Annotated in this window: 70 protein-coding genes, 1 tRNA gene and 1 pseudogene (2 of these 72 cut by a window edge); 19 read left to right on the top strand and 53 right to left on the bottom strand. The window is 63.7% G+C overall.

Features of this window, described 5'->3' with window-relative positions; genetic code table 11:
- The 7 genes from VRZ08_RS01145 to VRZ08_RS01115 all read right to left on the bottom strand — a co-directional run.
- Positions 1-25: the start of a Gp49 family protein gene (locus VRZ08_RS01145; RefSeq protein WP_414531316.1), read on the bottom strand. It extends 287 nt beyond the left edge of the window; 25 of the gene's 312 nt are visible here — the first part of the coding sequence; its start codon is at positions 23-25; its stop codon lies beyond the left edge, outside the window.
- A 43-nt stretch (positions 26-68) separates the two neighbouring features.
- Positions 69-485 carry a hypothetical protein gene (locus tag VRZ08_RS01140; protein WP_414531315.1) on the bottom strand — a complete coding sequence of 139 codons (417 nt, stop codon included), beginning with the start codon at positions 483-485 and terminating at the stop codon, positions 69-71.
- 192 nt (positions 486-677) lie between these two features.
- A complete protein-coding gene (locus tag VRZ08_RS01135) occupies positions 678-1,145 on the bottom strand; it encodes a hypothetical protein (protein WP_414531314.1) in 468 nt (155 codons plus the stop codon).
- 3 nt (positions 1,146-1,148) lie between these two features.
- The gene (locus VRZ08_RS01130; protein WP_414531313.1) at positions 1,149-1,682 is read right to left on the bottom strand and encodes a lysozyme; all 534 of its coding nucleotides are present in this window, start codon (positions 1,680-1,682) and stop codon (positions 1,149-1,151) included.
- On the bottom strand, positions 1,682-1,900 hold the full coding sequence (locus VRZ08_RS01125; protein WP_414531312.1) for a hypothetical protein: 219 nt from the start codon (positions 1,898-1,900) through the stop codon (positions 1,682-1,684). Before VRZ08_RS01125 ends, VRZ08_RS01130 begins: the two co-directional genes overlap by 1 nt.
- Before the next feature lie 34 nt (positions 1,901-1,934).
- The gene (locus VRZ08_RS01120) at positions 1,935-2,903 is read right to left on the bottom strand and encodes a tail fiber protein (protein ID WP_414531311.1); all 969 of its coding nucleotides are present in this window, start codon (positions 2,901-2,903) and stop codon (positions 1,935-1,937) included.
- Positions 2,900-3,613, bottom strand: a complete 714-nt coding sequence (locus VRZ08_RS01115) for a hypothetical protein (protein ID WP_414531310.1) — start codon at positions 3,611-3,613, stop codon at positions 2,900-2,902. The genes VRZ08_RS01120 and VRZ08_RS01115 overlap by 4 nt, the downstream gene beginning before the upstream one ends.
- A gap of 26 nt (positions 3,614-3,639) precedes the next feature.
- Here VRZ08_RS01115 and VRZ08_RS01110 point away from each other — a divergent pair, with 26 nt between their 5' ends.
- Entirely contained in the window at positions 3,640-3,867 is a 228-nt protein-coding gene (locus VRZ08_RS01110; protein ID WP_414531309.1) for a hypothetical protein, read from the top strand.
- On the opposite strand, the gene VRZ08_RS01105 is transcribed toward VRZ08_RS01110, so the two are convergent.
- From VRZ08_RS01105 to VRZ08_RS00980, 26 genes are all read right to left on the bottom strand, one after another.
- On the bottom strand, positions 3,845-7,927 hold the full coding sequence (locus VRZ08_RS01105) for a hypothetical protein (protein ID WP_414531308.1): 4,083 nt from the start codon (positions 7,925-7,927) through the stop codon (positions 3,845-3,847). The genes VRZ08_RS01110 and VRZ08_RS01105 overlap by 23 nt on opposite strands.
- Positions 7,927-9,468 carry a hypothetical protein gene (locus VRZ08_RS01100; RefSeq protein WP_414531307.1) on the bottom strand — a complete coding sequence of 514 codons (1,542 nt, stop codon included), beginning with the start codon at positions 9,466-9,468 and terminating at the stop codon, positions 7,927-7,929. Before VRZ08_RS01100 ends, VRZ08_RS01105 begins: the two co-directional genes overlap by 1 nt.
- Positions 9,469-9,471: 3 nt before the next feature.
- Entirely contained in the window at positions 9,472-10,341 is an 870-nt protein-coding gene (locus tag VRZ08_RS01095) for a tail fiber domain-containing protein (RefSeq protein WP_414531306.1), read from the bottom strand.
- Positions 10,341-10,742 carry a hypothetical protein gene (locus VRZ08_RS01090; RefSeq protein ID WP_414531305.1) on the bottom strand — a complete coding sequence of 134 codons (402 nt, stop codon included), beginning with the start codon at positions 10,740-10,742 and terminating at the stop codon, positions 10,341-10,343. The genes VRZ08_RS01095 and VRZ08_RS01090 overlap by 1 nt, the downstream gene beginning before the upstream one ends.
- On the bottom strand, positions 10,735-11,049 hold the full coding sequence (locus VRZ08_RS01085) for a hypothetical protein (RefSeq protein ID WP_414531304.1): 315 nt from the start codon (positions 11,047-11,049) through the stop codon (positions 10,735-10,737). Before VRZ08_RS01085 ends, VRZ08_RS01090 begins: the two co-directional genes overlap by 8 nt.
- On the bottom strand, positions 11,046-12,524 hold the full coding sequence (locus VRZ08_RS01080; RefSeq protein ID WP_414531303.1) for a hypothetical protein: 1,479 nt from the start codon (positions 12,522-12,524) through the stop codon (positions 11,046-11,048). Before VRZ08_RS01080 ends, VRZ08_RS01085 begins: the two co-directional genes overlap by 4 nt.
- Positions 12,524-13,162 carry a hypothetical protein gene (locus VRZ08_RS01075; RefSeq protein WP_414531302.1) on the bottom strand — a complete coding sequence of 213 codons (639 nt, stop codon included), beginning with the start codon at positions 13,160-13,162 and terminating at the stop codon, positions 12,524-12,526. The genes VRZ08_RS01080 and VRZ08_RS01075 overlap by 1 nt, the downstream gene beginning before the upstream one ends.
- Positions 13,163-13,266: 104 nt before the next feature.
- A complete protein-coding gene (locus tag VRZ08_RS01070) occupies positions 13,267-13,668 on the bottom strand; it encodes a hypothetical protein (protein WP_414531301.1) in 402 nt (133 codons plus the stop codon).
- A gap of 73 nt (positions 13,669-13,741) precedes the next feature.
- Positions 13,742-14,809 carry a N4-gp56 family major capsid protein gene (locus VRZ08_RS01065; RefSeq protein ID WP_414531300.1) on the bottom strand — a complete coding sequence of 356 codons (1,068 nt, stop codon included), beginning with the start codon at positions 14,807-14,809 and terminating at the stop codon, positions 13,742-13,744.
- A 178-nt stretch (positions 14,810-14,987) separates the two neighbouring features.
- Positions 14,988-15,956, bottom strand: a complete 969-nt coding sequence (locus tag VRZ08_RS01060) for a hypothetical protein (protein ID WP_414531299.1) — start codon at positions 15,954-15,956, stop codon at positions 14,988-14,990.
- A gap of 77 nt (positions 15,957-16,033) precedes the next feature.
- The gene (locus VRZ08_RS01055; RefSeq protein ID WP_414531298.1) at positions 16,034-16,810 is read right to left on the bottom strand and encodes a hypothetical protein; all 777 of its coding nucleotides are present in this window, start codon (positions 16,808-16,810) and stop codon (positions 16,034-16,036) included.
- Positions 16,811-17,878 carry a hypothetical protein gene (locus VRZ08_RS01050; protein ID WP_414531297.1) on the bottom strand — a complete coding sequence of 356 codons (1,068 nt, stop codon included), beginning with the start codon at positions 17,876-17,878 and terminating at the stop codon, positions 16,811-16,813.
- Between the two features lie 6 nt (positions 17,879-17,884).
- Positions 17,885-18,304: a hypothetical protein gene (locus VRZ08_RS01045; protein ID WP_414531296.1), complete on the bottom strand. Its 420-nt coding sequence runs from the start codon at positions 18,302-18,304 to the stop codon at positions 17,885-17,887.
- Positions 18,305-18,307: 3 nt separating this feature from the next.
- A complete protein-coding gene (locus VRZ08_RS01040; protein WP_414531295.1) occupies positions 18,308-20,509 on the bottom strand; it encodes a hypothetical protein in 2,202 nt (733 codons plus the stop codon).
- Complete coding sequence (locus VRZ08_RS01035; protein WP_414531294.1) at positions 20,506-20,745, bottom strand: hypothetical protein; 240 nt, start codon at positions 20,743-20,745, stop codon at positions 20,506-20,508. Before VRZ08_RS01035 ends, VRZ08_RS01040 begins: the two co-directional genes overlap by 4 nt.
- Positions 20,746-20,748: 3 nt before the next feature.
- Complete coding sequence (locus VRZ08_RS01030) at positions 20,749-21,369, bottom strand: hypothetical protein (protein WP_414531293.1); 621 nt, start codon at positions 21,367-21,369, stop codon at positions 20,749-20,751.
- Positions 21,366-22,670 (bottom strand): PBSX family phage terminase large subunit, encoded by a 1,305-nt coding sequence (locus VRZ08_RS01025; RefSeq protein ID WP_414531292.1) that lies wholly within the window; start codon positions 22,668-22,670, stop codon positions 21,366-21,368. The genes VRZ08_RS01030 and VRZ08_RS01025 overlap by 4 nt, the downstream gene beginning before the upstream one ends.
- A gap of 16 nt (positions 22,671-22,686) precedes the next feature.
- On the bottom strand, positions 22,687-23,130 hold the full coding sequence (locus VRZ08_RS01020; RefSeq protein WP_414531291.1) for a terminase small subunit: 444 nt from the start codon (positions 23,128-23,130) through the stop codon (positions 22,687-22,689).
- A gap of 66 nt (positions 23,131-23,196) precedes the next feature.
- Positions 23,197-23,364, bottom strand: a complete 168-nt coding sequence (locus VRZ08_RS01015) for a hypothetical protein (protein WP_414531290.1) — start codon at positions 23,362-23,364, stop codon at positions 23,197-23,199.
- A 2-nt stretch (positions 23,365-23,366) separates the two neighbouring features.
- Entirely contained in the window at positions 23,367-23,846 is a 480-nt protein-coding gene (locus VRZ08_RS01010) for a hypothetical protein (protein WP_414531289.1), read from the bottom strand.
- 447 nt (positions 23,847-24,293) lie between these two features.
- Complete coding sequence (locus VRZ08_RS01005) at positions 24,294-25,235, bottom strand: hypothetical protein (RefSeq protein WP_414531288.1); 942 nt, start codon at positions 25,233-25,235, stop codon at positions 24,294-24,296.
- A 36-nt stretch (positions 25,236-25,271) separates the two neighbouring features.
- A complete protein-coding gene (locus tag VRZ08_RS01000; protein ID WP_414531287.1) occupies positions 25,272-25,472 on the bottom strand; it encodes a hypothetical protein in 201 nt (66 codons plus the stop codon).
- A complete protein-coding gene (locus VRZ08_RS00995) occupies positions 25,469-25,615 on the bottom strand; it encodes a hypothetical protein (protein ID WP_414531286.1) in 147 nt (48 codons plus the stop codon). The genes VRZ08_RS01000 and VRZ08_RS00995 overlap by 4 nt, the downstream gene beginning before the upstream one ends.
- Positions 25,612-26,676: a helix-turn-helix domain-containing protein gene (locus VRZ08_RS00990; protein ID WP_414531285.1), complete on the bottom strand. Its 1,065-nt coding sequence runs from the start codon at positions 26,674-26,676 to the stop codon at positions 25,612-25,614. The genes VRZ08_RS00995 and VRZ08_RS00990 overlap by 4 nt, the downstream gene beginning before the upstream one ends.
- A gap of 557 nt (positions 26,677-27,233) precedes the next feature.
- On the bottom strand, positions 27,234-27,608 hold the full coding sequence (locus VRZ08_RS00985) for a hypothetical protein (protein ID WP_414531284.1): 375 nt from the start codon (positions 27,606-27,608) through the stop codon (positions 27,234-27,236).
- The gene (locus tag VRZ08_RS00980; protein WP_414531283.1) at positions 27,605-27,835 is read right to left on the bottom strand and encodes a YdaS family helix-turn-helix protein; all 231 of its coding nucleotides are present in this window, start codon (positions 27,833-27,835) and stop codon (positions 27,605-27,607) included. Before VRZ08_RS00980 ends, VRZ08_RS00985 begins: the two co-directional genes overlap by 4 nt.
- On the opposite strand from VRZ08_RS00980, the gene VRZ08_RS00975 reads away from it, so the two are divergent.
- The 17 genes from VRZ08_RS00975 to VRZ08_RS00895 all read left to right on the top strand — a co-directional run bounded on the left by VRZ08_RS00975 (position 27,834) and on the right by VRZ08_RS00895 (position 36,095).
- Positions 27,834-28,631: an XRE family transcriptional regulator gene (locus VRZ08_RS00975; RefSeq protein ID WP_414531282.1), complete on the top strand. Its 798-nt coding sequence runs from the start codon at positions 27,834-27,836 to the stop codon at positions 28,629-28,631. The genes VRZ08_RS00980 and VRZ08_RS00975 overlap by 2 nt on opposite strands.
- Positions 28,632-28,876: 245 nt before the next feature.
- Positions 28,877-29,176, top strand: coding sequence for a hypothetical protein (locus tag VRZ08_RS00970; RefSeq protein ID WP_414531281.1), 300 nt, complete (start codon positions 28,877-28,879; stop codon positions 29,174-29,176).
- A gap of 97 nt (positions 29,177-29,273) precedes the next feature.
- Positions 29,274-29,486, top strand: a complete 213-nt coding sequence (locus VRZ08_RS00965) for a hypothetical protein (protein WP_414531280.1) — start codon at positions 29,274-29,276, stop codon at positions 29,484-29,486.
- Between the two features lie 214 nt (positions 29,487-29,700).
- Positions 29,701-30,003 carry a DUF6525 family protein gene (locus VRZ08_RS00960; protein ID WP_414531279.1) on the top strand — a complete coding sequence of 101 codons (303 nt, stop codon included), beginning with the start codon at positions 29,701-29,703 and terminating at the stop codon, positions 30,001-30,003.
- Positions 30,000-30,251, top strand: a complete 252-nt coding sequence (locus tag VRZ08_RS00955) for a hypothetical protein (RefSeq protein WP_414531278.1) — start codon at positions 30,000-30,002, stop codon at positions 30,249-30,251. Before VRZ08_RS00960 ends, VRZ08_RS00955 begins: the two co-directional genes overlap by 4 nt.
- A complete protein-coding gene (locus VRZ08_RS00950) occupies positions 30,251-31,039 on the top strand; it encodes an ERF family protein (RefSeq protein WP_414531277.1) in 789 nt (262 codons plus the stop codon). The genes VRZ08_RS00955 and VRZ08_RS00950 overlap by 1 nt, the downstream gene beginning before the upstream one ends.
- A 4-nt stretch (positions 31,040-31,043) precedes the next feature.
- A complete protein-coding gene (locus tag VRZ08_RS00945) occupies positions 31,044-32,054 on the top strand; it encodes a hypothetical protein (RefSeq protein ID WP_414531276.1) in 1,011 nt (336 codons plus the stop codon).
- A 10-nt stretch (positions 32,055-32,064) separates the two neighbouring features.
- On the top strand, positions 32,065-32,682 hold the full coding sequence (locus tag VRZ08_RS00940) for a lambda exonuclease family protein (RefSeq protein ID WP_414531275.1): 618 nt from the start codon (positions 32,065-32,067) through the stop codon (positions 32,680-32,682).
- The gene (locus VRZ08_RS00935; protein WP_414531274.1) at positions 32,679-33,095 is read left to right on the top strand and encodes a recombination protein NinB; all 417 of its coding nucleotides are present in this window, start codon (positions 32,679-32,681) and stop codon (positions 33,093-33,095) included. The genes VRZ08_RS00940 and VRZ08_RS00935 overlap by 4 nt, the downstream gene beginning before the upstream one ends.
- Positions 33,092-33,358, top strand: a complete 267-nt coding sequence (locus VRZ08_RS00930; RefSeq protein ID WP_414531273.1) for a hypothetical protein — start codon at positions 33,092-33,094, stop codon at positions 33,356-33,358. The genes VRZ08_RS00935 and VRZ08_RS00930 overlap by 4 nt, the downstream gene beginning before the upstream one ends.
- Positions 33,355-33,642 (top strand): hypothetical protein, encoded by a 288-nt coding sequence (locus tag VRZ08_RS00925; protein ID WP_414531272.1) that lies wholly within the window; start codon positions 33,355-33,357, stop codon positions 33,640-33,642. Before VRZ08_RS00930 ends, VRZ08_RS00925 begins: the two co-directional genes overlap by 4 nt.
- On the top strand, positions 33,639-34,034 hold the full coding sequence (locus tag VRZ08_RS00920; RefSeq protein ID WP_414531271.1) for an HNH endonuclease: 396 nt from the start codon (positions 33,639-33,641) through the stop codon (positions 34,032-34,034). The genes VRZ08_RS00925 and VRZ08_RS00920 overlap by 4 nt, the downstream gene beginning before the upstream one ends.
- Positions 34,031-34,225, top strand: a complete 195-nt coding sequence (locus VRZ08_RS00915) for a hypothetical protein (protein WP_414531270.1) — start codon at positions 34,031-34,033, stop codon at positions 34,223-34,225. Before VRZ08_RS00920 ends, VRZ08_RS00915 begins: the two co-directional genes overlap by 4 nt.
- Positions 34,222-34,611 (top strand): hypothetical protein, encoded by a 390-nt coding sequence (locus VRZ08_RS00910; protein WP_414531269.1) that lies wholly within the window; start codon positions 34,222-34,224, stop codon positions 34,609-34,611. Before VRZ08_RS00915 ends, VRZ08_RS00910 begins: the two co-directional genes overlap by 4 nt.
- Before the next feature lie 8 nt (positions 34,612-34,619).
- The gene (locus VRZ08_RS00905; protein ID WP_414531268.1) at positions 34,620-34,853 is read left to right on the top strand and encodes a hypothetical protein; all 234 of its coding nucleotides are present in this window, start codon (positions 34,620-34,622) and stop codon (positions 34,851-34,853) included.
- Positions 34,854-34,878: 25 nt separating this feature from the next.
- Positions 34,879-35,880: a tyrosine-type recombinase/integrase gene (locus VRZ08_RS00900; RefSeq protein WP_414531267.1), complete on the top strand. Its 1,002-nt coding sequence runs from the start codon at positions 34,879-34,881 to the stop codon at positions 35,878-35,880.
- Positions 35,877-36,095: a hypothetical protein gene (locus VRZ08_RS00895; RefSeq protein WP_414531266.1), complete on the top strand. Its 219-nt coding sequence runs from the start codon at positions 35,877-35,879 to the stop codon at positions 36,093-36,095. The genes VRZ08_RS00900 and VRZ08_RS00895 overlap by 4 nt, the downstream gene beginning before the upstream one ends.
- 48 nt (positions 36,096-36,143) lie before the next feature.
- On the opposite strand, the gene VRZ08_RS00890 is transcribed toward VRZ08_RS00895, so the two are convergent.
- The 7 genes from VRZ08_RS00890 to VRZ08_RS00860 form a co-directional block, all read right to left on the bottom strand.
- Positions 36,144-36,221: transfer RNA gene (locus VRZ08_RS00890), tRNA-Pro, on the bottom strand.
- A 333-nt stretch (positions 36,222-36,554) separates the two neighbouring features.
- The gene (locus tag VRZ08_RS00885) at positions 36,555-37,274 is read right to left on the bottom strand and encodes a MerR family transcriptional regulator (protein WP_414531265.1); all 720 of its coding nucleotides are present in this window, start codon (positions 37,272-37,274) and stop codon (positions 36,555-36,557) included.
- Between the two features lie 14 nt (positions 37,275-37,288).
- The gene (locus VRZ08_RS00880) at positions 37,289-37,645 is read right to left on the bottom strand and encodes an integration host factor subunit alpha (RefSeq protein WP_164571976.1); all 357 of its coding nucleotides are present in this window, start codon (positions 37,643-37,645) and stop codon (positions 37,289-37,291) included.
- A 134-nt stretch (positions 37,646-37,779) separates the two neighbouring features.
- On the bottom strand, positions 37,780-38,757 hold the full coding sequence (locus VRZ08_RS00875) for a beta-ketoacyl-ACP synthase III (RefSeq protein ID WP_107344666.1): 978 nt from the start codon (positions 38,755-38,757) through the stop codon (positions 37,780-37,782).
- The gene (gene plsX, locus VRZ08_RS00870; protein ID WP_107355801.1) at positions 38,754-39,815 is read right to left on the bottom strand and encodes a phosphate acyltransferase PlsX; all 1,062 of its coding nucleotides are present in this window, start codon (positions 39,813-39,815) and stop codon (positions 38,754-38,756) included. The genes VRZ08_RS00875 and plsX overlap by 4 nt, the downstream gene beginning before the upstream one ends.
- Before the next feature lie 240 nt (positions 39,816-40,055).
- A complete protein-coding gene (locus VRZ08_RS00865) occupies positions 40,056-40,622 on the bottom strand; it encodes a YceD family protein (RefSeq protein ID WP_414531264.1) in 567 nt (188 codons plus the stop codon).
- Between the two features lie 17 nt (positions 40,623-40,639).
- On the bottom strand, positions 40,640-41,176 hold the full coding sequence (locus VRZ08_RS00860) for a ubiquinol-cytochrome C chaperone family protein (RefSeq protein WP_414531263.1): 537 nt from the start codon (positions 41,174-41,176) through the stop codon (positions 40,640-40,642).
- Positions 41,177-41,284: 108 nt separating this feature from the next.
- Between VRZ08_RS00860 and VRZ08_RS00855 the strand changes: the two genes are divergently transcribed.
- The gene (locus VRZ08_RS00855; protein WP_107344662.1) at positions 41,285-41,770 is read left to right on the top strand and encodes an outer membrane protein assembly factor BamE; all 486 of its coding nucleotides are present in this window, start codon (positions 41,285-41,287) and stop codon (positions 41,768-41,770) included.
- Positions 41,771-41,890: 120 nt separating this feature from the next.
- Here VRZ08_RS00855 and VRZ08_RS00850 read toward each other — a convergent pair whose 3' ends face one another.
- The 13 genes and pseudogenes from VRZ08_RS00850 to glyA all read right to left on the bottom strand — a co-directional run.
- Positions 41,891-42,754: an alpha/beta fold hydrolase gene (locus tag VRZ08_RS00850; RefSeq protein WP_414531262.1), complete on the bottom strand. Its 864-nt coding sequence runs from the start codon at positions 42,752-42,754 to the stop codon at positions 41,891-41,893.
- 35 nt (positions 42,755-42,789) lie between these two features.
- Complete coding sequence (locus VRZ08_RS00845) at positions 42,790-42,948, bottom strand: hypothetical protein (protein WP_165858132.1); 159 nt, start codon at positions 42,946-42,948, stop codon at positions 42,790-42,792.
- A gap of 102 nt (positions 42,949-43,050) precedes the next feature.
- Positions 43,051-43,582: pseudogene (locus VRZ08_RS00840) on the bottom strand (REP-associated tyrosine transposase).
- A 158-nt stretch (positions 43,583-43,740) separates the two neighbouring features.
- On the bottom strand, positions 43,741-43,983 hold the full coding sequence (locus VRZ08_RS00835) for a DUF2171 domain-containing protein (protein WP_199852141.1): 243 nt from the start codon (positions 43,981-43,983) through the stop codon (positions 43,741-43,743).
- A 161-nt stretch (positions 43,984-44,144) separates the two neighbouring features.
- Complete coding sequence (locus VRZ08_RS00830) at positions 44,145-46,265, bottom strand: sodium-translocating pyrophosphatase (protein ID WP_263988538.1); 2,121 nt, start codon at positions 46,263-46,265, stop codon at positions 44,145-44,147.
- 230 nt (positions 46,266-46,495) lie between these two features.
- Complete coding sequence (gene thiL / locus VRZ08_RS00825; protein ID WP_414531261.1) at positions 46,496-47,467, bottom strand: thiamine-phosphate kinase; 972 nt, start codon at positions 47,465-47,467, stop codon at positions 46,496-46,498.
- 120 nt (positions 47,468-47,587) lie between these two features.
- Positions 47,588-48,370, bottom strand: coding sequence for a hypothetical protein (locus VRZ08_RS00820; protein ID WP_414531260.1), 783 nt, complete (start codon positions 48,368-48,370; stop codon positions 47,588-47,590).
- A gap of 61 nt (positions 48,371-48,431) precedes the next feature.
- On the bottom strand, positions 48,432-48,941 hold the full coding sequence (gene nusB / locus VRZ08_RS00815; RefSeq protein WP_414531259.1) for a transcription antitermination factor NusB: 510 nt from the start codon (positions 48,939-48,941) through the stop codon (positions 48,432-48,434).
- Positions 48,942-48,946: 5 nt separating this feature from the next.
- Positions 48,947-49,438: a 6,7-dimethyl-8-ribityllumazine synthase gene (gene ribH, locus VRZ08_RS00810; protein ID WP_011158279.1), complete on the bottom strand. Its 492-nt coding sequence runs from the start codon at positions 49,436-49,438 to the stop codon at positions 48,947-48,949.
- 125 nt (positions 49,439-49,563) lie between these two features.
- Positions 49,564-50,172: a riboflavin synthase gene (locus VRZ08_RS00805; RefSeq protein ID WP_107344657.1), complete on the bottom strand. Its 609-nt coding sequence runs from the start codon at positions 50,170-50,172 to the stop codon at positions 49,564-49,566.
- Positions 50,173-50,182: 10 nt separating this feature from the next.
- The gene (gene ribD / locus VRZ08_RS00800) at positions 50,183-51,352 is read right to left on the bottom strand and encodes a bifunctional diaminohydroxyphosphoribosylaminopyrimidine deaminase/5-amino-6-(5-phosphoribosylamino)uracil reductase RibD (RefSeq protein ID WP_414531258.1); all 1,170 of its coding nucleotides are present in this window, start codon (positions 51,350-51,352) and stop codon (positions 50,183-50,185) included.
- Complete coding sequence (gene nrdR, locus VRZ08_RS00795; RefSeq protein WP_107344655.1) at positions 51,349-51,831, bottom strand: transcriptional regulator NrdR; 483 nt, start codon at positions 51,829-51,831, stop codon at positions 51,349-51,351. The genes ribD and nrdR overlap by 4 nt, the downstream gene beginning before the upstream one ends.
- Positions 51,832-51,934: 103 nt before the next feature.
- Positions 51,935-52,763: the 3' portion of a serine hydroxymethyltransferase gene (gene glyA, locus VRZ08_RS00790; protein WP_263988533.1), read on the bottom strand. 470 nt of this gene lie beyond the right edge of the window; the window shows 829 of its 1,299 coding nt (coding positions 471-1,299); its start codon lies off the right edge, out of view — the gene reads right to left on this strand; the stop codon is at positions 51,935-51,937.

Below are 52,763 nucleotides of genomic sequence, written 5' to 3'. Positions count from 1 at the left end.
TCGAGGCTTCGCTTGCAGACAACATTCCGTCACTTCCTCTGCGGGATGCCGGGGACCGCCGGCGCGGATCAGGTCGGGCGTTGCGCAACCTTTGAGAACAAGGCCCGAATGTCGGTCTTGATGTCGTCGCCCATCGTCTTGATGTCGTCGCGGATGCTGTCGGTCGCCTTGGAAAACTCGGTCTTGAGAACGAAGTTGTCCCGGCCCCAAATCTCGATCGCGTGCATATCTTTTTCGACGTTCGCGATGTACTGGCGCATGGCGGCGCCTACTTCGCCGAAATTGTGATCCTGCTTCTTCTGGTCAGCCAGGAATTTGAGTTCGAGGCTCCCGATGGCCTTAAGCGTTTCCTCGCGTTCGTCGGAAATCTGCTTCGCGAGGTCGGCTTTGATCGAGGCGACCGCCCACACGCCGCCGGCGATGTAAACGACGAAATTGACTGCGAACGCGACTGCAGCAATCGTCGTGGGGTCAACGTTGCTCATTTCACTCCGTATTCCTGCTGGACGCCTTCGTACCAGTCGCGAGAGTTATCGAGCCGGTCCCGCACAGCGAGATCATCCGAGACGGTCAGGCGAAGCATCGCCCTCGTGTCCTTGCCCTTGCAGCCCTTCACGCCGTACCAGGGAAAGCGGCACGTCGCATCGAGTTGCGGGACCGGCGGAGACTGCATCAAGCTAGGAGCCGCCGGCAGTTCGCGCGCCGGCGTTTCCGGCGGCGGAGCGTGCCCGCACCCCGCCAGGAGGGCCAGGATCGAAGCTGCACAGATCGGACGGGACCAGCTTTGAAATATAGTCCGCGTCAGCTTCCCATTGCGCATTTGCCGCCGCCTCACTCGCATCCAGACGCTTTCGTGCATCCGCCGCTGATTTGGCTGCTATCGCAAGGTCGCGGTCCCGAATGGCGAGGGTTGCGCGTAGCTTGTCCATGTTTTCCCGCTCATCCGCTGTTCGGAACCCAATCGAGAACGAGATAGCGGCGAGGAGTGCGATCGAGACGAGCCGCGCCACCGGGACATAGACACCGATCGCCGGCAGATACTTGACGAGAGGAAGCCAACCAACCACTACAGCGACCAGCAGCAGAACCGCGGCGAGCTCGATCGCTAGCGTGGACGTTGCGACCATCCAGAACAGATTCGTCATCGCTCAGTCCTCCCGCAGGCACCAGGGCCGCTCGCCCCACATTGCATCGGTGCGACGGTTGAGAAGACCCTGCATGAAGGTGCCGTTCGCATAGACGAACTTGACCATCGCGTCGCAGGCCTCCCGAACCCGCCCGGCATTCAGGTTTTCGGCGATCGAGGGATTTCGCTTGTAGCGATCCGTACGATTGCAGATCTTGCCGGCACCGAGGTTGCCGGCAAATGAAGCCAGCGCCGCTTGCCGATGCGGCGGCATATCCGCGAGACCCGGCACGCAAGCCGCAACCTGGCCGCCGTAGCGTTGCATCGCGTCGGCCTGCGCCTTGATGCATTCGTGCTCTGTGAACTTCATGCCGACCTTGAGCCAAGGCCAGTCGTAGTTCGTGATACCGCCGCAGACCGTGATTACGCCGGGCGGGTCAAACGGAAGGTGGCGTGCAACAAGGCTCATCCCTTCCCAATGGCCGAACAGGATCGCTGCGAACATAGCGCCCGCGGCCGACAGGCCTGCAACTTTGCGTTTCGTGACGGCGGCCATTATTCCGCCCCCGGCTGCTTGAGGACGCGGGCAAGGCCGAACGCCACCGACAGCGCTAGGCCACCGACAACATAGGTAACAACCGGGATCTTATCGGCGAGCGACGGCCAGATCATGATGGCGCCGCCGATCGCGGACCAGAACACCGCACCACCATAGGCAACGCGCAGCGAATGCAGCCGGCGCAGCTCGCGCGGCCAATTGTCGATTAGTTTCATGTAGTCCCCCACCCCATCCGCTCCCCAGCGGAGATTACAAAACCCTAATGATGTAGTTGCAGGTGACCGACGGTTGAACCGTGCGATGCGCTTTGCCGCCGTTTGAATTGATTTGACCACCGATGGAGACTTCTACGTGAATAGGAACTGCGCCGTATGGACCAACTTGGCTTCCGATCGAGTATTGCTGGCTCCCGCCGCCGCCATAGACGCCGCCGCTTACCTGTGCATCCGCAGAGATGCCATTGACCGAGAGAGGCGGGATCTGATCAGCGGAGAGCGTCACCTTCTCCCCGCCACCCATCGCTCCAATCTTTGTTGAGTCTCCGCCGAAGTAAGCTGGCGTCAGAAGCGATGCCACCGGCTCGATCATAACCGACACGCGGCCAGCCTTGTTCGGTGCATTGAACGTAGTTGCGCCGTCGCCAGCGCCGTACGTTGTTCCCCATCGCGCGAACGCCTTGGAATAGACGGTGCGCGACAGAGCTTGACCCAGCGGGAATATAAAGCTGCTGTTAGGCGCGACCGTGTCCCAATAGTCCATGCCGCCGAACAGCGGCACGTTGTAGGGGCTATTCATGTAGCCCATCAGGTACAGCGCACCGTCGGTGTTATTGAACTTCGCAGCGTAAGGAGTCCCGAGGATCAATGTGCCTTCTGGCAGTTCGACGCCTGGCGCAATCCTCAGTGGCAGGTTGGCGAATCCGTCAACCGTCATCGTCACCGGACCGGCTCCGTTCGTGACGTGCGGCGTGAAGGCGATGACCTGATTGTGGAAGTTGGCGCGACTGTCGAAGCCCTGATTGCTGGTCACGTTGTAGGCTGACGCCGTACCAGTTGTGACCAGCATTCCGGACATGTCGTCGCGATACTTCGCAACGGCGGCCATCGCGCCGCGTACACCATCATTGATGGCCGCCGGATTCATACCCTCTGGAAACGGACAAGTCTGGTCGGCGCCAGCGTTGGCTGCTGCCACCTGCGACCATTTGTAAAGCGTCATGCGTACCCCCCACCAAAAGAGAACGGCGCCCCCCGCACCGCATAGATTTTCCGCGCCGGCAGAATGCTCTGTCCCTGCGGAACGGCCGCGAGCTGCTCGATCTGCTGCGGCGTGATCGACGGCCCAGCCGGAGCGGCGAGCGCCGCGCCCGGAGTGGCCGCCGGTTGCGCCGCGGTCGGCGCAGGCTGCGACGCAACCGGCGCAGCGGACTGCTGACCACCGGCCGCCGAAGGCCCAGCGATCGACATCGGTGCCGATCCGGCGCCACCCATCTTGCGATCCGCCCAGGCGATGATGTCGCCGGCGTTCATGTTCGCCATCGTCGGATTTGCCTTAGCGAAACCGGCGCCGAGCACTGATGCCGCCGGGGCCGCCGGGTTGGCATGGAGCAAGCCGACCGCCCCACCCGGCCCCGCGAAGTGCGCGAGATATTGCGTTCCGTCCGTAACCGGCAGGCCGGCACGGGACAGAATGCCCGCATTGTCAGCCGCATAAGCCGTGGTCATGTCGCGCGAGAGCGCAGCATCCGATTTCAGCGCGAGCAGATCGGCATCGGACTTGCCCGCCACCAAATCCGGCCTATGCTGGCGAAGCATTGACAGCCACGTGCTGTCGATGAACTGCCCAGCGCCACCGGCAGACGAAAGAGGGTTGCGCGCGTTCGCGTTGCCTCCGCTTTCGACGCTGATTATGCGGTCAGCTAGAGCCATCCATCCGCCCCCAGGAGATCCCCAAAATGGTGAAATACGGCGCAGGCTTCCTGATTGCCTGCATCGTCGTCTATGCGGCCGCGATGGGAGGCGTTCGCTTCGCCGCGCATGAGATCGTCGGCACGTTCGGCGCGATCGGCGGATTGCTGGTCATCGCCGCCATGTACGGAGCTGCGGTGCTGTACGACCGCCGGGCGAAGCGCCGCAAAGTCGAAGTCATCCCGCCGGAAGCTACTTACCGCGCGCATCGTTGATCACCGGCAAAGCCCCAAAACCGATAAGGCCGGACGCTTTTCCAAACGCCGGATTTGCCGACCGCTGCGGCTGCTCCCCGTAGAACAGGCTCGTTGCTTTGCGGGCCGCTGCCTTCTCCCCGACTGCCGAAATCCCTTTGTCGAGCCCATAGGCGACTGCGGCGCCGGGGATGCCCCCATGCGTCAGACCGAGCAGCGGCAACAGCGCATGACGCAGGCCGCCGGCCATGCGAGCCAGCATCGGCGCCGTGCCAGATGGGTTGGTGGTGCCCTTAACCGGGATCATCTGTCGATACACTGATGCGAGCCTGCGCATCAGTTGGAGCTCCTGAGGCGAGTACAAAGTTTTCGCGAGCTGTGATCCGCTCTCGTTCAGAAATTCATGAAGCCGCTGCGATAGCGCCTGCGCTTCGAATTCGAGCTTGCCATCTCCGGCGCGCGTCAGCTTCTCGAACATGCCCTGCCGCAGCGCCGTCCACCCCTCCGGCGATAAGGTGCGCTTGAGTTCGACAGCGAGCGGCACAGACAATCGACCAGCGCCTTTGCCGGTCGCGCCGAATAGATCGTTGACGATCTGATTGACCGAGGCAGGCGCCCCGCCGTCGGCACCGATATAGCGCCGGATCGCAGACGCTACCGGGCCAGTGTCAGCAGCCTTCGGCGCAACGTTGTCCAGCCGATCAGCATAGCGCGCAATCGCGGTGCGCTCGTCCGCCGAGAACACGGTCTGAGCCAGCAGCTTGCCCTTGCCGCCTAGGAAAGCTCGAATTCGTGCAGCGGCCGCGTCAGGCTCGCCCGCGGTAAGGTGAGCAAAAAGCCCTTGCTTATAGGTGCCGAACTCAGCGGACTTGCGACCGAAGATCCGTTCGATGCGCTGTGCGATCTGCACCGGCATTTGGCCGCCCGGCGCCGTTGCCGAGCCATAGGCCAGCTTTGCGATTTCGTCCGGCGTTGCTCGCGTGTCGGAGTATCGCCCCAGGATCTTTTCGACCGCGGCACCGATCGTATCGCCAGGTCCGCGTCGACTGAATTTGGCCCGGTAATCGGCGAACGAGGCTCGCGCCTCGCGCTGCATCTGCAGCACCGCCGGGCCATCACCGGAGAATTTCCCGGCGCTGATCATCTGCTCAACGCGCGCGTCAAACTGTTCGATGATGTGTTCGAGCGCGTACACGTCGGAGCCGTTCGCGCCCGGCGCCATCGCCGCCCGCCGCGCTTCGCCGTAGAGCGTGTTCAGTTCTTTCCGAACCTGCTCGACGTCGCGCATGCTGAAGCCAGACGCCGGTCCGGCCGCGGCCGCGGCTACCTTCTCTCCGGCCTTGGCCGCTTTCGCTGCTGCTTGCAGCACGTCCGGCGAGATCTCTTTAGGCGCCGCGACCTTGAGCGCTGCGAGATCGAGGATATCAGCCGCCTTCACTTCCGGCAGCCCGAGCATCAACCCCGGAGATGCTTCAACCTTCACGGCTTCCTGCGCGTAGTATCGCAGCGCTTGATTGATCTGCGTGCTGGAAGCGGCACGCTTGCCGTCGGCATCGTAAAACAGTCGCATGATCTGCTGAGAGATCGGCGATTGCCGGTCAAAGGCGTCCGCCTGCGCCATCGTTTCGGAGAACCCTGCGCCGCGGCCGCGAATGTGTGCGGTGCGCGCGACTGCATCGAGCAAATCCGCAGTGATGTCCATATCAGCCGGCACCGAGCCGGCGGCCACTCGCTCGCGTAGCGCGGCCCACTCCGGCGCCGCCGTAGTCAGAGCGTTCGAGATCGACTTGACGTCATCCGAGGTGCTTTCGGCAATGCGCGTCAAGACCGAGCTATCGCCATAGGCTTTCGCAAGAACCGCGTTGCGAACCCTCGTTGCGCCTTCCGCCGACAGGTGGCCTTGCGAATTGACGAATGCGCCCTGCTCAGTCTGCGGCAGACGCGCGGCGAACTGCCGAACGAAATCGCGGTTGTCGATCGCCGCCAGATCAGCCGGATTTTTGATCAACGAGAGCGAGCCCGGCGAGATCAGTTTCGCATCAGCAAGCGCCCGCTCCGGCGCCGACATGGCCAGCGTTGCACCCTGGTTGGCGCCGACTGCGAAGGCTTGCCGCTGCTCCGCCGTCATCGGCGTGGTGCGCTCGCGGATCAAAACAGGTTCTCGGAAGCCGGACACGTTTACGCCCTGCGTCGACAACCAGTCGCGATACGCTTGCGCCTGCGGCCCACCGGAACGGTAAGCCTGACGGATCGCCGCCACCCGGCCGTTGCCGCTCTCAACCATGCCGTCGGGGCCGACGATCGGCGCCCCGCGATCGGCTTCCGCCGAGCGGCCGAGCCGCGCCGGATTGAGATTCTGCGCGATGTCGTTCACTTGGCCAGCCGACGCCGCGCGCGATCGATCGCGGGGCTGCAGCGCCGGATCATAGCCGGCATCCGCGGAGGTTTTCAGGCTGGCCGCCTCAACGACCTTCGGTGCGACCTGGACCGAGCCGCCACCGGCAACATCAACGGAATGCGGGGTGAGCACATCGTTCGAGGTAGAAGGCGCCGGATTTGCTGGGTTTCCGCCTGAGGTCTGCCCCAAATCTCTCGAGACCGAGGATGGAGATCCCGCGGCCGCGCGCGCCTGTCGATCATAAGCCGCAGCTACGTCCTCGCCGAATTTGGCGCGGATGTCGGCAAGATCCTGCGCATGGTTCGGCGACAACGCCGCCACCTCGCCACCGGCGGCGAGTGGACGCCCAGGGACCACTGCATTAAGCCGTTCGTCAACGACGTCGAGCGCCTTAAGCGATCGACTGGTGTTCGTCGGATCAAGCCGCACCGGCCGTTGACCACTGACAAGCCCCGCTTCAACGTCTGCGCGGAAACCGCCGGCCGATCCCGGCGCAAATTCGCCGGGCTGCTGCTCGACCAGGTCATACTTTCCGCGATAGTCGGCCTTGGCGGCATCACGCGCAACTGCGAGACGATCCGAAAGCACTTCGCCCGCATCAATCGGCGACGCCGCGCGTAGCCGCATGTCGGGCGCCATCGCGCGCGCCATGTCCGCGGCATGTTGCCTGGGCGACATCGCACCAGCGGTGACGCCGGCCGCGGCCGCTCGCCGCGCCTGCTCATTGGCGAGCAGTTCGGCCGCGATCCGCTCGGCAGCATCTTGCGGGGCGGTGCGCGCCGCCTGCCCGGTCGGATCGAGCCCGGCCGCGATTGTGTCACGCGCCTTACTGACACGATGGTCCTGGAGATCCTTGAAGCCTTGGGCCTCCGCCTGCGCGGCGTCGCCGCGGCCACCGCGCAAGATCACCTGCTCTTCGGCCGACAGTGCCGGGCTTTGCGTCACCTGCGATTGCGAAAGGGGCACATCGACGCCCGCAACCTGTTCGACGTTGCGCGCCACCGTCGGCGGCGGGCGTACCCGATCAGCAATCGCCGCGACGCCCTTCCCTACCGCCTTTCCGACTGGGCCGGCGGCACCGCCGATAATTCCGCCCGTTACGGCCGCGTCGCCGACGCTATCGCCGCGCGTGATCGCATCCGCGCCGGCAAGGGCCGCACCGGACAGCGCGCCATTCTTGACCATCTCCGGCATGGTTCCGATCAACCCGAACGCCTTCGGAGCCGCAGCCATCACGGGAATAGTCGAGACGATTCCGCCGGTGAGCTGCGCGGCCGTATCGATCACGGGATGATCTGAGGCGAAACGCTTGTCGTCCGCCTCTTGATCCTTCAACGAGTGCGCGTAGCGTTCTCCGAACGTAGCTTCCGGCAACTGCTGATCAGGCGCGAAGAAGCGATTGAGCAGCGGCGCAAGCGCGGCATTCGTTGCAGCGTCAAGCTTGTTTAGCGTGCCGCCGATGATCGGAACGCCAGTTGCCACCGAGCGCACCGTATCGTTGACCATCGATCCGCCGCCGGCGGACGGTGCATCCGACGGCGCCGTGGCGCGAGGGGCCGCATCGGCACCGATGCCGATCTGCTGCGCGATCTGCGCTACGGTCGCGTTTTGCTGCTCCAGCGGAAGGTGCATGAACTCATCGCCAACCGTTACGGTTTTGTCGCCGATCGTCAGTTTCGGCATCAGTTCACGCTCCAATTGACGGCTTTTCCGCCGACGTTGACCGTCCCGCTGGGGGATGGTCCCTTGAAGCCGGGGCCTGCCGAGCGCGACATCTGTTCGATTGCGGCCGAGCGCATAGAAGCCTTTTGCTTGACCACACTCGCGTCATCGCCGGGCTGCGGAAACAGCTCCTTTTCGTAGCGGTCGAATTCGCTCTGGCTGATCGCTGCGCCGCTCTCCTGCCGAAGCATGGCAGTAATGAAAGCGGAGGCCGCTTGCTTGTAGCGCTGGTACTCGGTCGATTGCATGTAGTTACCGACCATCGGCACGGAACCAGCCGCCCTTTGCCAAAAGCTCCGCCCCTGATCCTGCAGGCCGCCAAGGATGCCTTCGGCTTTCTGCATCCGCGCCGCGAAATTCGACGCCTTGGCCTGCGCCTCAGTCGTCTTACCCATCGCCGCGTCGGCGGATGTTTCAGACACCCTTTTGATGAAGGTTTTCGGGTCAACACCGGGCGGGATTTGGATCTGCTTTCCGTCTGGCCCGGTGATCGTCTGCGGCCCCACATTCTCACTGCCGCCAGCACTATGCGCCTGGATCGGCCGCAAGGTGCCATCGACCTCGTTCTGTTGCATGAAGGTCTTTTGGCCCATGCCATTTTCGCCGACCTGGACAACCTTCCATTTGTCCTTGCTGTAGTACTGGCTAATCAGTTGAGACATCAGCGCCGGGTTGTTGATGGCCGCCTGCACCTCAACCGGAGACGCGCCTTTCGAGATCAGCGCTTGAGCGGTCGCATTGAGCTTTCCGCTCGCGATTGAGGACGGATCGGTTTCCTGACCCGTGGCAACCGCGCCGAGGCCGCCCAGGATCGCACCGATGGGACCACTCTGCATGTTCCCGAGAAAGCCGCGTACGCCCTTCATCAGGCGTCCGTCGCTACCGCCAATCGAGAATGGGGCCACCGGAGCCGCTGCGGTAGCTGCCGCGCGCGGCTGCTCGACCTCCGGACGCTCGCCATAGACCGGCATTCGGTAATTGCCGACGTTAACGACATCGTCCGGCAGCGCAGCAGCTCCGCTCTGGCGGTTGACAGAACTGGCGTCTGTCGGGGAACTCGCAGACACTGCCGACGCGGCGGGGACGGCAGGTGCTGCCACAGGCTTTTGCCCTAGCTCGCCGGCAGTGATCGCCATTGAACCAGGACCAGCGAAGCCGAACGGAACGGTGCCCTTGCCGAAACCAGTAGTCGGCGGCGCGGAAGCGGGTGCCGGGCCCGCCGTGAACTTAGACGGGTCTCCGAACGGATCGGCCTGAGGCAGGAAGATCGACGACATGCCATAGGTCGCAGCTTCTCTCGCTGTCGATGCGCTGCGATCCGGCGGCGACTGGTACAGCACACCCCACGGCGAAGCCGATGCATCGTTTCCGGTCAGATAATCGATAACTCCAGGCTGTTTCAACGGAATGGAAGCGGCGGCGTTCGCCGGCGGTGCCGCAACGAGCCGCTGTGCGAGATCCGCCGGATTGAGACCGGTCAGATAGTCCAGAAGTCCAGCCATCGATCAGCTCCCGAACGAAATCGGCGTCTTCGGCCACAGCGACGAAAACCCGTTGGCAAGCAGCGCAAATTGTTGGGCACCGCTCATCTGGTTCTCTGTGTCCGATTGCGCGTTTGTGGTGCCGAACTGCGCCGCGACCGGCGACACGGCGCCGAGCAGCGTGGTCAATTGCGATGCCGGGATATTGAACCGCTGCGCCATCGCGTTGATTGCTGCCGTTGGCGCCGCGTTCTCCGCCTGCAAACCTGCCGACACGGCGCCGATGCCGTTCGTGAAGTTGCTGTTGGCCGCAGCCTGCGTGCCGTTAAGAAGCCCATAGGTCGTATTTCCAGCGTTGTAGACCGTGCCAGCGGCGTTCAACGCATTGGTGGTGTCGGTGTTGTACTGTGCTGCAATCACCGGCGCCTGTGCCTGCGCAACGCCCCGAGCGACCGCCTGCGCATTGCCCGGTGACCCATCGCGCCCAGCCGCCGCCCACGCGCTGTTGATGTTGTTCGAGATGTCGGCGCCCATGGTATCGAGCTGCTTTTGCAGCGCCGTATTGTTTCCGATGTTCGCGCCCGTCGCGGTCTGACCGATGATGCCGCCGCTCAGCATTCCCAGGTTCGACTTGATCGCCGCGTCATTTGACTGCGCACCTCCGCCGTTCAGCAGCCCAAGCGTTCCGGAGCTAATCTGCGGGTTATAGTTCGGCTGGTTGTTCGAGTTGCTGATGACCTTGTCGAGGACCGCAGACATATCGGGCGACAACGTTCCGGCCGATCCGGACAGATTGTTGATGCCGTTCAAAAGCCCGTTCATCGCCCCGGAGGCCGGAGCGTAGGGCGTCAACGACGATGATTGCGTAGTGCTGCTAGAGCTCTTGCCACCCATTACAGAACCCTTTCCATCACGACGGCCGAGACGCGGTAGTTGTCCAGCACGGCCGCCCAGCCGCGCCGGCCGAAAAAGCGCACCACCGCGGCACCCTGCTGCCGCGCGAAACACTCGATCGCCGGCAAGAGATCGAGCCAGCGCGACCGATCGCGGCCACCGACCGCAGTGATCAAGCACACCAGATGCTTGTCGGTTCGCTGCAACACCGTAACGGCCGCGGCCTCGATCTCGGACCCGCGGGTTGCAAGCCACAGATCGCCGTCGCCGCGCAGAACGTCGTGCTCAAGATCAGCCGTGTGGCTCAAGTCATTCTTCAGGTACGCAGCGCGCAGCCGATCGGCTACGAGCAGCCACACCTCAGCTTTCAGTTTCGACGGTACGCGGACGAGATCAGCCAAGGGCCACCCAATAGAACGTGCGATCTGCCAGCGCATTGTTGGCGTGCGCTATCGTGAATTGCTGTTTGCCGACTGCGGCGACGTAGCAGCCGCCCGCCGCAAGTTCGGCCGCCGCGTGCGCGCTGGCCGGGAACATCAGGACGGAGCACTGCGCGGCGCAGTTGTCAGCTTTCACCACCGTGGATGCGGCGCCGGGCGAAAGCGTCACCTTGCCGGCCGCATTTGAACGGCCGTTCAAAACCGCCTGGATCGCCAGCGCGAATTTCGCCAGATCCTTTTCGGACGTTGAGACGCTGTAGCCACTCATCGCCGCCCCGTCGGTTTGTAGCTTTCCGGCTCAATGCCGTTGATGAACGTCCAAGACTGCCCAGCGGGAATACGGCACTTGATCCGCGCATACCGGGTATCGAGCAGCATGTTGCAGATGCCAGAAACCGGGTGCATCGCGCTTTCCGCAGTCGCCACCGGCACCTGTTGGAGATTTTCGCGCCGAAGTGCAGAGGCATAGATCGCGGGCGCGTCGGAGACAGGCCGAATTCCGCGCTTCTCGCTCACCCGCCGGCCATCCGTACCAAGCTCAGAGGTTTGCAAGGTCGCCTCAAGGTTCGGGCCGCGGAAGAACGCCATGCAATGCGCGGCGTCGAACGCGGATAGCTCCGGGACGATTGCGCCCTGAAAGCTGTCTAATGATTGCGTCATTGCGTCCAGGTTTGGAAATAGCGCGCCCAGCGCTTCAAGCGTAATACCCGGTTGAGAGATCTGTGACAGATATTCCCCCGAGAACCGCGCCGGTGTGAACCTGTCTAGCGCCGGGTCATAGATCAGTGCCTTATCGAACTGATTGGCAACGCCGTCGACTGATTTGTAAACCCAAATCACGCGCGATGAGCGCGGATCAGTTCGACCGATGAACATCTGCGGCGCAGACGCGTCGAAGTCTGTGAAGAACGTTCGATCTACCCGCTCGCGCCCGATCGCAACCGGGGTGCCGCCGGGGTCGATCCGATGAAATCCCTTGAGCGAATAGAAATAGACGGTTGCGCCAGAGCGCACCAAGCTCAGCGGCCCATAGATCCCGAGTTCTTCGGCGATCTTCTCAATCTGAAATACGCGCGGGTCACCCGGAAGGTAGATCATCCGCCGGATGATGGTGTCTTGCAGAATGACGCCGGTTTCGCCCCCGGCAACGCCGCGGCAAAACCCGCCGTCGGGGAAGTCCTGGTAATCGCTCGAATTGATTCCGGGCGTCCACGAATTCGGACCATTCACATCGTTGAGCCCCGACCATTGCGCCCGGTTCGGGTTCGTCAACAGGCCGGTGAGCACCACAAAGCGGCCGACGACGCCCGCATATCGCGCCTGCGGCGGATTGCCGGCCAGATCGGCGAACGCAGACGCCGTAGCAATGTCGAACACCTGCGGAACGACGTTCGCTTGCACCGCGATAACGAGATTGTTGAACTGGATGAAGCCCCATTGATCCTGCTGCGGGATCGCGGGGTAAGGTACGCCGGCCTTTGACACCTTCGCCCATGTGTAAGCGGTGTTGTCGAGCCTATAGAGGTCCGTTGCGGTCGCAGCGAACACCACCACCGAGCCGTCGGACTTATAGGCGGCGAATCCTCCCCGCGCCTGCTCGCCGAGCGAGGCCGAGATTGCCGCAAGCGATGGGAATGGCCCGTATCCGTCGCCGCGTGGGACAACGTTCATGATGCCGCGTTGCGTCGCAGCCTCATAATCGGACACGTCGGGCCGGTATTCTCCGAATTGGATCAGAGGCATCAGAAATCACGCCCGCAGGTTCGCAGCGTCGGCGAGAGCCGGCGGGAGGTTTCAGCGTCGAGTTTCCCACGGTGCGCCGGGATCTGAGCTTGCATCCGCGCGGCGCCCTCGTCGTCTTCAAGGACGTTGGCGTAAAGCAACATCTTCGCATGCGCGCGAATAAGCTGCTCGGCTTCGTCGAGCCAAGGGTTGCTATCCGTCAGCACCGCCAGCGCCGGAAACCGGAAATGCATATGCGGGCGGATCGTGTATGCCGCGTTGGGCGTCGGCCAGAGCAGAATTTGGCCGTCAATGACGGTGTAGTTGGTGGGGCGGCCCGGCGCGCTGTTGATTCCGCTGATCAGCCATTCAGCCTCATCCGCGCCAACCCAACCCAGCTCGTTGCCCGTCGTGCTGTCACGAAGGAACAGCAGATCAAACTGGATCGCGCCAGGGATCTCGGCGAGATCATCGGCGCCATAGGCCTGCCTGCCTGCAACGGTCAGAAACGTCTTGGTCCTTGTGTAGTTGAACCAGAAGCGATCGTGCGCGTAGTGGTCAATTGCGTCGAGGATTGCGCTTTGCGCGGGGCCGGCGAGATCGCTTCGCGTCAGATCCTCCGCGATCCGATCCAGCATCGTTTGCAGCGTCTTTGCCATTGGTCACCGGCGGCGGATCAGGAGGGGTTGAAGCTGCGGACGGCGGCTGATCGCTCAGAACAGCAGCCGCCCACGCGAAGTGAAGCCAAGTGCCGAGCACCGGCTTAGAGGTCGTTGTCGCAGACGTACTTGATGATGACGATCGCCTTACCAGCGGTCGCCGCGGTGCCGGTCTGTGAGTAGGTCGCATAGACCTGTTTCGGCGCAGCCAGCGGCCCGAGCGCGGCGCCGGTCGGCTTGACGTTCTGCGTCAGCCCGGCGGTGCCCTCGGTCACATCGGCTGCCGCCACGATGTTGTCGGGCGCATCGCCGACGGTTCCGACGGTCAGAACGTTGGTGGTGCCGCCGTTGAACGGTGTCACAACGGCAACGTCGCTGCCGATGATCACCGCGCCGTCCGGGAGCCATTGCTTGTTGACGCCGCCGGCAATTCCGGGATCGTTGAAGTTCACGGTGAAGCGCAGATAGCCAACCTGCTGCGTCGAATTCTTGCGGCCCTGAGCCATTCGAAGCCCTTTCTAAGAACGTTGGAGCGAAGAAGAATCCGGCGGCGCCGAGGATCAGCACCGCCGTTGCGCCTTAGTGGGCGACCGCGTACGTGGTCGCGACCAGGGCGCCGAAGTCCTGGCCGTTGAAGGCCGACTTCTTGATGCCCCACACGGTTTGCGCCGAAACGCCGAGTTCGCGTTCGTAGTCGAACAGCTCCTCCACCCACTTGAAGTGGGAGCCCTTGGCGTACTCCTTGCCGAAGCCGACGAGACCGGCCTGTGCGCCGCACATAACCGCGCGCCGGGTATTCGGCTGGACGGCACCGGCGTTGGAAATGCCGTTCGGCAGACGCACCCATTCGTGCAGCACGACGTCGTTGTACTCGCCGAGCGCACCGGTATAGATCGGTGACTTATCGCCGACGCCGCCGGCAAGCGCGGCCTTCTGAATGTCGAGCCACTGGCCGGCGCTCGTGTTGGTGCGCATGTCCGTCACCTGGAACGGGTGCAGGAACATGACGTACTTTTTCTTGCCGCCGACCATGAACGGACGGATCAGCGGCGAAGCGAGCTTCGCGCGCTCGACCATCGCGTCGATGCACTTGAGATCGAAGATCGCCGTATTGTCGCCGTTGATCGTGGCGTCGTCGGTCGCACCGCCCTTGCGCCAGAAATTGGTCGGCGCCGTGATCGCATTGTTGCCGGTGTAGCGCGGATCGACGACCAGCGTATTGCCGGCGAGGTGGTTCGCCATGCAGGTGTCAAAGCGATTGGCGAACCAATCGGTCAGACCTTCCTTGCCCTCACTTCGCAGGCTGAACGGCACGCGCTGCGCGTCGATCGAGCCCTTGTTCTTCACGCGCACGGCGTGCATCAGCTCGTTGATGGTCAGCTTGTCGCTGTAGGTCGAAAGGCTTTCTTCGTTGCCATTCTGGGTCTGGCCTTCCGTGGTGCCGTCGCCGGAGAGCTGGACGCGGAGGCCGACGGTCACCTGATCGCCGGCGTTCTGATCCAGCTCGGTCTTGACCTGGATCATGTTATTCGAGCCCTCGCCCATGAACTTCCCGAAGAAGGTCGGCTTGAGGGCTTCCGCATTGAGCTTCTTCGCCCAAAGCTTGTTGGAAAGCGGGTTGTTAACCCCGTAGCTGGTCACGGTCATATCGCGCCCCGATTGACGTTGGATTCGGTGTGATGGATTGCGCGCGTGACGCCGCGTGCGAGCGCATCACCGAATTTGTTCGCCTTCGGAGCGGGCTAGGCGGATAACGGACCGCCGGCCGAAACACGCAATTGAGGTTTGCGCGGCACCTTTGCTCCCTGGGGTGGAGCGAAGCGGACTAGCCGCCCATCAGCCGGCGAGCCTTCGCCGGGTTCTTCTCGCACCACGCCTCGAATTCATCCATCGGCATGGACACGAGACGTTCGGCGGTCATGTCGTCGCCACCAAGGCCGCCGCCGGCGCCATTGAGGCTTTTGTTCGCGGCCTGCCCGCGCTCGATCGCTTCGAGACGTTCGGCCCCGCTGGGAGCCGCCGCCCCTTTGCCCGGCTCATCCGCCTTCTTCGGTGCATAGCCGCGCTGCTTTGCGAGCGCGTAGATCAATTCCGCCGGGCTCTTGCCCTTCGACATTGCCATTTGCGCGATGGCGATTTCATCGGCTTGGAGCGCCTGCCCCAATTCCACGCCCTCGTAGCCGATCGCCTGCAACTCGGCCGCCCGCGAACCTAGCAGATGGTTATAAGCGTCCATGTAGTCGGGCGAGGTTTGCACAAACCGCGCAGCGTCTGCCTTGTAGTTATTCACGAAATTTGCGTGATCGTCCGCTGCCTTTTTCGCGGCGGCATCGCTCTCTAGGCGCTTCGTGATCGCCGCGACGGCGCCGAAGATGTCTTCTTCCGGGTTCGGCACCGCTCCTGCGTCGGGCGCACCGTCAGCGCCATGCGCCCAGGCGCCGGGCTGATCGCCGCCCTTGAGCCGATCGAGGACCGAGAACTTGCCCTTGAACTCGGCGAGCTGCCGTTCCGCCTCGCGCAGCTTGGCGTCGAGATCCCGTCGCCGGGTCCGTTCTTCATGCAATGCTGACAGGGGCACGGTTTTTCCGGCCGCGTCGCCGCCCTTGCCCTCGCCGCCATCCGTCGCGCCGTCGGCGCCGAGCTCGCCAACCTCACCAGCACCGGAGCTGGCATCCGGATTGCCTTCGCCAACGCTTCCGTCATCGCCGGGGATCGTGCTCTCACCACCCGTCGCGAAGAATTTTTCCTCTTCCGCCGAAAGCCCCGCGCCAAAACCATTTTCGCCGTCCATCATTCAGTCACCCTTTCGCCGATACGGTCGGCAACCGATTTGCGCGGACCGCCGCGCGCGTTCCCCCGGTGATTCCGAGGTCAGGAGGCGAGCAAGAGAACTGCTTCCTCGTCTCGCCGCTTTCGTGACGCCATAGCCGCGGCCGCGGCCGCTTCCGTGCGTTGTTTCTGGACCACCGCTGCATCGACCGCTGGAGCAGAAGGACCCACGCTGGGGCGCGCCAGGGGCCGAAACGTCGGCGTCGTCCGGCGATCGACCGGGGGCGGAATGGTCCGCGTGATTTTGGTGAGCTGTTTCGCCCGCGCGATATCAAGCAGCAGGTGGCCGATGCCGCCCTGCTGAACGTCGTAATCAAATCCGGAGCGGGAAAGCTCCGCATCGAAGAATGTCAGCGAAAAGCGCCCGCTGTCCGACACCCGGGAGAGTTGCGCCGGGGCCGCGTATCCTGTGAGCGTGAACGCGCCAGGTGCACCAGTCATCACGACTGTTTGCGGCACGGCATATCCGGTCAGCGCGAACGAACCGGATTGTAGGTTTTGGATTCCAGTTGCGCTTTCTGGATAGCCCGAGATCGAGAACGTTCCAGTTTGCGGCGCCTCCGCAATTTGGAACGTCGCCGACATTCCTGACAGCGCATATGAGCCAGAGGAAAACGCGGCGCTGGCCGTGAAACTGGCAGAATATCCGGTGATAGCGAAGGCACCCGACGCCGGCGCGGTGCGGAGCGTGAACGACCCCGCCGCGCCGGTGAGCGCGAAATATCCCGTATCCGCCGATAGCGTAGTGGTGGTCGCACCGTTCTGGCGGATCTGCCCGACGGCGAGACGCCCGACTGCATCGAACCCAAGAAGTGACATTTAAACCCGCCCCCGCGTGTCGATCCATCCTTTTGTGTTGACCGTCACTGTGCCGGCACCAGGACCACCGCCGCGGATGCGAACCCGACGCGAGGTATCCGTTCGGATCGAATAGGAAATGACCGGATACACATTCGTACTAGTTCCGATTAGGTCAACATTTCCGGTTGTAATCGCGCCGTCGGTGATGTCCGGAGAGCTTGCGCCAACGTAAATATATGAGCCAGATCCATAGGTGGCGCTCATCGAAAAAAGAGCATTCACCTGGATGCCAGACGGCACTGAGAGCGGATATAGCGTCCCTGACGTCGTCACCAGCGCCGCGCCGTTCACGTCCGCAACACCAACGTCGAGCAAGAACTCATCACCGCGCTGAATGAATTTGACCCATTGGCTTGAAGCGTTCGTGATCAGCGATCCGATACGGCGCGAAATCGAATAGGCCGTCGGAATGTTGGCGCCGAGCGCCGGCGCTGCGGCCGAGAGGGACAGCGCAATATCAACCACACCTGTATCCGGCCTTTTGATCTGGAAAACGTGATAGGTGGTATTTGCCGCGATCGACCCGGTATCGAGCGCGCCGTTTCCAGATCCAACCGACCACCCGGCAGTGGTCTTGCTGATAGCCGACGCCAGCACCATCAAATCCGAATTGGTGCTATCCGTCGCCTCTCCTGCCGCCACGCTGAAGGTTGTGGAGAGTCCTGCGGTCGATAGCGTCAGGCCGAACAGATGCCCAGCCGGGCGCGCGATCAGATCCTCTTTCAGAGCCACAAGCGCGACTTGCGGCGCCGCCGAGAAATTGATCTTTGCCGTGGTGCCGGCCGAGTTGAAAAGCACATTGGCGCGCGTGATGACGCCGGTCGAGCTGTTATAGACGCCGGTGCCGATTTCCCACTGGCTGAGATCGACGCTTTCGGCCCGGTAGCTGTACTGCGCACCGTTGACCATATTCGCCGCGGTCGGGCTTTGATATCCCGTCACGGCGCTGGAATAGGTCCAGTCGGCAGTTCCTCCGGCCGAGGGATTGAACCGGACGCAATCGGCAATCGTGGAAGGGACGCCCATTCGCGTTTACTGGAAGTTGATCAGGCCGTTAACCTGATCAAGATTTTCGAGGAAGTTGTTGCCGTTGGTGACGATCACCGGAGCGCCATAGTCATACCAGCCGATCAGGTTTCCGGCCGCCGTCGTCTGATTGTAGATGATCGAATACTGAAACGTAGCGATCGAGCCACCGGCCGCGGTCCACTGCACCGGCGAGAGGATCAGCTTGTAGAGCCCGGCGGTTTGACCCGAGGAGACCCGGTTCGCAATCACGCCGCCGGCGGCGTATCCATTGCCAGCAGCAATCTCGACGATGTCTGCTTTGACCTTGTTGGTACGGACCGGAGCCACGTTACTCAACATGACATATATATTATCCGCGCCAAGGTTGTGAACCTTGTGCATCGCGTCCTGACCGAATTGATCAAATTTGTTGAATGCCGCCATCTCTTACCCCTGTTGCATGGGCGCAATGCCCACGATGTCGCCCTGCTCGTTTCGGATGAGCTGTTTCGGCGTGTTCATCGCCGCTGCCAGCGTATTCATGTCGCGGCGCATCTCCGCCAAGAACGACATGATCAGCGCCGCTTGACCGCCGTCCTGGCCCTGCATCTGGACAGGCTGACCATCTGGCCCGGTCCCGATGAATGGCGTCGTCAGACCGTCCATCACAGCCTTGTGCCTTGCGTGCTCCATATCGGCGTCGCGCTTGGCCGCTGCCTCTTGGCGGATGCCATCAACGCGGGCCGCGGTGAGCGCCTTGTGCGCGTCGATGTCTGCCTGCTGCTTGGCTTGGACGAACTGTAGTTCGGCGTCGCGCTTCTGCTGCTCGGGATCTCCGCCCTGCTGCGCCTGCTGGATGCTGTCCGAAATGTCCTTCTGCGCCGAGGTAGGAAGCGGCGAGTATTTGAGCAGCGCAAGCCACGTCGCCGGCGGGAGCATCTTTCCGATCACCGGGAGGATCTGTTGCAGCATCGCCCATGTGTATTCCTTCTGATTGGCAGAAGTCGGCGCCTCATCAACGATGACGTCATAGCCCTGCGCGGTATCGTCGGCGTAGGCAGACCGCACCAACTGGACATATTTCGCATTTTCCGGCCCCTGGATCTTCACCAGCCGCCCGTCGGACAGATAGTTCTCGATCAGGTACAGCAGAACGCGGCCCTGCTCTTTCCGATAGCGCCGGAGCCCGTCGAATAGGGGCTGCATCAGCGTCATGACGGCTTGCTTGCGCTGGAGATCGAGCGCCGCCGCCTGTCCGGAGCCGGTCTGCATCCCGACCGCTTCCAGGTTGATTCCTGACACCCTCCCCATCGCGCCGAACGCGAATTGCATCAGCTCGAAAGAGCCCTGCGGGAATTGAGCCGACGGCTTCGCCATCATCTTGGGGTTTTGCCCCAGCGCGCCGGGCTTGAGGAACGTCACCTGATCCTGTTTCGCCCAGCTTTCCGCGCCGGCGTCGTCGTCGTCGAAGAACTGGCCCCGCTCGACGGCAATGCCGCCCTTCGCAGTGCTGTTCATGATGTGCATCGTCTGCATCAGCCACTTGTTGGCCCAGCGAGACGGGTCTTTCATCGCCCGCACGACGCCGAAGAACGTGTTGCGGTTGCGATCGCGCTTGCCGGTCATGCATTGGAAGGAAAAACGCCCCCTCACCGGTGCGTCACCGATTTCGAGCAGCACATTGCCGAGGTACGCTTGCCGATAGACCTTGCGGGTTTGCTTCACGGCCTTTGGCGTCGGGGCGCCGGCGATCTTCATTTTCTTGCCGAGATCGCGGTACTCCTCCTCATCCAGCGTCAGGATATTCTGGCCGGTTTGGTCGAAGGGATCGAGCACCAGCCAGCAGGGAACACGCTCGATCCATTGCGCGCGGACGAGCGTCACGCATTCGTCGTCGGCGTCGCGCTCGCCGCCGGGCTCCTTGTCATAGTGGCGGCCGTCGTTTTCGTGCGGCGTGCCATCGGCGTCGCGATCATCGACCCAGGAAGCGTTGTAGTCCTCATCCTCGAACGGGTTTTCCGGATCTCCGGGACACAAGGCGCGCGCCTCGTCCAGCGTGATATTCCGGCGTATCTGGAATTGCCGGCGCCGATCGATAAGGTTGCGCTTCTTCGCCGAGCTGTCCCACACCATTTCGAGCGGATCGACGCGCTCAATCTTTGGATCGCCTTGCGGGTTGTCCTCATAGTCGAGCCGGGTTTCCGTCCACCCCATGCCACAGACGACAAGATCGCGGAAGGCGTCGCTTTCCTCATCCTCCGCGTCGCACTGATCGCGGAACCACATCGCCGCCGACGTCAGAAGCTCGTTCTTCTTCACGTCGCCTGCGTTGCGCGGGATGAACTGGACTTCCTGCCGGTTGGCGACCTCTTGCCCGGCCACGCTGTCAACGTAGGTTCCGACCTGGTTAAAGATCACCACCGGTCGCCGCAGGTCTTGCAGCACCTGTTTGTCTTCCGCAGTCAGTTGCTCGCCCGCCTCGAAATCGAAATCTTCGCGGGCCTCGCGACGCCAGCGGGTTTGCCCCTCGCTGTCATAGTCGCGCTTGAACCAGCCCTTGAGCTTGCGGAACAGCGCGTCGGCATCGCCGACCTTGCGCGCAGCCGAACCCGATCCACTCGCCTCGTTGTCCTGGTCAATGTCGATCATAGGCCGCACCCGTTGAACGCATGGGCGTTTGACGGGAATGGAACAGTCGGCGAAGTGATCGCCGCGCGCTCATCTGGCGCGAGCCGCGCGCGGATGAAATCCAGCGCTTCGCCGATCGACGTACAGGCGAACAACGACGCGCAGTAATCGCCGGTCCTCTGGTGAGCTTCGGTGATGATGAACCCGCCGTGCGGCATCGTTTCGATCCGCAGCGGGATATGCTTTGCGTCGATCATCCGTCAGCTCTCCAGGTTTGCGGCGTGTTGCGTCACTGTGACGTCACAGGTGACGGCGTCCGCACCGTCACCGTCGAGAAATTCGAGCGTCACCACGCCATCGCGGCGGCCGACCAGCCGATACGCGCGGCCGACCTCACCGAGCCCGAGGAAGCGGAACACGTCGAACTCATAGCGGACGCCGCAAATCTCGACCGTCCCGGCCTCGCGATCGACCGTCACCGCCATGTCGTCGGCGATCGGCTTGCGCTTATTCCAGGGCTGGAAGCGACGCAGGCTCGCCACCGACGGCCAAGAGCCATCGAAGGTCAGCGCGCGATCATCGATCGAGACGAGCGCCGGAGGCTTTTCCAGCGGCCATTCGATCAGCTCGAACACGTCGAGCGCGTCGCGGCCAAATTCCTCGAGCAATCCGCGCCAGACATAGACGCGCATCGCCGCGAGGCCGCCCGGCTGCGACGTCCGGCTTGAGAAGACGGCGACGCGGAAATGCTCTTGCGCCTGCTTCATGAAACGCCACGCGCCCGGCACCGGTGGATCAGGGATTACATCGGCGCCCTGCCATCCGCTCATGTAGCTGTGCAGCACGCCGTCGAAATCGAGACACAGAACAGGCTTACTCATGCCGCCATCCACGATCCGCCGCCGCCTGAGTTGCGCCGCCCGCTGTACGGTTGCCGCGGCGGCGGCGCCCCGTTGGGTTGGTCATAGTGGATTGCCATCAGGCCGAAGCCGTCGGAGCCGTGAGAACTCCAATCATGGTTCGGGCCGAGGCCGATGTTGCGATCATCGTTCGATCGCTTTTCGTGGTACCAGCCGAGCGCGTCGCGCCCCGCTTCCGTCGTTTCGGCGTTGAACCAGATCCGCGGGAAGTGCCGGCGGGCCGTCTCGATCCGCGCGGCGGCGGCGCCGGCGCCCTGGTTCGGAATCACGATCACATCGAACCCGGCTTCGCGCAGCGCGCTCTCGTAGGACGTGGCGCGCACCTTGTCGGTCTGCGCACCGTCGTGCGGCAGAACGACCAGCGCCTTGCCCCAGCCGCGTTCCCGCATCCACGCAACGTGCGTCGCGAGCGGCTGGCCCTGCGCCTCGTAGTAGTCGAGGACGTTGATCCGCTGGCCGACGAATTGAACAATCCAGATAGCCGCGGCGTCTGCCTTAGCGCCGGCACCGCCGATATCGAAATAGGCGCGCACCTGCATGAGCGGGTCGATGGGGACGAATGTAATCCGCCCCTGCTCTTTCGCCTGCGTCAGGGCCTTCGCGTAATAGGCGCCGGCCACCACGGAGCGATATTCGCCCTCCCACACCCAGCCGTATTGGTCGGGCCGATTCGCCTTGTCGTCGAGCCGCGTCCGGTTCAGGATCTCCGGGAAGTAGGGATTATCCCGCCAATTCAACTCAACGATTTTCGCGCCCGCTGGCGGGTTTTCACGAAAGCGCTTGTTGGTCGCGCTCGCCTTCCGATCCGGATTCCAGGTCAGCCAGATTTCCGACCCTTCTTCGCGCACGGTCGGGATTGTGATGTTCCAGGCTTCATCGGAGACCGGCTCCGCCTCATCGACCCACAGCAGCCGAATGCGCGCTTTCGACTTAATGCTGTCCAGATTGTGCCGCAATCCGACGAAAACGAAGCTGATACGCCTACATTTCGTCCGAATGTACGTGTCGCCGACGTCGTAACGCTCTGCGAGCCACGGCGTCGAGAGGATCGCCGCTTTCACCTCCGCGAACGAGCTGTCAGCGAGCGAGTTCATGAACTCACGGCCGCAGACAATCACGCCATCCATGCCGGCCTGCGCGAAGTCGATACCGCGCACAGCCGACATCTTGGCGAACGTGCGGGTTTTCGCCGAGCCGCGGCCACCATAGGCGCCGCGGTACATCGCCTCGCCCTCGAATACTGGGACGAGCTTCGGAGGCATCAGGATTTGAGGGCAGCTAGCCATCGGCGCGGTTCGCCGGATGATTTGGAGGGAATGGCGCTGCGACCATCTCGACCCGCTTAATCGTCTCGGTCTTCAACGGCCCGCCGTCCGGCCCGCTGTACTCCGACCGGTCGGCCAAGCCGAGATCGCGCGCGATGATTGCCGGGTTGAGCAGTTCGGCCGAGGCGCCCTCAAACTTCTGCGTCCTGATCACGTCATCGACGCGCGCACAGATGTCAACAAAACCATCCCGCGAGCGATATTCCGACCACGCCTGACGCGAGATATCCAAGAAGATGCAGAGCCCTGAGATGGTCATGGCCCGCATCTTGGGAAGCTCGATCGTCTGCGGACCGTCCTTAGAGCCGAACGCCTTGGTTTCGAGCAGAGGATTGTCCTCTACCCAGGCGAAATACTCGCAGCAGGCCATCCAGAGTTCATTCGGGACCTCGAACACGGGCTTTCGACCGTGCGAGCTTCTGGCTTCCCAAAACCTGTTGCCGAGAGGAGCAGCCATAGCGGATCAGCGCACCTGACCGGGCTTGCCCGTCCGAGCGCGATTGCGCTTCCTCGTTCCGAGGGTGAGGAAAACGACCAAGAGGAACACGGCCAGCGCCACCGCGGCCGAAATCGCCACGCCAACCAGCACCGCCCCGAGCTTCAACATGAAGCCAGCCCACAGCCACGACACGGTCAGCCCTCCAGGTCGTTGGTGTACTGGCCGATGAGCGCCAGGAATTCGTCGCCCTCGGCGTGCACCTTGTCGGCGAGCCGTCCGAGCGCCTGGACGCCCTGCAGTTGCTTGGCGAAGCCCTCGCGCATCTTGTCCATGTGCGCGGCCGTGAGATCTTCCAACGTGCGCCTGTGGCCTTCCATCAACTCGCGAAGCGACTGACCGGCCGCGCCGGCTCCAGTAACGGACATTGCACCCCCTTGAGGTTGGATACCGGCAGCAGCCGGCTTGTCAGGGATCAGAGCGACCGGCGGCAGCTTGATTGCCGCGCGAATGGCCGCCTCAACTTCTGCGTCAGAAGCGCCGTTCGACACCGACGCGGAATAGGACAAGCTCCCTGCGCCCCAGCGCAGCAGGATTCGGCCGCCGTCGATGTTCATGGTCAGACTGGAAATGCCGGGAACATCAGCGAGCCGCGTTTTAAGATCAGCAATCGACATGCGCCCCCGCGAAGCTGGTTTGCGGCTCTCTCTCCGCCCGTCACGCCGCTCTTAGGCCGCTACCCTGTACGTGGCGGGTTTCGTGGGCCACCGCTGACGTTTCGCGGATTTGTGCCGGCGCATTGCCCCGCCGGCTGGGCCTACTAACCGGATCGTCCCGCGCGTCCCGTCATGTGCGGCTTCTCGCGCAGTCCCCGGCATTCGCCAGAAATTCGGCATCACCCCTTTACGAACGAGGCCCGGCACAGCGGCGTGAACGCTGCACCGGGCCTCGCCGAGCCCCCACCCCAGGAAGTACGCAACCACACACCAGATCGGCCATCCGGCTTTGCAGAGCGCCGCGGCGCCGATCAGGTGCGATCATCAATCCGCAATTCGCCGCTGCGCCGCAACTACTAACCGAGCGCGGCGCAGTGGAGAGGGTGAATAACAACTACGCAACACGAACTAGGCCGCCTCACCGGGCCGCGAGCGCGACCCATCCGGAGCGATGCCGTATTTCGCCAGCAGTTCAGCCGGGATCGTGCAACCGAGGCTCCCCGGCTCAGGACAAGGCGCGTGGCGCGACCACACGCCGAACCGCGCGAATTGCGCGAGCGCCTGTTCGACCGTCATTCCGCCGCCGTCGATCGCCTGCAGCGCCGCAACCGCAGCGTGATCCGACCAGCGCTGTTGGTTGAGCCAGGTCTGTGCCTGCGGAATGAACCGCGTCCCGATGTTGCCGCGCGCCGTTTCATCGCTGGCGAGCTTGCGCGCCGCGTCGATAAGCGTCTGAGGATCGAGACCGGTCCTTACAAGAGCCTCGAATTTCGTTTCCGCCGGCTTGCGCGGGTTTGGACCGTCGCGCCGCGGGTACGCCTTCCAGAACTCATCGAACCGAGAAGGCGCCCGCGCCGGGCGATCCGACGCGATCGACCGAGAATCTTTCTTCTCTGTCTCTGCTTCTGTTCTGTTCTGCACCGTCTCGGTGACGTCACGGTTTCCGTCACCTGTGACGTCACATCGGACGTCACCCGAAACGTCACTGGTGACGTCACTTGCAACGTCACCGCCGGAAGCTTTCGAGGCTCGTTGCTTGTCACGGTGACGGCGCATCCGCTCGGCCGAACTGTCGGACTGGTATTGCCTCTCGCCCCAATTGTGCGGGATCAGGGCGCCGCCCTCGCCGCGATCGAGGAGCCCAGCGGCGAGCAGGGACGAGAGAATTGCAGCCGCCTCGCCTTCTCCCATCCGCAGAGCGAAAGCCACATCACCGGCCTCCGGAACGACGCCGCCGCCCTTCGACGCGACGCACAGCACGGCGACCCAATGCCAGCGTAACGCTGGCTCAAGCCGCATCACCTTCGGATCATTGATCACGTCGTCATACATTCGAAACCAACGGCTCACGCAGCCACCTTCCGCGGCTTGCCCCGCGGCCCCTGTCTAAATCTCAGTTGTACGCAAGCACTCCGGCGACCATGCCGCCGGGCAGATTTCGAGCCGGTCCAATTCGGCAGCCAGGATCTCGACCGCGCGCACGCGCGACACGACGCAAGCCACTACGACCTCGCGGCCGGACTGTGCCAGCAGCTTGAATTCATCGAATCCGGAACGTGTCACCGACACCTGCACCGTTGGCGTCATTCGGCCGCCTCGATGAGCGCCGGCACGTCAGCCAAACCCGAAACCATTTCGATGCGCCGACCAAGCCAACGCGGTCGCCAGCCGAGCGGATGCCAAGCGACGGTTGCGGCCTCTATGCCGCTGCAAACCGAACCGTAGATCATTGCGCCGCCCGATCCCGCATCCTGGCCAGCCGGTTCGCCACGTCGCTTTCGCGCACAGGCTCAGAGATGGATAGCTTGCGGGCGATCTCGTAGGTATCGAGACCGCTTTTCCAGAGCGCCAGGATTGCGCCGTCACGAACGACGTCGCGATACCGTGATGCCTCGCAGAGTTCGAGCGTCACCAGTCGCATTACCCGCCCCCCGGATTTGATAAGATCGGTCAAGGACTGGATATCCGCAGCAAGCCGCGAACACTCGCCCAGCTGTATCGAGATGGCATCGACATAGCTCGGCACAGTTGCATAGTGCCGGCGCGCGCCGAACTTCTCCGAAATTGCGGAGTTACAGTAGTCCGTCAGCATTCGGCATAGATAGATCGCTACCGCTCTCGCGTGGCGCACGTGGCGTTCACGCCGCTTCCCGGTCAGATCATCGACGGTCAAATGATAGAAGCGCGCCACGACCCGCTGCACCCGCTCAATCGAAGGGTAAGCAACAGGCCGTGCATCCTCGTCGTTCTCATCGCCCCGTCTGACTTCCACGGGCAAGGCAGCGAGCTCGGCGATCTTCGCGCGGAGTTCGGCTATTGCCGCCGCCAACTTTCCTCCGTCCTTTTGCAGCTTCTCGACCTTGCGAACCGCGTACAGGATCGTTGTATGGTCGCGACCGCCGAAAAAACTACCGATGGCCGGCAAGCTCAAATGCGGGCACGTATCGCTAACGAGGTACATGGCGACATGGCGAGGAATGATCAACGTCGCGGCTCGCCGCGACCCGCGAAGCTCTCCAACCGTCGGACCGAAGTAGTTGGCAACGACGGAGACGATCTCGCGCGCATAGAGCGATCGAGGCTCAACCATGACGGCTTGTCGCGCCTCAGAAAGATTCACCCGCGCCGGACTAGCCAACGCGGGAAGCAAGGCAGCCGGCACCACTGCCGGCGCATCGATCGTCGGCGCCGCAGCGGCGACAGCCGGCGCGAGCGCCGCGGCTCTTGCCGCGATGCTCTCGTGAAACCGCTTTCGCCGTTCCGCCGCCTTGAGTTGAGTTTCAGTCAGCATCCCGCACGCCCCCACGTGCAGGATTTTGTTTAGGTGCCGGAGCAATCTCCGGCGCTAGACTGACCGCGCAGGAGGCTAACCACCCGCTCAAGTCTAGCAATTTCATCGCGATATAGATTCGCACCGTCCGCCGCATTAACCCCACCAATCAGGTTTTCGAAGTGTGATGCCAGCTCGGAAGCGCTCTTTTGCGCCCGAACGATTTGCGCGGCCCTGCGGACATCACGCGCGGCGTGATGCTCCGGATCAGTTATTTCCCCGTACCAGAGCGATTTGATCGCCCGATAAGAGACCGTCTCCCCTGTCGTCCCTAGTACCCGCTTGACCGCCCTGGGCACTCTGGAAAGCCAACTCTGCCGCGTGTCGCCCCACGTTCGAGGCCCTGCTAGTTCGGCTATTTCTTCACGCATGGTTCACGCCCCACCCGGAAAACTTTTCCAACATCTGGAATCCTCACGGCTCAAATTCTTCCCATGAGGAACGCACATAACGACAACGACCCCTTCACCTTCCGACCGATCGGCACGGTTGCAGCCGCGCTAATCGACCGCCTCGCATCACAGCAGAGCCAGAAACAGCCAGATGAAGAACGCGAACCCAACGGCGCAGAGAAGCAGCGCACCGAAGCAGAGCAGAAACAGCACCGCGAATACGTCCAACGCGGCTTGCAGCGGATCGCCGCGTTCGAGCGGCGAGCGCGCGGAGATTGACGCGCGCATGGCCGAGCTAATCCGCTCGTTCTGGACGCCGCACGCGAGCGACTTGAATGGGTGCGGTGGTTGATTGCCTTGTAGGGATGCAATGCCTTCGCGCCGTCCATCAACGGACGCGAACCCGACGGAAGCCCCAGGCAATCTTTCTGGAAACCGGCCCCACCGCTGGCCGACCGGATCACCCTCCGCCGGGTAGTCCGAATTTGGATGCGTCGTCACGCCGCGCTCTCGGAAGTAACCAGCCCCTCGAAAATCTCGGGGCAAAGCTGTTGGCGGGTGATGCGACGGTTCAGACCGCATTCGATGGCGAGCGCCATTCTCGGGCTCACTTTCCCGCACCGCTTCGCCTTGTTGATAGCGACCTGCGAATAGCCGCTCAGGGCGCCTAGCTTCGCCTCTGAACCCGCAAGGTCGATTGCTTGCTCGATCGGAGATTTCGTAATCATGCGCCAACTAGATAACATTTGTTATCGGAAGGCAAGCACTATTGTTATCGAGACGGTCGATAACCGCGGTTATATATTCTATGGCATGGAACCCGGTAACATCATCCGCCAAGCGAGAGAGCAAAAGGGCTGGTCCCAAAAGGATTTGGCGGACCGGGTCGGCATTTCTCAGCCGGCCATTCGGAAGATCGAGGGCGGCTCAACGGTCAAATCAAAGCACCTGCCGAAGATTGCGCAGGTGTTGGGCCTGGATCTGCAGCATCTCGACGAATCGCTTGATCAGCTCGGCGCCGCGGAGAGCCAGGCGGCGTTTTCGAGCGCGGGCGACGTGAACAACCACCGGCCGACATCGGGCATCCTTGAAATCGACGTGCGCGCCGGCATGGGCGGCGGCGGAAGCGTGGAGGGCCGCGAAGTCGTACATAACGGCCGCTACAGCGATCCGGTGAAAGAGGAAGCGTGGCACTTCCCGGCCCGATTCCTGCGCGAGGAATTGCGGGCTCCCGAGAGCCGCATTCAGATCCTTGAGACCCAGGGCGACAGCATGGCGCCTACGATTCTGTCCGGCGATCGGGTGATCATCGACACCGGACACCGCGTGCCCTCACCCGATGGAATCTATGCAATCCGCGACCAGTTCGGCACCATCGTTGTAAAGCGGTTGCAGGTGCTTCGCCGCGGCGAGCCGCCGACCATCCGGATCATCTCCGACAACAAGGCGCATGATAGCGAGGACGTCGGGGCCGACGAGATCCACATTGTCGGCCGCGTGCTTTGGGGCCTAAAGCGACTTTGAGAGGTCCCGCGGCGATGATGTCACGCGGCCGGATGACTCTTCTCTGCATGGCGCTAATCGCGCTCGTCGTCGCATTCTTGGAAATTTTCGGCCCGGTCCACCTCCGGCATTAGCTCCGCAATCGCATCAACTTAGCGGACGTTGACCGCGGCGGCGGTTATTGCCACGCCAACACCGATAACTTTTCTTATTGACAGTGTGATAACCTGCGTTATTGTTTCCCCATAACCCAGGGGAAACCGGACATGGCCTTACGCTCCTATTTCGTCGTCATGCGGGACTTCGGCGCGCTCGGACACGAGGCGATCGTTGATCCCAATCTTTCGCGCTCAGACGTCGTCCGCCTCATCTGCTCTGGCGAATACGACAACGTTGTTTTTGTCCATCACATCAACGCGGGGACTGCGTTCGATGTGACCGACGAACTGATGGCCGAAGCCTTCCGGCCGGAAGATCGCGACGCCGAGGACACCCCCTCTGCCCGGCGCGCAGCCGCCGAAGCCGACCGCGGTATGGACCGCCGCCGCGATCGTGAGGCGGCGTGATGTTCCGTTCCCGCACCGCTCTGGTTCTGTTCACCATCGCCGCCATCGCCCTTTGGCTCTGGCTCTCGATCCCCGCCATCGTTGGACTGGTTACGTCATGGGCAAGGTAATTCCTTTCGCCAACCCGCACGGTCGCACGATGCCGGCGGCCGATCCCTCGATGACCCGCGCGAAGGCGTTCGCGAATTACTACGGGGACGAGCGACGCCGTGGCGTCGATCCCGACACCGCCCACCGAAACGCAAGCAAGCTCATCATGGCCGATTTCGATCGCCTGATTTCCACCATCACCACCACCATGAAGGACTGACCGCCGTGCCTATCACTCCTCTTGATCTTGCGTGGGAAGCGATCAACGCGCTTGGCGGCGTGCCAAGCACCGAGGCAGAGGCTGATTACTGCCGGGCTATCAACGACGCATTGGATCAGATCGAAGCCCTCGGCGGCGAAGATCCGGCGCCGAAGCGGTCGAAAGCGTCCCATTGCGAACACTGCAACGGGACCAGGGCCATGGCGGTCGGAGCATGAGCAACGGCAACGCTGTTTCGGTACGCCGCTACGAGGCGCGGATGATGGACTATTTCGACCGTCTGCCGCGATCGGCGCGCGTCGCACTCGCATCCAGCCGGTTCAACTGGATCGTTGGTCACTACCTGCGCGCGTTCGAGCGGGGCCAGAGCGCGCGCGAGATCGTCGCACGCATCAAGCGAGCGGACCGCATCGAGAGCGCCAGGAGCCGCGCCGAAACGTGGGGCAGCGACTACCCGATCCTTCGCGGCGAATTGCGCCGCATTCCCGCAACCGAGAAGAAGGCCAGCCGCAAATGAACGCCCTCGATCCGCAGCTATCCCGCGCCCTCGCGATCGAGAATGCCCGAGCCACCCGCGCCGAATTGTACGCCGACTGGATCGCTCACGACTGCGACGGCCTCGCCGCCGCGCTGACGATGCCGACCGTGTTTCCAGGTTCGGCCGCCACCCTCACCGAAGCGCGCGCCCGCGTTGCGCTTGCGCTGCACCAACTCGATCGCGCCATCGAGCGCGAGAAGCAGGCCTACCAGGAGGACAACCACTAATGAACGCCCAAACCGAAACCGTCAGGCCGTTGCGCATGACCCGACGCGCCGCCGCGCCCGCGCCTGCTACGCCAGTCGGACACTCGCCGATGGACATCGTTGCGGCAGCGCTCTCGACCGGAAACGTTGAGATGTACCGCGAAGCCGTCGCGCTGATGAAGGAGATGGAGGCATTCGCCGCCCGCAAAGCGTTCAGCAATGCTCTTGCTGACGCGAAAGTCGATCTCCCGATCATCGAAAAGAACAGGCACGCCAGCTACGACAATAAGGCCGGAAGGCAGACCAATTATTGGCATGAAGATTTGGCCCAGGTTGTCGATACCGTTGTTCCGATCCTCGCGAAGCACGGTCTTTCACACCGCTGGAAACTCGCCGGCAGGCCGGGCGAGCCGGTGACCGTTACTTGCGTCATCTCGCACCGTGACGGTCATTGTGAGGAGAACAGCCTATCGGCCGACGCGGACACGTCCGACGGCAAGACCCCGATTCAAGGGGTCAAATCTACTACCTCGTACTTGGAGCGGATCACGCTCATGGCGTCGCTTGGCCTCGCGTCGCGCAAGGACGATGACGACGGCCGCGGCGGAGCCCAGGCAGAGCCGGCATACGTCCCGCCGGCCGGCTCAATCACTCCCGATCAAGCCGATTTCCTGCGCAGCGAGATCAAGGCGAAGGGCGCCAGCGAAATCGCGTTTCTCGCCGCCGTCAAGCGGAGGCGGATCGAGGACATTCCGGCGACGGACTACGCCGCCGCCGCCATGATCATTGCAAAGTTCAAGAAGGGTTGACCACATGAACGCAATCGTCACTCTCGATAGCATCCTTGAGCCGCCGGCGGGGACGCCTGCGCTGACCGCCGCCGACCTGTTCGGCACCGGGAACGTCGCGCAGATCGTTGATGCGATCGAGGCACAGGTTCGCGCCGAGGCGTTCGACGTCACCACCGAGGCCGGGCGCAAGCACGTCAAATCCGTGGCCTACAAGGTGGCGCGGTCGAAAACGATCCTGGACGAGATCGGCAAGGAACACGTCGCCGAGATCAAGAAGCAGTCGGCCGGGATCGACGCCGAGCGCAAGGCCCTGCGCGACCGCCTGGACGCGCTTAAGGGCGAGATCAGCCGCCCGGTGGACGAATGGGAGGAAGCCGAGGCCAACCGCATCAGCGGCCACGAAAACGCGCTGGTTGCCATCGTGGAGGCCGGGCGCGGCGAAGGGCAAGGCATCTATCGCACGCCGGCCGACATCGGCGCCGCGATCGAGCACGTCCGGAAGCTTTGCCGGCGCGATTGGCAGGAATTCCACGAACGCGCCGAGGCCGCCGCCAGCGAGGCACTTCCGAAGCTGGAAGCCGCCATGAAGGCCGCCGAACAGGCCGCGGCCGAGCGCGCCGAGCTGGAAGCCCTGCGCGCCGAGAAGGCAGAACGGGACGCCCGCGACGCCGCGGAGCGCCAGCGGGCCGCCCAGGAGCAGGCAGAGGCCGAACAGAAGGCCAGCGCCGAGGAACAGGAGCGCCAGCGCGCCGCGCAGCTCGCCGCCTGGAAGGCCGAGCAGGAGGCCAAGGCAAAGCAGGAGGCCGAGGACGCCGCCGCGCGCGCCATCGAGCAGGAGCGCGCCCGCGTCGCCGCCGAGCAGGCCGAGCGGGAGGCCGCCGAGCGCAAGCGCCAGGATAGCAAGCGCAACCGCGACCGCGTGCACGCGAAGATCCGCGGCGTTCTTCTCTCATACATGGGCGACGACGACGCAAACCGCCTGATCGCCGAAATCGCCGCCGGCGACGTCCCGCACCTGTCCATCACCTATTGAGGCCGCAGCAATGGCAATCGAGATTTTCGACGTCGAGCAGAATTCGCCCGAGTGGCATCGCGCCCGCATGGGCATCCCGACCGCCTCTTGCTTCTCTCAGATCCTCGCCAAAGGCGAAGGCAAGACGCGCCGAACCTACATGCTCAAAATTGCCGGCGAGATCATCACCGGCGAGCCGGATCAGAGTTGGGGCGGCAACGAGCACACCGAACGCGGCCACGCGATGGAGCCAGAGGCCCGCGATCTGTACCAATTCCAGACCGGTGCTGATCTGCGCCGCGTCGGCTTCATCCGAAATGGCCGCGTCGGCTGTTCGCCTGACAGCCTGATCGGAGACGACGGCGGGCTTGAGATCAAGACCAAGCTCCCGCACTTGCTCATTGAGTTGATGCTGAAAGACGAGTTCCCGCGCGAGCATATCGCCCAGGTGCAAGGAACGCTCTGGATCACCGAACGCGAATGGTGGGACATCGCCGTCTATTACCGCTGCATCCCTCTGTTCAAGAAGCGTGCCTACCGCGATGAAAAGTATATCCAGAGCCTCGCGACGGAAGTCGATCGCTTCAACGCGGAGCTTGACGGGATCGTGGCCGAGATCCAGCGGCGCGGCGAGGCGCTGGCGGCATGACGAACCGTGCCCTGTTAGTTCTCAACTCCCGCGCGGTCCGTCAGAAGGCCATCGACTGGATCATGCGCGTGCCGGCTGGAACGCGCGTCGAGTTCAAGGAGCCGCAGCGCACCCTCGATCAGAACAGCCGGCTATGGGCGATGCTCACCGATATCGCCCGGCAGAAGACCCTTGAGGGCCGCAAGTGGACCACCGATCAGTGGAAGGTGATCTTTCTCCGCGCGCTAGGACACGAGCACGAGTTCATTCCGGCGCTGAACGGCGCCGGCTTCATCCCCTACGGGCAGTCGAGCAGCGATCTCGGCGTTCGGGAAATGTCCGACCTGATCGAGTTCATGCTCGCCTGGGGCGCCGAGCAGACTCCGCCGGTGGAGTGGAGCGAACCGCGAGCGAAGAAGGAGGACGCGGCATGACGTGGCGCGACACCGCAAAGGGCATCATCGCGGAGCTGACCGCCGACCTACCGAAGGACGCGCCGTTCTGCGACCGCGTGAAGCTGCTCCGTGACAACTACCCATTCGCGCGCCGCAGCGGGTTTGCCTACCGGGTATGGTGTGAGGAACAGCGCAAATATCTTGTCCAGTTTCTCCCGCCCAAAGGCTCGAAGCGATACCCGCGGCTCCCTCTCGAAATAGCCATAGACGACGCCATGAACCGCGAGGGCGCCGCCACATGAAGAAAGCGGAAAAGGAGCATATCGAGGCCGTTGGCGAGTGCTGGGGCCGAGTACTCATCGCGACGACGGTTGCCGTCAGGTCAAGCCCGCGGTTCACAGGCTTAGACAAGCTACGCGGACCGATCGCGATGCAAGCTGCGTTGAAGGCGACAGGCTTCGGAAACGCTGCGCTGATCATCCCGCGCGCAATCGGCGACAATCGTCATTGTCAGGGCGTGGCGGACGAAGTTTTTGCCGACGCCGTCAGGGCTGGCGAGCGCGCTTTTGTAGCGGTGCCGGCATGACCGACACATCCCGCAGCGTCCCTGAGTGGATCGGAAAGACGCCCGATAGCAAGATCCCGGACCGCGTCAAGGACCGCATCGCGGCCAGGGCCGGAGATTGTTGCCCGAAATGCACGCGCGACATCAAGCCGCCACTGCGCGCCGAGTTCGATCACGTCGTGCCGTTGATCCTCGGCGGACAACACCGCGAGAGCAATTTGCAGTTGCTCTGCGACCAGTGCCACGAGGCAAAAACGAAACTCGACGTGAGGCTAAAGGCGAAGGTTGCCCGCGTTCGCCAGCGACAACTTGGAATTACTCGGCCGCGCCAGACGATCAAAGGCGGAGGATTCCAACGCTCCGAACCGCAGCGCAAGGCGTCGCGCCCGGTCAGCAAATGGAGGGGGTTTTGACCACAAAGAAATGGCACGTCTACGGGAAGGTGTACGCGACGAAATACCTCGGGTGCTTCGAAGCCGCGACTTCCGACGAAGCCGAATCTATGGCGCTCGAAGCAAACGGGCACGTTTCGGTCTGCCACCAGTGCTCCAGCGAGGTCGAAGACCCTGAGATTGATTGGTGCAACGTGGAGGAAGACAAGTGATCGACGGCGACGCCAAATCCTTGCGCGATCAGATAAGCCGGATCAGCGCTGAGCGCGACGCGATCCTGCGGCAGGCCGAGGCCCACGCTCTTGAGGCGCGAACCGCGAACGCAACGATCTACGAAATCTATCGGGTCGTGTCCGGCGCGACCGGCGAACCCGGCAACTGGAACGGCGCCGAGCCGGTGCGAAAGGCGTTCGAGGCCCAACGCGCAGAGGCCAAGAGGCTGACGCAGGGCTATCGGGACATCATGCGCGCGGCGATCGAGGGCCGCATTTGCGACGATGTGGCGTGGTTCGATACGATCACCACGCTGCACGACTTCTGCGACTTCATGATCAATCCCGCGACATGGGCGGCAGCAGAAACAGAGGCGGCCCGATGAAACGAGGCATGAGCAAGGAGGAAGCCGCCGCCTATTGCGGTTGCGAGACGCTGGCGGCGTTCGATCAGTGGCGCAAGAAGGGCATCGTTCCCGATGCGATCCCCGGCACGAACCGGTGGGATCGCAAGGCGATTGACCAAGCCCTAGACCGCGCGTCCGGCCTTGTGACAGGATCGGGCGAGCTATCGCCCTATCAGCGATGGAAGGCCGAGAATGCCGCGAATAAAACGCAAGCCGCTTAAGCTCAAAGGCATCAAGCGGGTTGCAATGAAGCTCGCTGATGGTTCGGTTCGCGTGTATTTGTACCACCGAGCCACCGGCGAGCCGCTGGACGAAAGCCGGCTGGTCGAGAGCTACGCAGAGGCCGAAAAGAAGAAGCGGCGTCGCGGCGGCAAAACACTAACTGACCTTATCAGGTTTTTCGACACTTCCGAGACCTTCGCCTCATTGAGCGCCGAGCACCGGAAGCAATACGTCTGGAAGTTCGCGCGGATCGAAAAGAAGTGGGGCACCGTCCCCGAAGACACCTTCAACAATCAGGACGACGCCGACGCATTCGCCGCCGACGCGCTCGCGTGGCACCAGGAGATCGGCAAGACCTCGCGCCGATCGGCCGACAACCTCATGTCGGCGCTATGCCGCGTTCTCAGCTTCGCGAAGGAAAAGCGGCGTATCAAATTCCACCCGATCCCGACTTTCGAGCGGCTGTACAAGAGCGAACGGGCCGACAAGGTATGGCCGCCCGAGCTGCAGCAGAAGTTCATCAGCACCGCCCGGCCGGCGATGAAAACCGCGATGATTCTGGTCCGGAATACGGCAATGCGGGCGATCGACATTCGCGGGTTCGCCTGGACCCGCTACGACGGCCAGCGCGTGCAGATCCGGTCACACAAGACGGGCAAATGGCTTTGGATACCGGCCACCCGCGAGCTGCGCGCGCACCTGGACGGCCTAAAGCGGACGGGAGCCCTGGTGCTGCTCACACCCAGCGGCAAAGCCTATACCCGCCGGTACTTCAACGAGCACTTCCGCGAGGATGCCGACGCGATCGGCGCCGGCGATCTGAATTTCCACGACAACCGCGGCACGGCAGCAACGCTGCTGGCCGAGGCTGGCGCTACGGCGCCCGAGATCGCCGAGGCGCTGACCTGGACAGTCGATAAGGCGCAGCGGATCATTGATTCCTATCTGGCGCGCCGCGGCGTGCTCGCGGCGAACGCCATCGCGAAGCTTGAGGACTACCGAGACCGGCAGGAGCAGAAATCATGAGCCGCACGCTTGCCGAAGAACTCGCCCATGAACAAGAGCTGATCCGCCGCCGTTTCGTGCACGCGACGCGGCCGCGCGGCCCGATGACCATTGCCGAAGCGATGGAGTTTTGCTCCAGAATGGACGGCGTTACGCTGAAATCCGACGGAAGAGACGAGAGCCAAGGCGCACAATCAGCGAACAGAATTGGCAAAGATTTGGCAAATGGCAGATAGGCGCCAAATCGGCGCCCACCCTAATCCGCTGATCTGTCTTTAGAAAAATGGTCGGAGCGAAAGGATTTGAACCTTCGACCCCTAGTCTCCCAGACTAGTGCGCTAACCGGGCTGCGCCACGCTCCGATGCCGTTTCGGCCCTGATGCTGTAGCGGCGATCGCGCGTTCGCGCAAGCTGCGGAGGATCAATTCGGGGGCGTGTTTGCCGAAGAATGCGGGGCCGGATCTGGCGATCCGGTCCGACCGCAACCTCAGACGCCGCCGGCCGTTTCCGTCCTCCCACAATCGACTCACCGGAGTGGCCGAGCGCGTCCCCAAGCGACGGTCAGTCAACTGCGCTCAAGTCTTCGCAGACAAGCTCGACGGTGGCTGGCCGGACAACCCGGCGTGGCGAAACTGAAAGCTCTGCCGAACTTTAGAGCCGATTCTTGAGGCTACTGCTCAAGACTGTCGCTGCGCTCAGCCGTCCTTGATCGCGGCGTCGAGCAGTTCGCGGCAGGCGATCAGATCGGTCAATGCGGCGCGAAGCGGACCAAGATCAACCGGTGGCGGGGCCGGCGGCGCCTTGGCGGCGGGGAACTCCAACGGCGGCAGATCGAACCGCGGTGCGCGGCCGGGAGCTGCCATGACGGCAGCCGGCTCGACGGCGAAATCGTCGTCGTGGTCGTCGTCCTCGTGATCGTCGAACCGCGGCGCGTGGCGCGACTCGGCCTCGACGTGGCGTCGCGGCGCGGGTGCTGCGCGCCGATCCGGCTCGGCCATCGCGGCGTGCAGGTCGAGCCCTTCGTCCTCGCCATCGTAGTCGTCGTCATCGGCGTCGATGCCGCCGGGGACGGGCTCGAACTCTTCTTCCTCGGCCACGGTCCGGGTGATCGCCGCCTCGACCGCGCCGAAGCTGGCGTGGACCTCGGCATCGGCCAGCCGCTGCACCGATTTGATGCTGTGCTCTTTCAGGATCCGCTGCACACCGCGGATGGTGTAGCCCTCGCCGTACAGCAGACGGCGGATGCCCTTGAGCAGATCGACGTCGTCGGGCCGGTAGTAGCGCCGCCCGCCGGACCGCTTCATCGGCTTGATCTGGGTGAACCGTGTTTCCCAGAACCGCAGCACGTGCTGCGGAATGTCGAGCTCGGCTGCGACCTCGCTGATGGTGCGGAATGCGTCGGGTGCCTTGTCCAAAGGCCAGCTCCCCGTCAGCTGCCGGATGCGGTTGCGGCTGCGTTTTCTTCAGACTCGTCGTCGGTTGCCGGCACGGCACCATTGGCGTTGATGCGCTGCTTCAGGATCGCCGATGGCTTGAACACCATCACCCGGCGCGGCGAGATCGGCACTTCGGTGCCGGTCTTCGGGTTGCGCCCGATGCGTTGCCCCTTTTGCCGGACCAGGAAGGACCCGAACGACGACAGCTTCACCGTCTCGCCCCGCTCGAGGCAGTCGGTGATCTCTTTCAACACCAGTTCGACGAATGCCGACGACTCGGTGCGTGACAGGCCGACCTTCTGATAGACCGCCTCGCATAGATCGACACGTGTGACTGTTCGTCCGGCCATCGCCTGCCCCACCTCACGGCGAAAGAAAAAATCCGCGCTGAAATTAAGAGGTTAACTACCGGCGGTCAACTCCACCGCGTCTCAAAGTTAGCACCGAACGCCATGGAAATGCTGCTAAAATTTTACGCGCACAACTACCAGCGGAGCAGCGCGGCGCCCCAGGTGAAGCCGCCGCCCATCGCCTCGAGCAGAACGAGGTGGCCCTTCTGGATGCGGCCATCGGCGACCGCAGTGCACAACGCCAACGGAATCGAGGCCGCCGAGGTATTGCCGTGACGGTCGACCGTCATCACCACCTTCTCGGGCGCAATGTGCAGCTTCTGCGCCGAGGCGTCGATGATCCGCTTGTTGGCCTGATGCGGCACGAACCAGTCGACATTGTCGGCGCTGGTGCCGGAGGCGTTGAAGGCATCGACGATCACCCCGGTGATCATGCCGACCGCGTGCTTGAACACCTCGCGCCCTTCCATCCGCAGATGGCCGACTGTCTGGGTGCTCGACGGGCCCCCGTCGACGTATAATTTGTGTTTGTGACGGCCGTCCGAACGCAGATGTGTGGTCAGCACGCCGCGGTCGGCCGAGGTGCCCCAGCCTTCCTGCGCCTCGAGCACGATCGCGCCGGCGCCGTCGCCGAACAGAACGCAGGTGCCGCGATCATTCCAGTCGAGGATGCGGGAGAACGTCTCGGCGCCGATCACCAGCGCCCGCTTGGCCGAGCCGGCGCGCAGGTAATTGTCCGCAGTGGCGACCGCGAACACGAAGCCGGAGCACACCGCCTGCAGGTCGAAGGCGACGCCGTGGGTCATGCCGAGTGCGGCCTGAACCTGCACCGCGGTCGCCGGGAAGGTATGGTCCGGGGTCGAGGTCGCCAGCACGATCAGGTCGATCTGATCGGCAGTCAGGCCCGCATTGTCGAGCGCCGCCTGGGCGGCTTTGGTTGCGAGATGCGAGGTGAATTCGCCGTCGGCGGCGATGTGGCGTTCGCGGATTCCGGTGCGCTGGACGATCCATTCGTCCGAGGTGTCGACCGTCCGGGCCAGTTCTTCGTTGGTGAGGACCCGCTCCGGCAAGTAAGCGCCGCAGCCCAGTACGACCGAACGAATCACCGTCACGAGACAACCTCCTGAGCGCTCGGCGTCGCGACCAACGCGCCGGCATCACGATTGAGCGTTTGATTGATCTTGGTCAGGAGATCGTAGCGAACCATGTCATAGCCAACATCGACCGCGTAGGCAAAGCCCTCGGCATTGGTTCCGCCGTGGCTCTTGACCACGATTCCGTTAAGCCCGAGGAAAACGCCGCCGTTGGACTTGTTGGGGTCCATCTTGTCCTTGAGCGCCTTGAAGGCGTCGCGCGCGAACAGATAGCCGATCTTCGACCGCCAGGTCCGGGACATCGCGGCGCGCAGATATTCGGCGAGCTGGCGGGCGGTGCCCTCCGCGGCCTTCAGCGCGATATTGCCGGCGAAGCCCTCCGACACGATGACGTCGGCGGCTCCCTTGCCGATGCCGTCGCCCTCGACGAAGCCGATGAAGTCGAAGCGCTGCGAATTCATCGCGCGCAGCAACTCAGCCGCCTCGCGAATCTCCTCGCCGCCTTTGATCTCCTCGACGCCGATGTTGAGCAGGCCAACGGTCGGCCGCTCCAGGTCGAACAGCACGCTGGCCATCGCCGCGCCCATGATCGCGAGCGCCTTCAGGTGCTGCGCGTCGCCGCCGATCGAGGCGCCGAGATCGAGCACCACCGAATCGCCCCGCATCGTCGGCCAGGTGGCGGCGATCGCCGGACGGTCGATGCCCGGCAGCGTGCGCAGACAGAATCGCGCCATCGCCATCAGCGCGCCGGTGTTGCCGGCCGAGACCGTGACGTCGGCCTCAGTCTTCTTCACCGCATCGATCGCCTGCCACATCGACGATTTGTAGCGACCGCGGCGCAGCGCCACGCTCGGCTTGTCGTGCATCGCCACGGCGACGTCGGTGTGAATGACACGCGAGGCTTTGCGCAGCGCCGGATGCGCGGCCAGCTCTTTCTCGATCAGCTTGGCGTCGCCGTAGAGCAGGAATTCAACGTCCGGATGCCGGCCGAGTGAGATCGCCGCGCCGGGTATCACGACGGAGGGGCCGAAATCGCCCCCCATTGCGTCGAGCGCGATTCGAACTTTTTGAGGCATGGGCGTTCCGGAAGCCTGATCGCCTGCGACCTTGTGCGCTTGGCCGTGGACTCAAAAAAAGCCCCGTCGGGGCGGTGAAAAGCGTGCAGCGCTGCACACCGATTTGGCCGGACAATAGCCATTCTCCGCCCCGATACAACATCTTGATCGGGCAGATTTAAGTCGCATTTCGTAGCGTGTGCGCATGATTTTCGGCTGCGAACAGGCCGCGTCTGCGGCGGCTGGGCGGACGCTGTCCGCTCAGCCCTTTTTCGGCTTGCGCGGGCTCTCGGAGCCCACCGGCTGCTGCAGCGCTTTCAACGCCGCGAACGGGTTCATATCGGGATCGTCGCGGTCGACGACCGGCTCGAACACCGCATCCGGTTTGCGCGGATAAGGATCGAGTCCGAGATACAACGCATCGGTGGCGACTCGGCCGATATCGATGATGCCGCGTTCGATCGCCTCCGGCGGATCGCCTGGATCGGGCTCGCCCTCTTCGTCGACCGTGTCGGACAGCTCGCGAATCTGCTCCGGCGGCAGGAAGGTGAGATCAACGCTCTCGTCGATGACGTTGTCGACCGGATCGAGCGTCACCACGCAGGTCTGCGTCACCTTGGCGCGCACCCGTCCGGTGAGATGGACGCGGCCGTCAGTGAACGGCTTCAGATCAAATGACGCGGTGGCCTCCGCGACCCCGCGCAGATCGCCGAGCGCGCTGATCGCCTCCCGCTCCGCGGCGCTCGCAACGATGTCGCGGTGCAGCCCGGTCTCGGGAATCTGCAGCACCACCACCGGCACGCTCCACGGATTGTCTTCGCTCGCCATCGTCGAAAGTCCTCGTCTTAAGCGGTCGGCTGCGGAAGCGGCAGCTCGCCGCTGCGCAGCTTGGCCGGCGGCACCGCGTCGAGCGCGTCGATCACTTGCCCGACATAGACCGCCAGCTTGCGCGCGTTCTCAATGTCGGCGCCGTCGAGAACGTTCCGGTTCAGCGCCAGCTCGAGGTCCTCGCGGCCTTCGGTCAACGCCAGATCATACGCCGCCGAGCGGCCGTAGAACGCCTCGCCGAACGCCTGCATCCGCTTCGGCACCGACAGGTCGCCGACGCCAAGCTCGCGCAGGTTGGCGTCGAGGTCGCTGCAGAAATAGTCGAACAGCGCCTGGGCGAAGGTCGATGCGTCCTGGATGCTGCGAATCCGCCGCAGCACCAGCCACAGATGGACCACCAGCATCTCGAATCGGCCGTTGACGGTGTCGGCGACGCCGAATTGCTGGTAAAAGACCGGCAGGCGCGACTGCGCCACGATCGTGCCATAGATCGCTTCAATGGTGCCGCGCGGCGGCGTCCGGGGCGGACGGAGCAGATTGAACGGCCAAATCATTGCGGGTTCCAGGTCCGGGCCCGTACGGGCCTTTCGGGATTGCTTTCCGAGTTCCTGCCCGGTACGTCAACGCCCTGCGCGATGCAAGGGGATGAGGCCAACTCCCGGATGAGTATTTCGATCGACCGACGCGGGCGCGCCAACGCGCTGCGAAGCCGTTTTTCGCTGCCGCGCAACCTCGGCCTGGCCGTGGCGCTGACGCTGGTCGGCGCCGGCATGGGTGCCTGCACGTCAGAGCAATTCCAGAAGGGTTACATTCTGCCCAATGGCGCGCTGGAGCAGATCCCGATCGGCGCCAGCCAGGATCAGGTGCTGCTGGTGATGGGCACGCCGTCGACGGTGGCGACCCTGGACGGCGAGGTGTTCTACTACATCTCGCAGCGCACCGAGCGTGCGGTGGCGTTCATGCCGCAGAAGGTGATCGACCAGCGCGTGATCGCGATCTATTTCGACAAGAACCGCCAGGTTCGCCGTATCGCCAATTACGGCCTGCAGGACGGCAAGATCTTCGACTTCATCAGCCGCACCACGCCGACCTCCGGTCAGGAGATGAGCTATCTGGCGCCGCTGTTCCGGCTGATCAGCTTCCGCTAAGGCGGAGGCGGATCAACGCAATGGGTTTGATGGGTTTCGCTTACGCTCAACCCATCCTACCTGAGCCTTCGTAGGATGGGTTGAGCGCAAGCGAAACCCATCTCAGCAGCGCCGTCCCGGCTACGCCAGCCCCTTCCCTCGCGCCCACTCCGCAATCGTCGCGTTGACGTCATCGGGTGCGTCCTGCTGCACCCAATGCGACGCGCGCGGCAGCTTGTGCAGGGTGAAGTCCTCGACGAACTGCTCGTTGCCTTCGGTCAGCGCGATGTCGAGCGCGAGATCGTCCTTGCCCCAAATCATCAGCGTCGGCACGGTGATCACCGGATTGCTGCCGGCGCCGCCGGCAAGGCCGGAGAAATTGGCGCGATAGTAGTTCAGCATCGCGGTTGCCGCACCCGGCTGCAGGATATTGCGGCGATAGATCTCGAGCTGTTCGGCCGGGATCTTGTGGCTGTGGCTCTTGAACATCTTCACCAGCGGCGCGCCGCCCTTGCGGGTCAGCAGCCATTCGGGCAGCCACGGCAATTGGAAGAACGCGACGTACCAGGAGCGGCGGCGTTGCGCCCAGCCGCGGGCGAGCTCACGCGCAAACGCATCCGGATGCGGCGCGTTGAGGATAATCAGCCCGTCGAGATGCACCTTGCCGCGCAGCGCGGTCTGCCAGGCGATCACGCCGCCCCAGTCGTGGCCAATCAGGATGCGGCGCTTGCCGCCAAGCGCGGCGAACAGCGCCGCGACGTCGTCGGTGAGGTGCTCGATCGAGTATGCCGCCTTACCCTCGGGCCGCGAGGTGCCGCCATAGCCGCGCAGATCCGGCGCCACCACCCGCCAGCCGAGCTCTGCCAGGAACGGGATCTGCCGATGCCAGGATTGCCGCGCCTCCGGAAATCCATGCAGCAACAGCGCGACGGTGTTGCCCTGCCCCGCGGTGTCGACCGCAAAGCGCAGTCCGTTGGCCTCCAGCGTCGCCGTCTCGATCGCCATCCTCAAGTCCCTGCCCTGTGATGGCCGATCCTACACTAGGATTTGTCCTTGTTGATCTTCTTGATCTTGGCGTCGGTCGTCTCGATCGAACTCGCCAGCTCCAGAATCGCCTTCGACAGCAATTCGATCGCTTCCTTCTGATCCTGAGACTTGGCCGCGCGCAGCGCGTAGTTCTTGGCGGATGACAGTGACATGGGGGCTCCTATTCTTGTGTCGACGATTGCTGCTCATCGATGTAGCAGACACGCGGCATTTGTAGGATGGGTTGAGCGCAGCGAAACCCATCAGCCCGACGGTTATCGCTCGCCGCAATCAATCTGCATCTCTCGACCATCCCCACCCCAATCGCGCGGATAGACACCGCTGCGCACCATCGCTCTGAACGACGAATACGGCCAGTCGATTACCCGGCTAACGTAGCCGTGCTTCACGGGATTGAAATGGATGTAATCGGCATGAGCCGCAAAATCGCGCTCATCGCGAAGGGTATGTTCCCAGAATCGACGTTGCCACAGTCCACGCTCCGCCCTGGCGGCGCGACTCGACGAGATCGTTTCGATCGACGGCAGTCGCCGGGAAAATGCAGACTTAACCAAGCGCCACCGAGTTGAATAGTCGGCGTCACCTTGGGGTAACGTCCAGATTGCATGGAGATGATCGGGTAGCACGACAATCGCGTCGATTGCGAAAGGATGCCGTCGTCGCACATACCGGCATGCGGCCTGAAGCTCCGCGATGTGGTCGATCAGCAATGCAGACCGGCGGTCGTTCAAATCACAGAAAAAAGAAGGTGCCGCCGGGTACAAAATTGCGCCGATACGACGTCATCGAAGCCGCCCCCACACGCCAAGCCCGTAGGATGGGTTGAGCGTAAGCGAAACCCATCGAAGGAGCAGCCGAAAAATCGGCCGAAATTGGGAGGCGCCGACGATTACCAGCATACTGAGAGAGCGATGGGTTTCGCTGCGCTCAACCCATCCTACGAACTACTTTTCTTCTTCCATCGACACCGCGACGGCGGCGTTGGCGGACAGGCGCACCTTGTTGCCTTCCACTTCGGCGACCAGGCCGCCGTCGATGAAGTGGTGGTGACCCTTGTGATGGCCCTCGCCGCTGTCCTTCTTGGTCAGCTTGATGCGATTGCCGTCGACACGATCGACGGTGCCGACATGCACGCCGTCGGCGCCGATGACTTCCATATGTTCCTTGATACCGCTCACACCGCTCATGTCGTGATCCTTCCGCAAGATGGGAACGGGTAACGCGGCGAGTTTCAATAGGTTCAATCCGAAGACGGGTGAGCTCGGGAGCGCCCTACGATAGCGGCTTCAAAGCAAAAGCCCCGCGGCTTTCGCCGCGGGGCTTTGTCTTGGACCAACCGGTCTGGCGCTTAGTGCGCCAGGATCGCCAGCAGCAGCAGGGCGACGATGTTGGTGATCTTGATCATCGGGTTCACGGCCGGACCCGCGGTGTCCTTGTAGGGATCGCCGACGGTGTCGCCGGTCACCGCGGCCTTATGGGCGTCGGAGCCCTTGCCGCCGAAGTGGCCGTCCTCGATGTACTTCTTGGCGTTGTCCCAGGCGCCGCCGCCCGAGGTCATCGAGATCGCGACAAACAGGCCGGTGACGATGACGCCGAGCAGCATAGCGCCGACCGCCGAGAACGCCGCCGACTTGCCGGCCGCACCGCCACCCGCGATCGCATAGATCGCGAAGTAGACGAAGATCGGCGACAGCACCGGCAGCAGCGACGGGATGATCATTTCCTTGATCGCCGCCTTGGTCAGCAGGTCGACCGCCTTGCCGTAGTCCGGCTTGTCGGTACCCTTCATGATGCCGGGCTTTTCGCGGAACTGGCGACGCACTTCCTCGACGATCGCGCCGGCGGCGCGGCCGACCGCGGTCATGCCCATCGCGCCGAACAGGTACGGCAGCAGGCCGCCGAACAGCAGGCCGACCACGACGTACGGGTTGTTCAGCGAGAAGTCCGGGGCGACGCCGACGAAGTACGGCGACTTCTGGGCAATAAAGAACTTGAGGTCTTCATTGTAGGCCGCGAAAAGCACCAGCGCGCCGAGACCGGCCGAGCCGATCGCGTAGCCCTTGGTGACCGCCTTGGTGGTGTTCCCGACGGCGTCGAGCGCGTCGGTCGACTTGCGCACTTCCTTCGGGAGGCCGGCCATTTCGGCGATGCCGCCGGCGTTGTCGGTGACCGGACCGAAGGCGTCGAGCGCGACGATCATGCCGGCGAGCGCCAGCATGGTGGTGGTGGCGATCGCGATGCCGAACAGGCCGGCAAGGCTGTAGGTGATCAGGATGCCGGCGATGATCACGATCGCGGGCAGCGCGGTCGCTTCCATCGAGATGGCGAGGCCCTGGATCACGTTGGTGCCGTGGCCGGTGACCGAGGACTGGGCAATCGACTTCACGGGGCGGAAGTCGGTGCCGGTGTAGTACTCGGTGATCCAGATGATCAGGCCGGTGACCGCGAGGCCGACGACGCCGCACAGGAACAGCGACATGCCGGTGTAGCTGACGCCCGGCAGCGCGCCGAAGCCAACCAGCCAGTAGATTGCGGCGCCGACGCCGATCAGCGACAGCACGCCGGTGGCGATCAGGCCCTTGTACAGCGCGCCCATGATCGACTGGGAAGCGCCGAGCTTGACGAAGAAGGTACCGACGATCGAGGTCAGGATGCAGATGCCGCCGATGGCCAGCGGCAGCGTCATCACATTCTGCAGATGTGCCGGATCGGCGCTGCCGAAGAAGATCGCGGCGAGCACCATGGTGGCGACCGCGGTCACCGCATAGGTCTCGAACAGGTCGGCCGCCATGCCGGCGCAGTCACCGACGTTGTCGCCGACGTTGTCGGCGATCGTCGCCGGGTTGCGCGGATCGTCTTCCGGAATGCCGGCTTCGACCTTGCCGACGAGGTCGCCGCCGACGTCCGCACCCTTGGTGAAGATGCCGCCGCCGAGACGGGCGAAGATCGAGATCAGCGAGGCGCCGAAGCCGAGGGCCACCAGCGCGTCGACCACGGTGCGGCTGTTGGCCTGCAGACCGGCGAAGTGGATCAGGTAGATGAAGTAGAGGGTGACGCCCAGCAGCGCGAGACCGGCGACCAGCAGGCCGGTGATCGCGCCCGCCTTGAAGGCGAGCTCGAGGCCGCCGGCGAGCGAGGTGGTGGCCGCCTGTGCGGTGCGGACGTTGGCGCGCACCGACACATTCATGCCGATGAAGCCGGCCGCGCCGGACAGGATCGCGCCGATCGCGAAGCCGATCGCCACGAGGATGCCGAGGAAGTAAGCGAGCAGCGCGAAGATCACCACGCCGACGATGGCGATGGTCATGTATTGGCGCTTCAGATAGGCCTGCGCGCCTTCACGCACCGCGCCCGCGATTTCCTGCATCCGCGCGTTGCCCTGGTCGGCGGCGAGCACCGACGAGGTCGCCCAGATGGCGTATACGATCGATAGCGCTCCGCAGAGCACGATCACCCATAGAGCTGTCATACCTGATTGCCTCAGTCCCGAGTTTCACCCCCGTGCCTGCGCTGCGGGAGCGGCGCGGGCGCGCAACAAGATGGCGTGCCCTCTTTTGCGGGGCAGCCTCAAATCGCGGCGAACCTTGCCAAAATCACAGGTGCTCCGCAATCGCTGCGAAGGGACTAAGCTGGGCTTTTCCGCTGACCTTCGGAGTATTCCAGCGAACTTCCTCTCGCTGGAATACCAGTGACTAAGCGTCAGAAATGACTGAAAGACAGCGTCTTCAGCGGGATTTCAGCGCCGCCCGCGCCGAGCCAGCGCGGCGGTGTGGTTCCGTCTTCGGCAACGCCGATGACTGTCACCTGCACATGGCTCCGCTGCGCCGCAGCAAGGAACTGATCGAGATTGTTTTGTGCAACGCCGCAAAGCAGTTCGTAGTCATCACCGCCGCTGAGTAATCGCGCCAGCTTCGACTCATCGGTTCCCGCGATCGCACGCGCAGCCTCCGACAACGGCACGGCGGCCGCGTCGAGAGTCGCGGTGACGCCGGAAGCGGCGCACATCTTGGCGAGATCGCCGGCGAGCCCATCCGAGATGTCCATCGCCGCGCCGGCATAATCGCGCACGGCCTCGGCCAGCGCCGAGCGCGGCTGCGGCACCCGATAGCGGTCGATCAGGAAGGCGCGGTCCTCGTCGCTCGCGGCAACCGCCCGGCCCTGCAACAGGTCGAGCCCGAGCGCCGCATCGCCGATTGTGCCGGTGACGACGATCGCGTTGCCGGGGCGCAGCGCGTCGCGCGCCACCATCCGGCCCGGCGGCACCCGGCCGAGCGCAGTCACTGAGATCATCATCGGGCCGGGAGTCGAGACCGTGTCGCCGCCGAGCAGCGGGCAGCGGAACGTCGCCGCATCCTCGCCGAGCGCGGCAGCGAACGGGGCAAGAAAGCCCTCATCGGCCTGACGCAGCGCCAGCGTCAGCAGAAAGCCGGCCGGCGCGGCGCCCTTGGCGGCCAGATCGGAGAGATTGACCCGGAGCGCCTTGCGGGCGATCGCAGCGGGCGGGTCGCCCGGCAGGTAATGCACGCCTTCGACGATCGCGTCGGTGGTCAGCACCAGATCGCTGCCCGTGGCCGCCAAGACAGCGGCGTCATCCACCAGCCCCCGCGCCCCCGGATCGATCGCCAGAGGCTTGAAGTACCGAGCGATCAGATCGTCTTCACCGGAGGGCATCGTCACAGTATCTCGGGGCCGCTGCATCAGCCCGCCAATTGAGAAAGTGGCACTCACTGAAAGGCCAGAACACGGTCCAAAGCAAGCTGCTCTCTGGGCCGATCGCGCTTGCCGTGAAAGTCACTCCGCTTGCAACAAGGTGATATCCTCGACCGGACCGATAGCCCGCCGGACGAACTCGACGATGGCGAGGCCTTGCCTGTCGGCCATCTCTGAGGCCGGGGTGCCGGTGCGTTCATCGTTCCAGACCGTCCACACCGCCAGCAGTCCCGGAAGGGCCTCGATTCTGGCATCGCAAAGCCTTGCGTCGACATCGCAGTGAACCTCGGCTGCGACGGGACGCATCCCATCGTTACGCCGATCTGCGGCCGGCTCCACGCCAGAAGTAGTCTCCTTGCCAAGGGTGCGCTCCCGAAGATGGATCGACGGCGGCAATCGGCTGAGAATCCCCTTGGTCTGACCGCGGCAGACCGCCTTTGACCATTGTCGCGTCAGCAGCGGGCAAATATCTGGCGTGGAGCTCTGCTCAATGATGTTCCGATATCGAAGGATCGAAACGTCCAACATCTGCGCTGGCATAGGCTTGGAGGGATCGCCCGCCTCTTGAAGGTAAGCCCTCGACTTCTTGAGCCGATGCGGCTCGAGGCACTCAACGCAGTGAAAACGACTCAACGCCACCACCGGCACGATCAGATGCTGCCCGCCGACCATGAAGTGGGCGTCCGACGCAAGAAAGCTCACATCAGGCGGCGTTGGCACTTCTGGTGGGGCAAGAGCGAAGTAGAGCGACGTCACCGCTCCAATTGCAAAGACGGAAACAAGGCCGAAGATCACAAGCGATACACAGCCGAGGAAGCCCATTACGACCCATTCCGCAGGCAGCACTCGAACCTTTGACTTCAAGTCGTTTCGAGTTTGTTGGGCGATCGGATTCGATCGGCTGCGTCACCGGCGGGTTGCCCCGCTATCCCTTTGAGAACTCCTCAGCCCTGAACCGCCGCGCGATCTGGTCGAGCACGGCGTTGACCATGCCGGTCTCGTCCTTCTCGACGAAGGCGTGGGCGACGTCGACGTATTCGGAGACGACGACCCGCGCCGGGATGTCCTTGCGGTGTTCGAGCTCGTAGGCTCCTGCCCGCATCACCGCGCGCAGGATCGCGTCGATCCGCGCCAGCGGCCAGCCCTTGGCGAGCAGATCGTCGATCAGGGGATCGATCTGCTTCTGATCGCGAACCACGCCGGCGACGATGTCGCGGAAGAACGCGGCTTCGGCCGGCAGATACTGCTCGCCCTCGACCTCATTGCCGATCCAGAAGCTCTCGAACTCGGCGAAGGTCTCGTTGATGCCGGCGCCGCCGATGTCCATCTGGTACAGCGCCTGCACCGCCGCGAGCCGCGCCGCACCGCGGCGGTTGGCCTTACGCTCGCCTTTCGGCACCGGTTTCTTGAACGCGGGTTTGTTGATCTCGGCCATCGGCATCACGCCTTCGCCAGCCGGCGCTTGATCCGCAGCATCGCCAGCGCGGCGCGCGCGGCGTCGCCGCCCTTGTTGAGGTCGCCGGGCTTGGCTCGTGCCCAGGCCTGCTCGTCAGTGTTGACGGTGATGATGCCGTTGCCGAGCGGGAATTTGCGCGCGACGCTGAGGTCCATCAGCGCGCGCGCCGACTCCATCGACACGATCTCGAAATGGATGGTCTCGCCGCGGACCACGCAGCCGAGCGCGATCGCTGCGTCGTAAGGCTTGCCGGCGGCTTCGGCGGAATCGATCGCGATTGCGACCGCGGCCGGGATCTCCAGCGCGCCCGGCACGGTCAGGACGTCGTGGGTGGCGCCGGCGGCCTTCAGCTCGGCGACCGCGCCTTCCAGCAGCGCGTCCTGGATGTCGTCATAGAACCGCGCCTCGACGATCAGGACGCGGGCGCCCGAAACGTCGGTCTGGTCTTTCAGGGGTGCGCGCCGCGCGTCTGCCATACTCTACCTTGCCTTTGATCGTCATGGCCGGGCTTGACCCGGCCATCCATCGTCTTCGGAACGATGGAGCGTTCTTGTTAAGAGGATGGATGCGCGGGTCAAGCCCGCGCATGACGGGAGCGTTGCTATTTCATCTCGCTCAGGCGCGCGGCATAGCGGGCCATCAGGTCGACCTCGATATTGACCTCGCTGCCGACCTGCCAGCCGTTCAGAATCGTCGCCGACAGCGTGTGCGGGATGATCAGCACCGAGAATTTGGTGTCCTCGACGGTGTTCACCGTCAGCGAGGTGCCGTCGAGCGTCACCGAGCCCTTCGGCGCGATGAACCGCGCCAGCTCCCGGCTGGTTTCCAGCGTGAAGCGGGCCATGTCCGGCAGCTCCTCGCGCGCCACCACCTTGGCGATGCCGTCGACATGGCCGGTGACGATGTGGCCGCCGAGCTCGTCGCCGATCTTCAGCGCGCGCTCGAGGTTGAGCCGGGTCCCCGCGGTCCAGGCTTTCGCCGTGGTCTTGGCCAGCGTCTCGGCACCGGCGTCGACCTCGTACCAGGTCTTGCCGCCTTCGGTACCGGAGCCGACCACAGTCATGCAAATGCCGTTCGAGGCGATCGAGGCGCCGTCGGCGATGGTCGACTGGTCGTAGGCGCAGCGGATCCGCAGCCGGTGCAACTGGCCCTGCGCGACCGGCTTGACGGTCTCGATCTCGCCGATGTCGGTGACGATGCCGGTGAACATGGAGTGCCTTCTAGTTCGAATCGTAAATGGTGAGGGTATCTGCGCCAACCCGCTCGGTGCTGCGCGAGCGCCAGCGCGGTGAGTCGGTGATCGCTGTCAGCGGCAGGCCGTGCAGCGCATCGATGCCGTCGGCGCCGATCGGATTGTCGCTGCGCCACAGCCAGATTTCATCGGCGAGTTCGCCGGCGACCAGCGAGGCCGCGACGCGGGCGCCGCCTTCGACCAGGAGCCGCGTCACGCCCTTATCGGCCAGCGCGTGCAGCACGGCCGGCAGATCGAGGCCCGGCGTGTCGGCGCAATCGGCGACGTGGCTGACTTCGGCACCGGCCGCGCCGAGCCGCGCAGCAGTAGCAGCTTCGACGGTCTCTGAGGCCATCAGCCACAGCGGCGTGGTGCGGGCGGAATGCAGCAGCTTGCTCGCGGCGGGAATGCGCAAGCTCCGGTCGAGCACCACGCGGATCGGCGACTGCGCCGCCATGCCAGGCAGCCGGCAGGTCAGTTCCGGATCGTCGGCCAGCACGGTGCCGATCCCGACCAGCACCGCGTCGGAACGTGCGCGCAGCAGATGGGTGCGGGCGTTGGCCGCCTCGCCGGTGATCGCGACCGGCTTGTGGCCGGCGGCGGCGATCTTGCCGTCCGCGGAGACCGCCAGCTTCAGCGTCACCTGCGGGCGACGGTCGCGGATGCGGCGAATGTGGCCGGCGTGGTCGCGCGCAGCCTCCTCGGCGCAGACGCCGATCTCCACCGCGATCCCAGCGGCGCGCAGCCGCGCGTGGCCCTGGCCGGCCACCAGCGGATTGGGGTCTTCGATCGCCGACACCACCCGCGCAATGCCGGCGGCGATCACCGCATCGGCGCAAGGCGGGGTGCGGCCGTGATGCGAGCAGGGCTCCAGCGTGACGTACAGCGTCGCGCCGCGGGCGGCCTCACCGGCACGGCGCAGCGCTTCGACCTCGGCGTGCGGACGGCCGCCATCCTGGGTCCAGCCCCGGCCGACGATCACGCCATCCTTGACCAGCACCGCGCCGACCGCGGGGTTGGGCGCGGTGCGCCCCTGGCCGCGCCGGCCGAGCGCCAGCGCCAATTGCATGAACCGGCGGTCGGCGGAATCGCCGGCTTTAGCCGCCTTTTCGGCAGCGAGCTTCTGGCCGATCTGCTCCTCCAGGATGCGGAAGATCATTTGCGGACCAGCGCCGCCCTCGCCTCGTCTTCGTGGGACAGTTCGCCGAGCACGGCCTCGAAATCCTTGGCCTCGCGGAAGTTGCGGTACACCGAGGCGAAGCGGACATAGGCGACGTCGTCGAGCTTGCGCAGGTGATCCATCACGCTCTCGCCGATCGTCTCCGACGAGATCTCGGCCTCGCCGCCGCTTTCCAGCTCGCGCACGATCGCCGACACCATCTGCTCCACCCGCTCCGGATCCACCGGCCGCTTGCGCAAACTGATCTGCACCGAGCGCACCAGCTTGTCGCGGTCGAACGGCACCCGGCGGCCGTTGCGCTTGATCACGATCAGCTCGCGCAGCTGCACCCGCTCGAAGGTGGTGAAGCGGAAGTTGCAGGCGATGCACACCCGCCGGCGCCGGATCACCGAGGAATCCTCGGTCGGCCGGCTATCCTTCACCTGGGTATCGAGGCTGTTGCAGTTCGGGCAGCGCATTGCTTGTCCCCTAAGTCATTGCCGGGCCTGACCCGGCAATCCATCATCTTGCGAAGGAAGATGGATGCCCGGGTCAAGCCCGGGCATGACGGGCCTTTGGTCGTTACTGATAAATCGGGAAGCGGTCGGTCAATTCCTTCACCCGCTGCTTCACCGAAGCTTCCACCAGCGGCGCGCTGCCGTCCGGCGATTGTGCAATGGCGTTCAGCACTTCAGCGATCAAGTGACCAACCTGCTGGAACTCGGCGACGCCGAATCCGCGAGTGGTCGCCGCCGGGGTGCCGAGACGCAGGCCCGAGGTCACGAACGGCTTCTCCGGGTCGAACGGGATACCGTTCTTGTTGCAGGTGATGCCGGCGCGGACTAGTGCCTTCTCCGACACGTTGCCCTTCAGCCCCTTCGGCCGCAGGTCGACCAGCATGAGGTGGTTGTCGGTGCCGCCGGAAACCAGGTCAAAGCCGGCCGAGCGCAGCGTTTCCGCAAGTGCCTTGGCGTTTTCGACGACGTTCTTCGTGTAGACCTTGAAGTCGGGCTGCAGCGCTTCCTTGAACGCCACCGCCTTGGCGGCGATCACGTGCATCAGCGGGCCGCCCTGCAGGCCGGGGAAGATCGCCGAGTTGAACTTCTTGGCCAGCGCCTCGTCGTTGGTCAGGATCAGGCCGCCGCGCGGGCCGCGCAGCGACTTGTGGGTGGTGGTGGTGACGACATGGGCGTGCGGCACCGGCGAGGCATGGACGCCGCCCGCCACCAGGCCGGCGAAGTGCGCCATGTCGACCATGAAATACGCGCCAACGCTGTCGGCGATCTCGCGGAAGCGCTTGAAGTCCCAGGCGCGCGGATAGGCCGAGCCGCCGGCGATGATCAGCTTCGGCTTGGCCTCCTCGGCGAGCTTGGCGACCGCATCCATATCAATCATCTGGTCTTCGCGGCGC

The organism is Rhodopseudomonas sp. G2_2311, assembly GCF_047501505.1.
GTDB lineage: Bacteria > Pseudomonadota > Alphaproteobacteria > Rhizobiales > Xanthobacteraceae > Rhodopseudomonas > Rhodopseudomonas palustris_H.
Note: the sequence above shows the minus strand (reverse complement) of the source record. Positions and strands in the feature narration are given on the sequence as shown.

Coding starts and splice junctions, on each gene's coding strand:
- VRZ08_RS01140 (WP_414531315.1), bottom strand. CDS start 485: ATGAGCAACGTTGACCCCACGACGATTGCTGCAGTCGCGTTCGCAGTC.
- VRZ08_RS01135 (WP_414531314.1), bottom strand. CDS start 1,145: ATGACGAATCTGTTCTGGATGGTCGCAACGTCCACGCTAGCGATCGAG.
- VRZ08_RS01130 (WP_414531313.1), bottom strand. CDS start 1,682: ATGGCCGCCGTCACGAAACGCAAAGTTGCAGGCCTGTCGGCCGCGGGC.
- VRZ08_RS01125 (WP_414531312.1), bottom strand. CDS start 1,900: ATGAAACTAATCGACAATTGGCCGCGCGAGCTGCGCCGGCTGCATTCG.
- VRZ08_RS01120 (WP_414531311.1), bottom strand. CDS start 2,903: ATGACGCTTTACAAATGGTCGCAGGTGGCAGCAGCCAACGCTGGCGCC.
- VRZ08_RS01115 (WP_414531310.1), bottom strand. CDS start 3,613: ATGGCTCTAGCTGACCGCATAATCAGCGTCGAAAGCGGAGGCAACGCG.
- VRZ08_RS01110 (WP_414531309.1), top strand. CDS start 3,640: ATGGTGAAATACGGCGCAGGCTTCCTGATTGCCTGCATCGTCGTCTAT.
- VRZ08_RS01105 (WP_414531308.1), bottom strand. CDS start 7,927: ATGCCGAAACTGACGATCGGCGACAAAACCGTAACGGTTGGCGATGAG.
- VRZ08_RS01100 (WP_414531307.1), bottom strand. CDS start 9,468: ATGGCTGGACTTCTGGACTATCTGACCGGTCTCAATCCGGCGGATCTC.
- VRZ08_RS01095 (WP_414531306.1), bottom strand. CDS start 10,341: ATGGGTGGCAAGAGCTCTAGCAGCACTACGCAATCATCGTCGTTGACG.
- VRZ08_RS01085 (WP_414531304.1), bottom strand. CDS start 11,049: ATGAGTGGCTACAGCGTCTCAACGTCCGAAAAGGATCTGGCGAAATTC.
- VRZ08_RS01080 (WP_414531303.1), bottom strand. CDS start 12,524: ATGCCTCTGATCCAATTCGGAGAATACCGGCCCGACGTGTCCGATTAT.
- VRZ08_RS01075 (WP_414531302.1), bottom strand. CDS start 13,162: ATGGCAAAGACGCTGCAAACGATGCTGGATCGGATCGCGGAGGATCTG.
- VRZ08_RS01070 (WP_414531301.1), bottom strand. CDS start 13,668: ATGGCTCAGGGCCGCAAGAATTCGACGCAGCAGGTTGGCTATCTGCGC.
- VRZ08_RS01065 (WP_414531300.1), bottom strand. CDS start 14,809: ATGACCGTGACCAGCTACGGGGTTAACAACCCGCTTTCCAACAAGCTT.
- VRZ08_RS01060 (WP_414531299.1), bottom strand. CDS start 15,956: ATGATGGACGGCGAAAATGGTTTTGGCGCGGGGCTTTCGGCGGAAGAG.
- VRZ08_RS01055 (WP_414531298.1), bottom strand. CDS start 16,810: ATGTCACTTCTTGGGTTCGATGCAGTCGGGCGTCTCGCCGTCGGGCAG.
- VRZ08_RS01050 (WP_414531297.1), bottom strand. CDS start 17,878: ATGGGCGTCCCTTCCACGATTGCCGATTGCGTCCGGTTCAATCCCTCG.
- VRZ08_RS01045 (WP_414531296.1), bottom strand. CDS start 18,304: ATGGCGGCATTCAACAAATTTGATCAATTCGGTCAGGACGCGATGCAC.
- VRZ08_RS01040 (WP_414531295.1), bottom strand. CDS start 20,509: ATGATCGACATTGACCAGGACAACGAGGCGAGTGGATCGGGTTCGGCT.
- VRZ08_RS01035 (WP_414531294.1), bottom strand. CDS start 20,745: ATGATCGACGCAAAGCATATCCCGCTGCGGATCGAAACGATGCCGCAC.
- VRZ08_RS01030 (WP_414531293.1), bottom strand. CDS start 21,369: ATGAGTAAGCCTGTTCTGTGTCTCGATTTCGACGGCGTGCTGCACAGC.
- VRZ08_RS01025 (WP_414531292.1), bottom strand. CDS start 22,670: ATGCCTCCGAAGCTCGTCCCAGTATTCGAGGGCGAGGCGATGTACCGC.
- VRZ08_RS01010 (WP_414531289.1), bottom strand. CDS start 23,846: ATGTCGATTGCTGATCTTAAAACGCGGCTCGCTGATGTTCCCGGCATT.
- VRZ08_RS01000 (WP_414531287.1), bottom strand. CDS start 25,472: ATGACGCCAACGGTGCAGGTGTCGGTGACACGTTCCGGATTCGATGAA.
- VRZ08_RS00995 (WP_414531286.1), bottom strand. CDS start 25,615: ATGATCTACGGTTCGGTTTGCAGCGGCATAGAGGCCGCAACCGTCGCT.
- VRZ08_RS00990 (WP_414531285.1), bottom strand. CDS start 26,676: ATGCTGACTGAAACTCAACTCAAGGCGGCGGAACGGCGAAAGCGGTTT.
- VRZ08_RS00975 (WP_414531282.1), top strand. CDS start 27,834: ATGCGCCAACTAGATAACATTTGTTATCGGAAGGCAAGCACTATTGTT.
- VRZ08_RS00980 (WP_414531283.1), bottom strand. CDS start 27,835: ATGATTACGAAATCTCCGATCGAGCAAGCAATCGACCTTGCGGGTTCA.
- VRZ08_RS00970 (WP_414531281.1), top strand. CDS start 28,877: ATGGCCTTACGCTCCTATTTCGTCGTCATGCGGGACTTCGGCGCGCTC.
- VRZ08_RS00965 (WP_414531280.1), top strand. CDS start 29,274: ATGGGCAAGGTAATTCCTTTCGCCAACCCGCACGGTCGCACGATGCCG.
- VRZ08_RS00960 (WP_414531279.1), top strand. CDS start 29,701: ATGAGCAACGGCAACGCTGTTTCGGTACGCCGCTACGAGGCGCGGATG.
- VRZ08_RS00955 (WP_414531278.1), top strand. CDS start 30,000: ATGAACGCCCTCGATCCGCAGCTATCCCGCGCCCTCGCGATCGAGAAT.
- VRZ08_RS00950 (WP_414531277.1), top strand. CDS start 30,251: ATGAACGCCCAAACCGAAACCGTCAGGCCGTTGCGCATGACCCGACGC.
- VRZ08_RS00945 (WP_414531276.1), top strand. CDS start 31,044: ATGAACGCAATCGTCACTCTCGATAGCATCCTTGAGCCGCCGGCGGGG.
- VRZ08_RS00940 (WP_414531275.1), top strand. CDS start 32,065: ATGGCAATCGAGATTTTCGACGTCGAGCAGAATTCGCCCGAGTGGCAT.
- VRZ08_RS00935 (WP_414531274.1), top strand. CDS start 32,679: ATGACGAACCGTGCCCTGTTAGTTCTCAACTCCCGCGCGGTCCGTCAG.
- VRZ08_RS00930 (WP_414531273.1), top strand. CDS start 33,092: ATGACGTGGCGCGACACCGCAAAGGGCATCATCGCGGAGCTGACCGCC.
- VRZ08_RS00925 (WP_414531272.1), top strand. CDS start 33,355: ATGAAGAAAGCGGAAAAGGAGCATATCGAGGCCGTTGGCGAGTGCTGG.
- VRZ08_RS00920 (WP_414531271.1), top strand. CDS start 33,639: ATGACCGACACATCCCGCAGCGTCCCTGAGTGGATCGGAAAGACGCCC.
- VRZ08_RS00905 (WP_414531268.1), top strand. CDS start 34,620: ATGAGCAAGGAGGAAGCCGCCGCCTATTGCGGTTGCGAGACGCTGGCG.
- VRZ08_RS00900 (WP_414531267.1), top strand. CDS start 34,879: ATGAAGCTCGCTGATGGTTCGGTTCGCGTGTATTTGTACCACCGAGCC.
- VRZ08_RS00895 (WP_414531266.1), top strand. CDS start 35,877: ATGAGCCGCACGCTTGCCGAAGAACTCGCCCATGAACAAGAGCTGATC.
- VRZ08_RS00880 (WP_164571976.1), bottom strand. CDS start 37,645: ATGGCCGGACGAACAGTCACACGTGTCGATCTATGCGAGGCGGTCTAT.
- plsX (WP_107355801.1), bottom strand. CDS start 39,815: ATGCCTCAAAAAGTTCGAATCGCGCTCGACGCAATGGGGGGCGATTTC.
- VRZ08_RS00865 (WP_414531264.1), bottom strand. CDS start 40,622: ATGGCGAGCGAAGACAATCCGTGGAGCGTGCCGGTGGTGGTGCTGCAG.
- VRZ08_RS00860 (WP_414531263.1), bottom strand. CDS start 41,176: ATGATTTGGCCGTTCAATCTGCTCCGTCCGCCCCGGACGCCGCCGCGC.
- VRZ08_RS00855 (WP_107344662.1), top strand. CDS start 41,285: ATGAGTATTTCGATCGACCGACGCGGGCGCGCCAACGCGCTGCGAAGC.
- VRZ08_RS00850 (WP_414531262.1), bottom strand. CDS start 42,754: ATGGCGATCGAGACGGCGACGCTGGAGGCCAACGGACTGCGCTTTGCG.
- VRZ08_RS00845 (WP_165858132.1), bottom strand. CDS start 42,948: ATGTCACTGTCATCCGCCAAGAACTACGCGCTGCGCGCGGCCAAGTCT.
- VRZ08_RS00835 (WP_199852141.1), bottom strand. CDS start 43,983: ATGAGCGGTGTGAGCGGTATCAAGGAACATATGGAAGTCATCGGCGCC.
- VRZ08_RS00830 (WP_263988538.1), bottom strand. CDS start 46,265: ATGACAGCTCTATGGGTGATCGTGCTCTGCGGAGCGCTATCGATCGTA.
- thiL (WP_414531261.1), bottom strand. CDS start 47,467: ATGCCCTCCGGTGAAGACGATCTGATCGCTCGGTACTTCAAGCCTCTG.
- nusB (WP_414531259.1), bottom strand. CDS start 48,941: ATGGCCGAGATCAACAAACCCGCGTTCAAGAAACCGGTGCCGAAAGGC.
- ribH (WP_011158279.1), bottom strand. CDS start 49,438: ATGGCAGACGCGCGGCGCGCACCCCTGAAAGACCAGACCGACGTTTCG.
- VRZ08_RS00805 (WP_107344657.1), bottom strand. CDS start 50,172: ATGTTCACCGGCATCGTCACCGACATCGGCGAGATCGAGACCGTCAAG.
- ribD (WP_414531258.1), bottom strand. CDS start 51,352: ATGATCTTCCGCATCCTGGAGGAGCAGATCGGCCAGAAGCTCGCTGCC.
- nrdR (WP_107344655.1), bottom strand. CDS start 51,831: ATGCGCTGCCCGAACTGCAACAGCCTCGATACCCAGGTGAAGGATAGC.